Genomic DNA, 56,357 nt, shown 5'->3' with positions numbered 1-56,357 from the left:
CGAGAAAGGGGTACTCCCGGCGCGACGATTGTTCGGCTCCCGTTAAAAGGACAGAATTCCCGTCAAATCCATGACGGGCGATGCCATGCAGACTCTTTTTATCATCTCTCTTTACCTTAGTGTGACCCTGACAACCTTCATGCTGTTCGTCAGCTTGGCCAATTTCGCTGGTCCTGTCGTCGGCTTGACGATCCATTGAGTCGCTCTCTGCCGTCCTGATCCGAAAACCGCCGCGCCTTTCACATCGGGGCACCGGTTCCAAGGCCGGGGATGACGACCGAGCTGATGGACAAGTCTGACCATATGTTCATCTTTTGTTCTTGACAATCATCCTGATCTTGGCTATATCATTGCCTTAGATCTGCTCCTATCGAGGGGCGCGCTCGCGAGGCGTCGCAGTGTGGGAGCAGGCACGGTCCCGTGGCTGAGGTGACGCAGCCTCATTCGACGGGAGGCCCAGGATGTGGGTTGGTGGTCGGGATCGGTCGCAGGCCGCCGTCGCGCAGACGGTCACCGCCGGCGGCGGTTGACTGAGCCGGCCTCTCCTGTCCGCCTAAAAGAGCCGTGCGCGAAGAGGCATCCCGGCTCTTCCATCTCCCATCAGACATCGAGCCGGGCTGCCCGTCGCGCCACCCTCGATCACCACTCAGGCTCGCAGCGCAAGCTGCGGGCCCCACGGTGCTGGCTCTTTGACAGACCCATCCCTACCCACAGCCATCATGGCCGGACGTGATCCGGCCATCCACGCCTTGGGAACCACAGCGGTGCCAAGACATGGATCCCCCTGATCCCGGATCAAGTCCGGGGACGGGGATGACGACAGAGGACGTCATCCCGGACGAAGCGCAGCGGAGATCCGGGATCGGGCAAACCAGTCCAGCGCGGTCATCCCGGGGCTGCGCAGCGGAGCCCGGGATCCATAACCACGACGTTCAATCAGTCCGGCACCGTCGGCGGTTCTGGATCCCCGCCTGCGCGGGGATGACTGCGTCGAGGCTCAGAAGCCACATCCTGTCAACGATCCCGGACCTTCGCTCGCGCTTCCTCCGGTATGGCGAGGGATGCAGCCCCGTCTGCTACGGAGATCGCCCCTGCATGGCCTCATTTCGTCCTTCCGCCTTGACTTCCCCCGCCTCCCATGGATGTTGCGCGTAAATCGAACCAGCAGGCTTTTCCATGTCCGCCTCCATGCACCGTTACCGTTCCCACACCTGCGGCGCGCTCCGCGAATCCGATGTCGGCCAGGTCGCCCGGCTTTCCGGCTGGTGCCACCGCATCCGCGACCATGGCGGCGTGCTCTTCATCGACCTGCGCGACCATTACGGCATGACGCAGTGCGTGATCGATCCGGATTCCCCGGCCTTCAAGCAGGCCGAGGCGGCCCGTTCGGAATGGGTGATCCGGGTCGACGGCAAGGTGCGCAAGCGCCCGGCCGGCACCGAGAACCCGGAGCTGCCGACCGGTCTGGTCGAGGTCTACATCACCGATATCGAGGTCTTAGGTCCTGCGGCCGAGCTGCCGATGCCGGTCTTCGGCGACCAGGATTATCCGGAGGAGACCCGTCTCACTTACCGGTACCTGGACCTGCGCCGCGAGAAGCTGCACAACAACATCATGAAGCGCGGCGCGATCATCAACTCGCTGCGCACGCGCATGCAGAACAGCGGCTTCTTCGAGTTCACGACGCCGATCCTGACGGCCTCCTCGCCGGAGGGCGCGCGCGACTTCCTGGTGCCGTCCCGCATTCATCCCGGCAAGTTCTATGCGTTGCCGCAGGCGCCGCAGCAGTTCAAGCAGCTGATCATGATCTCCGGCTTCGACCGGTACTTCCAGATGGCTCCCTGCTTCCGCGACGAGGACCCACGCGCCGACCGTCTGCCGGGCGAGTTCTACCAGCTCGACGTTGAGATGAGCTTCGTCACCCAGGACGACATCTTCCAGACCATGGAGCCGGTGATCCGCGACACCTTCAAGGATTTCGCGGACGGCAAGCCGGTCACCGAGGTGTTCCCGCGCATCCCGTATTTCGAGTCCATGCTGAAATACGGCTCCGACAAGCCGGACCTGCGCAACCCGCTCGTCATCGCCGACGTCTCTGAAGTGTTCACCCGCGAGGACGTGACCTTCAACGCGTTCAAGAACGTGATCAAGTCCGGCGGCGTCGTGCGCGCCATTCCGGCGACGGGTGCCGCCTCGCAGCCGCGCTCCTTCTTCGACAAGCTCAACGACTGGGCCCGCACGGAAGGCTCGCCCGGCCTCGGCTATATCGTCTTCGAGGAGGAGGGCGGTCAGATCATCGGCAAAGGGCCGATTGCCAAGTTCATTCCCGAAGCCGCTCAGGCCGTCATCCGTGAGAAGGTCGGGATCAAGGCGGGTGATGCGGTGTTCTTCTCGGCTGGCGCCGAGGATAAAGCCGCTTCGCTTGCCGGCAAGGCACGCACTCGCATCGGCGACGAACTCGGCCTCATCGACAAGGATCGCTTCGAGTTCTGCTGGATCGTCGACTTCCCGCAATATGAGTGGAACGAGGACGAGAAGAAGATCGATTTCTCGCACAACCCGTTCTCCATGGCGAACTTCGACCACGACGCCTTCATGGCGCTCGACCCGATGGACAAGGACACGATCCTCAAGATCACGGCCTTCCAGTACGACTTGACCTGCAACGGCTATGAGATCGCTTCGGGCTCGATCCGCAATCACCGCCCCGACCGGATGGTGAAGGCCTTCGAGATCGCCGGCTACGGCGAGAAGGAGGTCATGGAGCGGTTCGGCGGTATGTATCGCGCGTTCCAGTACGGCGCACCGCCCCACGGCGGCATGGCGGCCGGCGTCGATCGCATCGTGATGCTGCTCTGCGGCGCGCATAACCTGCGCGAGATCACGCTCTTCCCGATGAACCAGAAGGCGGAAGACCTGCTGCTCGGAGCGCCCTCCGAGGCGACGCCGAAGCAGTTGCGCGAGCTGCACATCCGGACGAACCTGCCGGAGAAATGAGCCGCGCGGACGTCACAGCCATCGTCGTGACCTTCGACAGTGCTCATGCGCTGCCGGAGTGTCTCGGCGCATTGCAGGCGGATGGCGTCCCGGCCCTCGTGGTCGACAACGCCTCGACGGATGGCACGGCCGCCATTGCCGAAGGGCAGGGTGCGAGGGTGATCCGCAACGCCCGCAACGAGGGCTATGGCCGCGCCAACAATATCGGGGCGCGGGCGGCCGACACCGAATTCATCCTCGTCGTCAATCCAGACTGCATCGTCGATAAAGGCGCGGTCGCGGCACTTGTCGACGCGGCGCGGCGCTATCCGGATGCGGCGCTGTTCGCGCCGCAGATCGTCGAGCCGAGCGGGCGCGTGTTCTTCCAGCCGCGCTCGCTGCTCGCGACCTCGCTCACCAATCCGAATGGCAAGCTCGCTCTCCCCGAGGGCGAAGCCTGCGCGCCGTTTTTCTCCGGCGCCTGCTTCCTCATGCGCCGCGATGTTTTCTTGAAACTCGGCGGCTTCGACGAGAACATCTTTCTGTTCTATGAAGACGACGATCTCTGCCGCCGCGTTGCGGATTCCAGATCTGCGTTGATCTACGTGCCGCAGGCGGTGGTGCGCCACGGGCGTGGACAGTCCAGCGGCGAGAAGCGTGGTCGCATCTTTACCTCCCGCTGGCATCAGGCTTGGTCGCGCGCCTACGTGAGCCGCAAATACGGATTGCCGAACCCGGCGCCAGGCATGTTCGCGATCAATGCATTGAAGGCTGTTGGCTCTGGCCTGACGTTTCAGCGCAAGCTGATCGAGCGCTACGGCGGCTCGGCAGCGGGGGCTTGGGCTGCGATGATGGGGCGGAAGGCGTTTTGATACACGCCGCTCAGGTCGCTTCTGCTCAGCGAGGCGCGCAATCTGGTATTGATATTACATAATATTTCAGCGTTAATGCCTTCGCGTCCAGTACGAGAACCCGGACCTAGAAGCGAAGGTGGACCCGCGCGATGGCTTATCTGCCTTCCTTGAGAGGCATATCCGTTGATGATGCTTTGAAGCAGCCTCACAATCATTTCGCCACTCTCCGTCTGGGACTCGCGATCGCCGTTGTGATCTCTCACGCCTTCAGCGTCACCACCGGCATCCTCACTGATGAGCCCCTGACCGTTTCCACGGGCTTCACTCTGGGCGAGCATGTCGTGAACGGCTTTTTTGCCATCTCCGGCTTTCTCGTCACCATGAGCTTCGACCGGCGCGGCTGGCGTGATTATGCCGTCGCCCGGACCTTGCGCATCGCCCCGGGACTGATCGTAGCGGTGCTCGCGGTATCGCTCCTCCTCGGTGCAGCGATGACGACACTGCCTCTTGGCGAGTACCTGCAGAGCCCGGGCCTGCGCCGCTTCATCACGGCCACACTCACGAGCTTCAAGAGCAGCATCGCGCTGCCGGGCGTGTTCGCCGACAATCCGTTTACATTCCCGATGGGGACAGTCTGGACCCTCAAATACGAGGGCATCTGTTACGTAGGCGTCCTCGTGTTCGGCCTCGTCGGGCTGCTGCGCTCCCGCATCGCAGCGCTCGCACTCGTCGCCGGGTTGGCGGTGGGTTTGGCCGGGCTCGATCTGTTGCGGCCCGATGCGTCGAAGAGCATGGAAACGGCTCTACGGCTGCCATTGATCTTCGCCTTCGGCGGTGCGCTCTATATCTGGCGCGATCACGCCCGTCTCTCGGGATTGCTCGTCCTAATGCTGTTTCTTGCCACGTGGCTGAGCAGCGGAACGTTCCTTTACAAGACCATGCTCTTCGTCGGCTCTGCCTATGGCATCCTGTGGCTCGCCCTGTCGCCCCTGGTCACGCGCTTTGCCTATGAACCCACGGCTGATCTGTCCTACGGCACCTATCTCTATGGCTGGCCGATTCAGCAGAGCCTGCATGTACTCTGGCCGAAAGCTGCCGCCAGCGTGCTGCTGATGCCGTCGCTTACGATCACGCTGCTGGTTGCGGCGCTCTCTTGGTACCTGTTCGAGAAGCCGGCGCTTGGTCTGAAGGCCAGGACTCTCGGGCGCCGCGTGCTCAAGACGATTGAGCCCGCAGTACCTTGACAGCGGCAATCAACTCTCGGATCCGGTCGCTCTGCAGGAGCGGGATGAGGGTCGCGATCTTTTCCCGCGGCAGGTCCCACCATTGCGTGCCGAGGAGCGCCGCAATGGTCTCCTCGTCGAAACGGTAGCGGATGACCCTGGCCGGGTTGCCGCCGACGATGGCATAGGGCGGCACGTCCTTGGTCACGATGGCGTGGGCCGCGATGACGGCGCCATGCCCTATGGTCACACCTGACATGATAATGGCGCCGGAGCCGAGCCAGACGTCGTGGCCGATGGTCACATCGCCACGGGAGGTGTGGTAATCCTCGCTCTTGGGCGCCCCGGGCCAGAGTTCCCGGAAGGCAGAGAAGGGATAGGTCGTGCCCCAATCGGTGCGGTGATTGCCGCCGAGCAGGATTTCCACTTTGTCGGCGATGGAGCCGTAGCGGCCGATGGTGAGCTTCTTCCCCGATTCAGGGAAACGCACCTTCGGCTTGCCATAGGTGAATTCGCCGATCTCGTAGCCATAGCGCTCGGCCATGCGGGCAAGGTGCACGCGGGCCTGGTTGTGCGGGTTGCGCCAGTTCTTCAAACGATGTCGCAGCTTCATCGTCCGGCCCTCTGGACCAGAGAAGAACATTGACGGAAGGGGGGCAGCGCGCGCACAAGGGCCTCCGAAGCGGTTTGGTCAGTGCAAGGAGCGTCGGGGATGGGAGACAACATCTCGCAGGATCTGAAATCGGGAGCGATGTTCTACCATCAGCACCCACGCCCCGGAAAGCTCGAGATCCAGCCGACCAAGCCCCTCGGCAACCAGCGCGACCTGGCACTGGCCTATTCGCCGGGCGTCGCGGCCCCCTGCGAGGCGATTGCCGCCGACCCGGCCGAGGCCGCCAATCTCACCTCCCGCCAGAACCTGGTCGCCGTAATCTCTAACGGCACGGCGGTGTTGGGCCTCGGCGATATCGGCCCGCTCGCCTCCAAGCCCGTGATGGAAGGCAAGGCGGTTCTGTTCAAGAAGTTCTCCGGCATCGACGTGTTCGACATCGAGGTGGCCGAGAACAATGTGGACAAGCTGGTCGAGGTAATCGCGGCGCTGGAGCCTACCTTCGGCGGTATCAATCTTGAGGACATCAAGGCGCCGGAATGTTTTGAGGTCGAAGAGCGGTTGAAGGCCCGCATGGGCATCCCGGTCTTCCACGACGACCAGCATGGCACGGCGATCATCGTCGGTGCTGCGGTGATGAACGCCCTGGAGCTTGCCGGCAAGCGTATCGAGGACGTGAAGATCGTCACCTCCGGTGCGGGTGCTGCGGCGCTCGCCTGCCTCAACCTTCTTGTATCGCTCGGCGCCAAGCGCGAGAACATCTGGGTCACGGACATCAAGGGCGTGGTCCATGAGGGCCGTAACGAGCTTATGGATCGCTGGAAGTCGGTCTATGCGCAGGACACCGATGCGCGCACGCTTGCCGACGTCATCCCCAATGCAGACGTGTTCTTAGGCCTCTCGGCCGGTGGCGTCTTGAAGCCTGAGCTGCTCGCCCAGATGGCGCCGCGACCGCTGATCATGGCGCTCGCCAATCCCTACCCGGAGATCATGCCGGAGGAGGCCGAGGCCGCGCGTCCGGACGCGATGATCTGCACCGGCCGCTCGGATTATCCGAACCAGGTCAACAACGTCCTGTGCTTCCCCTACATCTTCCGCGGCGCGCTCGATGTCGGTGCGACCACCATCAACGAGGAGATGAAGGCAGCGGCCGTGAAGGCCATTGCAGGCCTTGCCCGCGAAGCGCCGTCCGAGGTGGTGGCGCGCGCCTATGGCGGCGAGGCTCATCCCTTCGGTCGCAAGTCCCTGATCCCGAGCCCGTTCGATCCGCGCCTCATCCTGCGCATTGCGCCGGCCGTGGCGAAGGCCGCAATGGATTCCGGCGTCGCGACGCGGCCGCTGGAGGATCTGGAGGCTTACGCGGAATCGCTGGGCCGCTTCGTGTTCCGCTCCGGCTTCATCATGAAACCATTGTTCTCGCAGGCGAAGGCCGATCCGAAGCGGGTGATCTATGCCGAGGGTGAGGACGAGCGCGTGCTGCGCGCCGTGCAGGTCATCGTGGAAGAGGGCATCGCCAAGCCGATCCTGATCGGCCGTCCGAACGTGGTCGAAACGCGCATGAAGCGCTTCGGCCTGTCCATGGAGATCGGACGTCATTTCGAGCTGGTCAACCCGGAGGACGATCCGCGCTACCGCGATTACGTCGCCACTTACGTGGAGGCGGCAGGCCGCAAGGGCATCACGCCGGATGCGGCAAAGACACTGGTGCGTACCAATTCCACCGTCATCGGCGCGCTCGCGGTGAGGCGAGGGGATGCGGATGCGCTGATCTGCGGCCTCGAAGGACGCTTCCAGTCACGCGTCAAGCACATCAAGGATATCATCGGACTTGCGCCCGGCGTGCACGAGATGGCGGCCCTGTCGCTCGTCATTACGTCGAAGGGTGCCTACTTCCTCGCCGACACCCATGTGCAGGTCGATCCGACGGCCGAGGAAATCGCCGACATGACGATTGCCTGCGCCAGCCATGTGCGCCGTTTCGGCATGGAGCCCAAGATCGCGCTGCTCTCGCATGCGGATTTCGGTGCGGCCGACACGCGCTCCTCCATCAAGATGCGCGAGGCTCTGGCCTGCATCAATGAGCGTGCGCCGGATCTCGAAGTGGATGGCGAGATGCAGGCTGATGCGGCCCTGTCACAGATGATCCGCGACCGGGTGAACCCTGCTTCGCGTCTGAAGGGCGAGGCCAACGTGCTGATCATGCCGAACCTGGACGCGGCCAATATTGCGTTCCAGTTCACCAAGGTCCTGGCGGATTCGCTTCCCGTCGGGCCGATCCTCATCGGCCCGGCAAAGCCCGCCCATATTCTCACGCCATCGGTGACGGCGCGCGGCATCGTCAACATCACGGCCATCGCGGTCGTGGAGGCGCAGGCCGCGGAAGAGGATCAGCCGACGCTGATTTGAATGGCGGCGACAATACGGCAGCCTTCTCACCCAGTCACCCGTTCCCAAGTCATGGCCGGGCTTGTCCCGGCCATCTCGATGCGAAGGGCGTAGCGCCTCATTCAATCGGGATCACCGGCACAAGGCCGGTGATGACGACGTGAGGGGATGTTTTGCGAAAGGATGAGCGTCACTCAGCCTTCGCGCTGATATTCAGCTTGTCGAGAATGGCCTTGGGATCCTGCAGCAACGCCGCTTCCGCGATGCCGAGACCCGAAGGGTCCTTGGGGGTCGCGCTTACCGTGAGCTTGCCAGGCTTGGCGATGAAACGTGAGATCGCCTGACCCAGGGTCTGAGCCTGTTCGGAACTGCCGATCATCGCCGGCACGACGAACGCCGCTGCCGCGGCATAAGTCCGGCGCAGCGATTCCGGCGTCGTCTTCTGCTCCTTCGCGGCCTTCGCCATGTAGCGCTCGAACAGGCCCTTGTTCTCGACCGTCAGATCAAGCGCCTTTGCCTTGGCACCGAGCAGAGCGACCGTTGCAAGGGCGGTATCGGCGTTGAACGCATCCTTGCCGACATTGCCGATGACGCCCGTGAGGGCAACATTACCCATCTCCTGACCCTGGAAGGAGACTTCGCTGAGCGCGATCTCGTTGGCGGCCTCGTGCCAGGTGGCGGCAGCGAGGAAGGAGACGTCGACGTCCTTGTAGCCGAGGGCGACAAGCTCCTTGATCCCGTCGTCGGTGCTCTTCGAGGGCAGTGCCATCGTCAAGTTCTGCAGCCCAAGCCGAATATTGGTCGGAATGGCGTTCACCGGCTTGTCTGCGGTGAGTTCGAAGCCTTTCAGGGCTGCCTGCACCTTTGTCGTCTTGCCATCCTCCTTCGTCATTCCATCGATGTTCAGACCCGACAGGCGTAAGGTGCCGAGTGTCGGAATGAGGCTGCGTATCGCGGTCGGATCGAGGTCGTCGAGGGATTTGCCCTGAAGCGTCCTCAAGCCATCGAACGTCTGGCGAAACGAGAAACCGGTGAGGCTCAAGCCATCGAATTTGACGCGGTTGTCCTTGTCCGAGAACTCGAAGCCGTCCCAACGCAACTCCGGGGATTGGGTATCCGTACCGCCGGAATAGGCAATGCGGTTGATGCGGGCCAGACCTGTAGCGTCCTTGCCCTTGATGGCCACCTCGATCCCGGATGCTTCCATCAGGCCGATCTGGAACGCATCGACGAGGTCAGCGATGGCGGGAAGAAGGCGCGCCTGATCGTCGGAGGACAGATCCGTGCGCTCGGCCATCTCGGCGAAGAGGACCGTGGTGCCTGTCCAGGAATCCTTGGTCGGACGACCCTGAAAATCCTTGCCGCCGAGGCGTGCGATCTTGAAGGTCGTGCTGGTCTCGTTATCGGCAAACTCCATATTTTCGATGGCAAAAGCCCCGTAAATTTTGGTGAGAGGAGCTGAGGCGCTGTCGGCTTTCGTCTCGTAGAGCCGCGCGAGAGCCGGCAGATCGAACTCGTCCACGTTTGTGCGGCCGGTGCTGATCAGCACGTTGCTTTTGGCGCCGCTCGTTTCCGTTGCGCTCGTGTCTATCGAAACCGACGCGATCCGGCCTTGGGCGACATCGTCGAACGTGGCGTTCCGATAGGTCGTGGTCTGCGTTTGCTTGCCGAATGTCTGCTTCACCCGTGCTTCAGGGATCGTGATCTTTTTCACGGTGATGCGCTTCAGGCGGCCTTCCATCGGCTCCGTCGAAGCCGAGGAAAATAGCGCTTCGATATCGGCCCGCGACGAGGAGACACCAGAAAACTCGATCCGCTTCGCCTCATAGGTGGCGGAGCCGAGGGTGAAGCTCACATTGTCCAGGCTGAAGCTGTCGGCGGATTGCGCGAACGCCGCACTCCAGAGCGGAACCCTGACCGCTCCCACGACGATGCGGTGGCTGCCGTTATCGACGACGAGGTTCCGGACCACGGCAGGTTCGAAGGATAGGGCCGCGGCGCCTGCGATCAGGGCGAATGCGCAGACACCTGCGCGGTAACGAAGTCCCATAGGGATCCCCCAAGCTGGCGAATCTGACGCCAGCCAATTCAGAATGGAAATGCTGGCGGGAGAATAGGACGTTACGTAACGGTTTTACAACGAGAACGAGGTGCCGCAGCCGCAGGAGGCAGTGGCGTGAGGGTTCTCGATCTTGAAAGACTGGCCGATCAGGTCGTCGACGAAATCGATGACCGAGCCATCCATGTACTGGACCGAGACCTCGTCCACGACCACGGTCGCCCCATCCTTTTCGATGATGAGATCGTCGTCCTGCCGGGTCCGGTCCACGTCGAAAGCATACTGGAATCCCGAGCAGCCGCCTCCGTTAACGCTGATTCTCAAATGGGATCCTGTCGGCTCGGCGGCCATGATCTCGTTGATGCGGCGGGCGGCGCGGTCAGTCAGGGTAATACCGGTCATGGGCACTTCCAGTCCTCAGGAGGACGTAATAGCACTTTCAGGCGAAGTGGATACCGGTTCGCCGCCGGAAAGTGCGATTCTAAGGGATGACTAGAACGGTTTGCGAGAGCAAACCGTTCTAGTCTTGCATAGGCTGTTATGAGCAAGGTAAGTGCGCCCTGACAAGGCTTCAACCCGGGGATGATTGTGCGGCCCTTTGGCGAGAGATGGCGAGCCCCTTATGCCTGCGACCCCTGGGGGAGCCGCGGCCGGCTTTTTCCCGAGGCGGTCTCGCCCACCCGCAGCGAATTCCAGCGCGACCGGGACCGGATCATCCATTCCTCGGCCTTCCGCCGGCTCAAGCATAAGACGCAGGTGTTTGTCTATCACGAGGGCGATCACTTCCGAACGCGGCTGACCCATACCATCGAGGTGAGCCAGATCGCCCGGGCACTCGCCCGCTCCCTGGGGCTCGACGAGGATCTGGCCGAGGCGCTCGCGCTCTCCCACGACCTCGGCCATACGCCCTTCGGCCATACGGGCGAGGACACGCTCGACGAGTGCATGACCGGCTTCGGCGGCTTCGATCACAACGCCCAAGCTTTGCGGGTGGTGACCCGACTCGAGCGCCGCTATGCGGAATATGACGGGCTCAACCTCACCTGGGAAACCTTGGAAGGACTGGTCAAGCATAACGGCCCGCTTCTTGATGCGGAGGGCAAGCCGACCCTGCGCTACGCCGCGCGGGGCGTGCCGCTGGCGATCCTCGAATACAATGCCCAGCAGGATCTGGAACTCGCGACCCATGCCGGCGGGGAGGCGCAGGCCGCGGCCATTGCGGACGACATCGCCTACGATGCCCACGACATCGACGATGGCCTCCGGGCTGGGCTGTTCAGAATCGAGGAGTTGCGCGATGTGCCGTTTCTCGAAGGGCTGCTGCAGGAGATCGAGAGGCGCTATCCGAATCTCGATCTCTCCCGCCGAATCCACGAGCTGACCCGGCGCGTCATCACCCGCTTCGTCGAGGATGTGGTGGCCGAAGGGGATCGTAGGATCGCGGCTCTCGATCCGACGAAAGCCGAGGATATCCGGCAGGCCGGCGACACCATGGTCTGCTTCTCGAAGGCCATGAAGGAGGCCGATGCCTCCATCAAGCGCTTCCTCTATGCTCGCATGTATCGTCACCCGGACGTGATGCGGGTCCGCGCTCAGGCCGACGACGTGCTGCGGGATCTGTTCAGGCGCTTCAAGGCCAAGCCTGAGCTGATGCCCGAGGAGTGGCAGACCGATCTGCCGAAGGACGACGAGCCCAGGCTTGCCCGCCGCGTGGCGGATTATATTGCCGGCATGACGGACCGATATGCGATCCTTGAACACCGGCGCCTGTTTGACGTAACGCCGGACCTGCGTTAGGCGGCTCCACGGAATTCCAGGGCCAAGAGCCCTTCAGAGACAAAGTACCATGAACATTTTCGGGCTGTTTGAGAAGCGGGTTGCGGATGCGCTTGGCCGGTTGGCCGAGGCGGGCAAGATTCCATCGGGGCTGGATGTCAGCCGCGTCGTGGTCGAGCCGCCGCGCGACCCCTCCCATGGCGACCTCGCCACGAACGCCGCCATGGTGCTGGCCAAGGAAGCGCGCATGAACCCGCGCGCCCTGGCCGAGCTTCTCGTTGCCGATCTCCAGGATGATCCGCGGGTCACCAAGGTCGAGATCGCCGGTCCCGGCTTCATCAACATCCGGCTCGCGCCTTCGGTCCTGCACGAAGTTCTGCGCGCGGCTCTCGTCGATACCAACGGCTTCGGTCGGAGCGGGCAGGGCGCGGGCTCGCCAATCAATGTCGAGTATGTCTCGGCCAATCCGACTGGGCCGATGCATGTGGGCCATTGCCGCGGCGCGGTCTTTGGCGATGCCCTCGCCGGGCTGCTCGATTTCGCCGGCTACAAGGTCACCCGCGAATATTACATCAACGATGCCGGTGCGCAGGTCGATGTCCTCGCCCGCTCGGCCTATCTCCGCTACAAGGAGGCCCTGGGCCATGATATCGGCGAGATCCCGGAAGGGCTCTATCCCGGCGACTATCTGAAACCCGTCGGCGAGCGTCTGGCGAAGGAATATGGTCCGGCCCTGCTCGACAAATCGGAAACCGAGTGGCTGCCGCTCGTCCGCGAGGTTTCCATCAATGCCATGATGGACATGATCCGCGACGACCTCGCGGCGCTCAACATCCATCACGACGTGTTCTTCTCGGAACGGTCCCTGCAGCTTGGCCCGGTCGATCAGGTGAAAGAGCTCATCACGGAGCTTCGCGGTCGCGATCTCGTCTATATGGGCCGCCTGCCACCCCCCAAGGGCCAGAAGGACGAAGATTGGGAGGACCGGGAGCAGCTTCTCTTCCGCGCCACTGCTTTCGGTGACGAGGTGGATCGTCCGCTGCTGAAATCGGACGAGTCCTACACCTATTTCGCCTCCGACATCGCCTATCACCGCTCCAAGTTCGAGCGTGGCTTTGCCTCCATGATCGACGTGTGGGGCGCTGACCATGGCGGCTACGTAAAGCGCATGCAGGCCGCCGTGAAAGCTGTTTCGGACAGCAAGGCCGATCTCGACGTGAAGCTCTGCCAGCTTGTGAAGCTCCTGCGCGGCGGCGAGCCGGTGAAGATGTCCAAGCGCTCGGGCGACTTTGTGACCCTGCGTGAGGTGGTCGACGAGGTGGGACGGGATGCTGCCCGCTTCATGATGATCTTCCGCAAGAACGATGCGACGCTCGATTTCGACCTCGCCAAGGTGGTCGAGCAGTCCAAGGACAACCCGGTCTTCTACGTCCAGTACGCCCATGCCCGCTCGGCCTCGGTGTTCCGGCAGGCAGCGGAAGCCTTCCCGGATGCCGACTTCTCGGTAACGCAGCTTGAGAAGGCCGATCTTTCGATCCTGAGTGACGAAGGGGAAATGGATATTATCCATCGCATCGCTCAGTTTCCCAGGATGATCGAGGCTGCGGCGGAAGCTCATGAGCCTCACCGGGTTGCGTTTTACCTTTACGATCTGGCGAGCGCCTTCCATAGTTTATGGAATAAGGGCAAAGACTTGCCGCAATTACGCTTTGTTAATCTAACTGATAAAGATTCAACACAAGCGAGACTCGCTCTCGTGCATGCCCTGAAGGGCGTGCTCGCATCTGGTCTCGCAATCCTGGGCGTCACGGCACCCGACGAAATGCGATAGTGTTTCTTGAGGCGAATCAATCGCTTACGAAGCACTCGCGTCGGGTTCTGTCACGTCGTGCCGGCGGAGCAACGGGTGCTCCTGTCGCGTAACTGGAGATCCGGCGCATGAGCGAATCAGTGAAGCCCCGTTTTGCCATCGACTTCAACGACATCGAGCGGCAACTCGCCCAGGCGGGCACCCCTCAGACCCAGCCGGCCTCCGCCGGGCGGAGTGATCCGCTCGCGGAATTGGCCCGGATCGTGGGACAAGACGATCCATTTCAAGCCATTCTGGCCAATGACGGCACCAATCGTCCGCGCCAGCAGGGCTCGTCCATCGACGACCTTTTCGCTGTCCGCGACACCATGCCGCAAGCCCCCCGCGAGGCGCCGGTCCGCGCCCCGCAGGCTGGCCAAGCGGCTCCTTCTTACGATCTTGGCAGCTACCCGCAGAGCAACGTCCGTGGCGCCGAGCCTGCCTACGCGCACCAGCCAGTTCATCAGGATCACGACGCCTACGGCAATGAAGCCTATGCTCAGGATTACTATGCCGATCAGGCGGCGAATTATGCCGACCAAGACTATGATCAGTCCCAGGACTACGCACCCGTTGAGAAGGGTCGCTCCCGCAAGGGTATGATCGCAATCGCCGCCGTCGTCGGCGCCGTCGTGCTTGGCGGTGGCGGAGCCTACCTGATGTCCGGCTCTTCGGCTGTCACGGGCGGCGAGCCCCCTCTTGTGAAAGCGAACAACGAGCCGACCAAGGTACAGCCGCAGAACCCGGGTGGGGTCGAGATCCCGAACCAGAACAAGCAGATCTACGAACGCGCCAACCCGACCACGGCGACCAAGGTCGTGAACCGCGAAGAGCAGCCGGTCGACGTACAGCAGGCCGTGCGCATGAATGGCAACGCCGTTGCCGACGCTACCGGCGGCACGATTCCCGGCGGTGCGGTCAAGCCGCATCAGACCGCCAGCCTGAATCTCGGCGAGCCGAAGAAGGTCCGCACCGTCACGATCCGCCCAGACGGCACCGTCGCTGGCGCCGAACCGTCGGCCGCTCAGCCCGTGGCTCCTGCGGCAATGGCCCTGCCGCCCCAAGCTCAGCCTGCAACCCCTGCTCCTATTCAGGTGGCATCGGCCCAGCCCCGGCCGGCCGCGAGCACCCCCGTGGCGGCTCCGTCCACGCCTGCTCCGACTCCAAAGCCCGCTCCGGCGGCTTCCACGCCAGCCGCGACGCCGGCTCCGCAGCAGGTCGCTTCGGTTCAGCCCGTCGCCCCGGCGGCCGCAGAGACGACCCCGACCGGCGGCTTCGCCGTGCAACTCGGTCTCGCCAATTCCGAGGCCGGCGCTCAGACCGCCTTCGCATCGTTCCAGCGCAAATATCCCGATCTCGGGGGAATGCCCTCGATGATCCGCAAGGCCGAGGTGAACGGCAACACGATCTATCGCGTGCGCGTCGGACCTCTGTCCAAGGAGGAGGCTTCCTCCCTCTGCTCCAAGCTGCAGGGGCAGGGTGGACAGTGCTTTGTCGCCAAGAACTGATCCGAGCGTAGCGGCTCAGAATTCTTGACCCTGCCGAGCAGGGGACTTAAGGCGCGGGTATGAAAACCCGCGCCTTTATTGCTGGATGCTCCGGCACCGAGCTCACTCCCGACGAGGTCGCCTTCTTCAAGGAGGCGGATCCCTGGGGCTTCATCCTGTTTCGCCGCAACGTGGAGAGCCCTGAGCAGGTGAGGGTGCTCTGTGCCTCCTTGCGGGATGCGGTCGGGCGGACCGATGCGCCGATCCTGATCGATCAGGAGGGCGGCCGGGTCCAGCGCATGGGGCCGCCGCATTGGCCGAAATACCCGTCTGGCCGCACCTATGGCCTTCTGCATGCCAACGACCCGCTTGTTCAGCGCGAGATCACTCGTCTTGGAGCGCGGCTGATTGCCCATGACCTGCGTGCGGTTGGGATCACCGTGGATTGTCTCCCTGTGCTCGACGTGCCGTCGCCGGGCGCCCACGACGTGATCGGCGATCGGGCCTATGGCAAGACGCCGAACCAGGTTGCGGTCCTGGGCCGCGCCGCCGCCGAGGGCCTTCTGGCCGGTGGCGTGCTCCCTGTGGTCAAACACATGCCGGGCCATGGCCGGGCAGGCGCCGACAGCCATCTGGCGCTGCCGGTGGTCGAGGCTTCCCGCGAGGAACTGGAGAGGCACGATTTCGCGCCCTTCCGGATGCTCAGCGACATGCCCCTCGCGATGACAGCCCATGTGGTCTACACGGCGCTCGATCCCGATCGACCCGCGACGACCTCCCGCATCGTCATGGAGGAGATCATCCGCGGCCATATCGGCTATGACGGGCTGGTGATGACCGACGATTTGTCCATGCATGCCCTTTCGGGCTCGTTCCGGGACCGGACCGAGGCCGCCTTCGCGGCTGGGTGCGACATGGCCCTTCATTGCAACGGCACCATGGAGGAGATGAGTGCCGTCGCCGAGGCCGCCCCCATTCTGAGCGGCGAAGCCTTGCGCCGAGCTAACGCTGCGTTAGCTCGCATCACCCATGATCCGGAGCCTCTGGATCCTGTGGATGCCCGGGCCAGGCTCGATTCTGCTCTTGCGATGATCGCCTAAAGCTAATGAAGCTCTTAGCGCATCGTGCAGAAAAGTGGATCCGGTTTTCGGCGCCGGACGATGCGCTCTTCAAGAAGAAGAGCATCGGACCCAAAAGTGGTGGCCACTTTTGGGTCCGATGCTCGAACCCCATGAGTTGAGTACGGTCGATGGCAAAGCCCTTACCCTTCGAGGATGTCGAACGCACGGAGCGAGGCGAAAGCGAGCCCGCCCTGCTCGTCGACGTGGACGGTTTCGAAGGGCCGCTCGACCTCCTGCTGGAACTCGCCCGCCGCCAGAAGGTGGATCTCCACCGCATCTCGATCCTGGCGCTGGCCGAGCAATACATCGCCTTCATCGAGGAGGCGCGCCGCATGCGCCTGGAACTGGCGGCGGATTATCTCGTGATGGCGGCTTGGCTCGCCTATCTCAAGTCACGCCTCCTGCTGCCCGAACCGCCGAAGGGCGAGGAGCCGAGTGCCGAGGATCTCGCCTCCGCCCTGGCCCTGCGCCTGCGCCGCCTGGAGGCGATCCGCGAGGCGGCCAAGAAGATGGGCGAGCGGGCCTGGCTCGGTCGCGACGTCTTCGCCCGCGGGGCGCCGGAGCCCGTCATCATCAACCGGGATTCCCGTTACGAGGCGAGCCTCTACGACCTCCTCAAGGCCTATGCCCAGCAGCGGCAGATCCAGTTCAATTCCAAGGTGTCTCTGCACAAGCGGAATGTCTGGTCGCTGGTCGATGCGCGGGAGGCCCTGGAGCGGCTTGTCGGTCACCTGAGCGATTGGGTAACCCTCGACGCCTATCTCGTGGAATACATGGTCGAGCCTGCCATGCGCCCGACCATTCTGGCCTCGGCCCTGTCCGCCACCCTGGAAATGGTGCGCGAAGGCAAGCTCACGATCCGGCAGGACGAGGCCTTCGCTCCGGTCTGGGTCAAGCCCGTCGCAGATCCGGTCGAAGCAGGAGTTTAAGGTGCTGCCCGACATGCACGAAGATGAAGATACGGTCGATACGCCCGAAGCCCATGAATCCGAGGTCAGCCACGTTCCCGATCATGGCGAGGCCATGCGCATCGCCGAAGCGTTGCTGTTCGCCGCCGCCACGCCTCTGAGCATCGAAGAACTGACCGGCCGCCTGCCGGAAGGTGCCGATGTGGCAAAGATCCTGCAGGATCTGACCGAGCTTTATGCGCCCCGCGGCGTCAATCTCATCCGGGTTGCCGGCAAATGGACCTTCCGGACCGCTAGCGACCTGTCTTTCGTGCTCGCCCGCGACGTGGTCGAGCAGCGCAGGCTTTCCCGCGCCGCCATGGAGACCCTGGCGATCATCGCCTATCACCAGCCGGTCACCCGCGCCGAGATCGAAGAGATCCGCGGTGTCGCCACCTCGAAAGGCACCATCGATACGCTCCTGGAGACGGGCTGGATCCGCCTGAGAGGCCGCCGGAAGGCTCCGGGCCGTCCGGTCACTTACGGCACGACGCCAGGCTTCCTGGAGCATTTCGGCCTCGATGCCATCGAGGATCTGCCGGGCCTTGAAGAACTTAAGGGCGCCGGATTCATCGAAGGGCGCGTTCCTTCCGACTTCTCGGTGCCGGTGCCATCCGATGCGGATGCCCTGCGCGAGGACGAGGATCCTCTCGAGGACGATCCGCTTCAGCCTCTGGACATGCACCAGACCGAGGCAGGCCAGGAATGATTGCTAGGCCCGTCGGGTCCGCGCGCGACCGGTTTCGTCTGCCCCGCTGGGGGCAGCGCGGCACGGCGGGCGCCTCGATCCCGGCCCAGCTCACCTTCGAGAACATCGTCCAGGCCTATGACAGCCAGCGGGCGCTCGACGATGTCTCGCTCACCGTCGAACCGGGGGAGATCGTCTGCCTGCTCGGCCATTCCGGCTGTGGAAAGACCACCCTGCTGCGCATCGCCGCGGGAGTCGAGGCACCGACCTCGGGCCGAGTGCTCATGGACGGCCGGGAGGTGAGCGGGCCACGGACATTCCTGGAGCCGGAGCGGCGCGGCATCGGGCTGATGTTTCAGGATTATGCTCTGTTCCCGCACATGACGATCCAGCAGAACATCATGTTCGGCCTCAAGGATCTTTCGGCCTCCGAAGCCGGCATCGCCGCGCGCCGTGCCCTGTCCCGCGTCGGGCTTGAGCATTACGCCAACGAATATCCTCACACCCTGTCCGGCGGCGAGCAGCAGCGCGTGGCGCTGGCGCGCTCGATCGCGCCGCGGCCCGGGGTTCTGCTCATGGACGAGCCATTCTCGAACCTCGACCGGCGCATGCGCGATGCCATCCGGGACGAGACCGTCGCAATCCTGAGAGAAACCGGCGCTACGACCATCGTGGTGACCCACGATCCCGAGGAGGCCATGCGGATCGCCGACCGGATCGTGCTCATGCGCGCCGGAACGATCATCCAGCAGGGCGAGGCTGAGGAGATCTATCGTCGGCCGGAGAACCTTTTCGCCGCGCGCTTCTTCTGCGACTTCAACGAGCTTGAGGGTGTGGTGCGCAATGGCCAGGTTTCCTGTCCTGTCGGCGTGTTTCCGGCGCCGCATCTGGAGGATGGCCCCGCCATCGTCTGCGTGCGTCCGCAAGGGCTCAAGCTCAAGCCTGCCGGTTTCTGCCTGCCGGGACGTGTGGTGTCTCGTCGCTTTCTCGGCGAGGTCGATCTCGTGCACATTGACGTGCAGGGGGTGGACCGCCCTCTCCAGGCCCGCGTTCACGATCCTGTTGGTGTGAACGAGGGACAGGATGTGGGCATCGAGATCGATACGAAGGATGTCCTTGTTTTCGCCGCCTCCGACGCATAGGTTGGCGACAAGTTCATATTGGGAAATCGCGCCTCTTCAGGCGCAGGAGGAATTGCCATGGGTGGCACGAGTATTTGGCACTGGATCGTCGTGGGTCTGATCGTCGTCCTTCTGTTCGGACGCGGCAAGATCTCCGATATGATGGGCGATGTCGCGAAGGGCATCAAAGCCTTCAAGAAGGGCATGTCCGAGGACGATACCCCGGCAAAGCCCGCTCAGCCGTCCGAGCCGGTCCGCACCATCGACCATCAGGCCGGTGCTCCGACGAGCACTGCGACGACGGACCACAAGGTCGGCTAAGCTTCGTGCGCCGTCGCTTCACAGCGGCGTGTCAGTACGCGTGAGTACCTAAGGGGCAGGTTCGAGGCCACGTCATGTTGGACATGAGCTGGGGTGAGATCATGGTGATCGGCGCCGTCGCGCTGATCGTGATCGGCCCGAAGGATCTGCCGAAGGCGCTGCGGACGGTCGGGCAAATGACGAGCAAGCTTCGCCGCATGGCGGCGGAGTTTCAGGGCCAGTTCAACGAGGCCATGCGGGAAGCCGAGCTCGACGAGGTCAAGAAGCAGCTCCAGGGCGTGAATGATTCCGTCTCGTCGGCGACCAATACGAGCTTCAACCCGATCCAGACGATCCGCGACGAGTTGAAGACTTCGATCGAGGCGCCTGTGTCGGCTCCTCCCGAGAAGGCCTCTGAGACCGAGACCGTGCAGGAGGTCGCCCTGGTGACGACCGATCAATCGTCACCCGATCCGGAAACGCCTGCTCAAATCACCTCCGATGCCTCGGTTCAGGCAGTCGTGGAAGGGCGGGCACCGGTTCCCGCCGATCCGTTGATCGATCTGCCGCCTCCGCCCACGGTTGATCCCGCCAAGGAGATCGCCGAATCCTTGCGGCGCGAAGCCGAGTACGAGGCCCAGCAGGCAGCCCTTGCCGAACAACTTTCAGAAAAATCGGACGCGAAAGCCGGATGACCACCGCCATTGAAGAGGATGAGGTCGAAGCTTCGCGCGCGCCTCTGATCGAGCATCTGACCGAGTTGCGCTCGCGCCTGATCAAGGCGCTGGTTGCGTTCGTGGCCATGTTTTTCATCTGCTTTGCAGGCGCAAAGTACATCTACAATGCGCTCGTCTGGCCCTACGTCCTCGCTGTCGGCTCGCCGGACAGGGCGCATCTCGTCTATACCCACGGCCTCGAGTATCTGTTCACGCAGATCCAGGTCGCGGCTTTCGGCGCAGGCTTCCTGGCTTTCCCGATCATCGCCATTCAGATCTACAAGTTCGTGGCGCCGGGCCTCTACAAGAACGAGCGCCGGGCCTTCGTGCCGTACCTCGTCGCCACGCCGGTCCTGTTCGTCATCGGTGCGGCCTGCGTCTATTTCATCGCCATGCCGCTGCTCATGCGCTTCTCCGTGGGCATGCAGCAACTGGCGACGGATACGAGCCCTGCCATCGAGTTTCTGCCCAAGGTCAGCGAGTATCTGTCGCTGATCATGACCCTGATCTTCGCCTTCGGCATCTGCTTCCAGCTGCCCGTCGTCCTGACCCTTCTCGCCCGAGCCGGGATCATCGATTCGCAGTTCCTGAAGGACAAGCGTCGCTACGCCATCGTCGTCGTCTTTGTGATCGCGGCCGTTCTCACCCCGCCGGACGTGATCAGCCAGTTCGCCCTTGCGGTCCCCACCTTGCTTCTTTACGAGGCATCCATCTTCTCCGTCCGCATGGTCGAGAAGAAGCGTGCGGAAGCCGAGGCCGCGCGCGCGGCAGAGGGATAGGCCTCGAAAGGCCTCTCCATCGACCGCCATCCTCGGCAAGAGTTGAAGGGGCGGTCTTGTCGAAAGGGCAGGGCCGCTTGACGAAGCAGGTCCTCATCCCATGCACGATATCCGTTCCATCCGCGAGAATCCCGCGGCTTTCGATCAAGGCCTCCGGAACCGGGGCATGGGGCCCCTGTCAGCGCACCTGATCTCCCTCGATGACAAGCGCAAGGCCGCCATCTCCGCCCTGCAGGCCGCAACCGAGCGCCGAAACGCGATGTCCAAGGAGATCGGCCAGGCGAAAGCCAAGAAGGACGAGGCGAGGGCCCAGGAGCTGATGGCCGAAGTGGCCCGGATCAAGGATACGATGCCGGAGCTGGAGGAGGCCGAGCGGAGTGCCGAGAAGGCCCTGTTCGATGCGCTTGCGGCGATCCCGAACATCCCCAAGGACGATGTGCCGGTGGGTACCGACGAGCATGGCAACGTGGAGCGTCACCGCTTCGGCACGCCGCGCACGCTTAACAGCGCCAAGCAGCATTTCGAGCTCGGCGAAGCTCTTGATCTTATGGATTTCGAGACGGCGGCAAAACTCTCCGGCTCGCGCTTCGTCGTGCTGAAAGGCGGCTTGGCTCGTCTTGAGCGCGCGCTCGGGCAGTTCATGATCGACCTGCATGTCAACGAGCATGGCTACACGGAAGTGAATCCGCCGTTGCTGGTGCGTGACGATGCCATGTTTGGCACGGCGCAACTGCCGAAGTTCGAGGACGATCAGTTCTGGGCCTTTCCCGGCAACTCGCTCGAGCAGGTCGTTGCTGCGGCTCTCGAAGGCCAGCCGCGCGACGCGATCGCCAAGATGATCAAGGACACCCGTTATGGCATGATCCCGACGGCGGAAGTGACGCTCACCAATCTCGTGCGCGAGCAGATCCTCTCCGAGGAGGAACTGCCCCTGCGTTTCACTGCGCTCACGCCGAGCTTCCGCGCCGAGGCCGGTTCCGCGGGCCGCGACACGCGCGGCATGATCCGTCAGCACCAGTTCGTGAAATGCGAGCTTGTCTCAATCACCACGCCGGAGACCTCGACCGACGAGCACGAACGCATGCTCACGAGCGCGGAGAACGTACTCAAGAAACTCGAGCTGCCGTTCCGCACCATGACGCTCTGCACCGGCGATATGGGCTTCTCCTCGACCAAGACCTACGACATCGAGGTCTGGCTGCCGGGGCAGGGGATGTATCGCGAGATTTCGAGCTGCTCGGTCTGCTCCGATTTCCAGGCCCGCCGCATGAATGCGCGCTATCGTGCCGCGGGCGAGAAGCAGCCGCGTTTCGTGCACACGCTCAACGGCTCGGGCCTTGCGGTCGGCCGCACGCTCGTGGCCGTTCTGGAGAATTACCAGAACGAGGACGGCAGCGTCACAATCCCGTCGGTGCTCCAGCCCTATATGGGCGGCATGACACGCATCGAACGTCAGGCCTGACATGCGCATTCTCTGCACCAACGACGACGGCATTCATGCTCCAGGGTTGAAGACCCTGGAGTCCATCGCCCGCGCCCTGTCTGACGATGTGTGGGTGGTCGCGCCGGAGACCGATCAGAGCGGCGTTGCGCACTCGCTGTCTCTCAACGACCCACTGCGCCTGCGCGAAATTTCCAATCGGCATTTTGCCGTGAAGGGCACGCCGACCGATTGCGTGATCATGGGCGTGCGCCATCTCATGCAGGACACCAAGCCCGATCTCATTCTCTCCGGCGTCAATCGCGGGCAGAACGTGGCGGAGGACGTGACCTATTCCGGCACGGTGGCAGGCGCCATCGAAGGCACGATTTTGGGGATTCCTTCCATCGCGCTCTCGCAGGCCTATGGCCCGGGCACGCGCAATGCGCCGCGCTGGCAATGCTCAGAGCATCATGGTCCCAAGGTCGTGCGCAAGATTCTCGAGGCAGGTGTCGACAAGGGCATCCTCGTCAACGTGAACTTTCCGGATTGCGAGCCGGAGGAAGTCGAGGGCACGGCTCTCGTCAACCAAGGCCAGCGCACGCAGGAGCTTCTGCGCCTCGACGAGCGCCGGGACGGGCGCGGCAATCCCTATTTCTGGATTGCCTTCGAGCGCCGTCCCTTCACGCCCGGCAACGGCACGGATCTCTGGGCCATCGCCAACCGGCGCATTGCCGTCACACCGCTTCGCATCGACATGACGGACGAGCCGACCCTGACGCGTTACGCGCAGGCCTTCGGCTGATGAAAGTGCGGGCACGATGAACCAGGACATGCCTTTCCTGCCTGAAGCGGAAGCCCGCGACGAGCAGGAGGCGATCGGTGCTGCGTCCTTCATCCTGTCCTTGCGCGCCAAAGGCATCCGCGACACGGCTCTCCTTCGCGCCATGGAACTCGTGCCGCGCGAAGTTTTTGCGCCGCGCCGCTTCACCGATCTCGCCCGTACTGATGTCGCCCTGCCGCTGCCCTGCGGTCAGACCATGACGGGACCTGCCACGGTCGCGGCCATGCTGCTTGCCCTCAGCGTGCAATCCGGCCAACGCGTCCTCGAGGTCGGCACCGGCAGCGGCTATGTGACGGCGCTTCTGGCACGGCTCGGCGCGGAGGTGACGAGCGTCGAGCGCTTCAACACGCTCGCGGAAAGCGCGGCGCAGCATCTCAAGATCGTGGAGGCCGGCAAAGTCCGCCTGGAGGTGGGCGACGGCCTTGCCGTTCGTGTGCGCGACCGCTTCGACCGCATCCTGCTCAATGGCGCCCGTCCAGAGATCCCGGAGGCGGTGATGTCGCTCCTCGGGCCAGGTAGCCGTTTGATCGGGGCGCTCACAATCGAGGGCGTGCCTCACCTCGTGCGGATGGAACGCAATGCCGACGGTGAGTTGACGCAATCGGTCGGCGCGCCCTTGCGCATTTCGCCTCTCGTCACCGGCGTCGCGGCAACTCTTTAGCGCATCGGGCGAAAAAGTGGATCCCGGTTATTCGCTGACGCGGCCCTTCGGGTCGTACCGAAGATGCGCCAGCTAGAGAATGAGCATCGGACCCAAAAGTGCAAATCCACTTTTGGGTCCGATGCTCTGACCGGATCGAAAAATTTTCGGACAAGGTTACGACAATCTGCCTAGCGTCAACCGTTGCTTAACCTGAACAGGCTTTTAATGGCTTCATCGAGTTGCGTTCGGTTGGGGTTGAGTGATGCGGTTGCGTGTGTGTTCTGGGCATTGGGTTGCGGTGTCGCGGATCGCTCTGGTGGGTGTGATCGGCAGTGCGGCGGCGGCTTGCAGTACCGACAGTGCGAGGTTCGCCGAGAACCCGTTCTCCAATCCCTTCGCTACCAGCGAGCGCATGGATACGACCGCCTCGGCCCCGTCGCAGCCCCAAAGCTACCCGTCCTATTCCGCGGCTCCGATGCCGACACCTTCGGTTCAGGCACAAGCTCTGCCCCCCGTGCAGTCCCAGCCGTTGTCGCAGCCTGCTCGCATCGCCTCCGCTCCCACGCCGATCCAGCCGCGCCCCATGCCGGTTGCTCAATCGGTTGCCGCGCAGCCGGCCACCCAGCCGAAGTTCCGTCTCGTCGATACCTCGAAAGTGCCTGCCGCCACCACGCCGGTTGCCGCCACCGAGCCGGCTAAGCGCGTTCGTCCCGGCATGACTGCGACGGCGCAGGCTCCGGTCGCTCCGGCTCCCGCCAAGTCCGCGCCGATGCAGGTCGCATCGGCAACGAACGAGCCGCTGGTCTCTGCGGCGAAGCCTCTGGTGTCCGCGCCGAAGCCTGTCGTCGAGCAATCCAAGGTGGCCGCTCTCACCCAGCCTGAGCCCGTGAAGCCTGCAGCGGCTGTTCAGCCGGTTGCTCCGGTTCCGCAGGAGGCCGCGAAGGCCCCTGTGCAGGAGCCCGAGCAGACCGCCAGCGTCACTGGCGACTTCCGCTGGCCGGCCCGTGGCCGTGTCATTGCCGGTTTTGGCGCCAATGGCGGCAACGAGGGCATCAACATCGCCGTCCCCGAAGGTACGCCGGTCAAGGCTGCCGAGGCTGGCACCGTGACCTACGCGGGCAGCGAGGTGAAGGGCTACGGCAATCTCGTCCTGATCAAACACGAGAACGGCTTCGTCTCGGCTTATGCCCATAACGGCTCGCTCAGTGTGAAGCGCGGCGAGCAGGTGAAGCGCGGTCAGGTGATCGCGACCTCCGGCCAGACCGGCAACGTGACCTCGCCGCAGCTGCACTTCGAGATCCGCAAGGGTGCGCAGCCCGTCGATCCGCTGAAGCATCTCGGCGGCTGATCAAGCAATCGGTTTAGATCGGTCCTCGGCCTTCGAGGCCGGTCGAATGAGGGGACGGTGGAGCTCAGCCACCGTCCCTTTCTTCATGGGGAGCGTGAGCAAGAATGTTGACCAGCTTGCCGAACGGGTCCCGGACATAAAACCGACGCACGCCCCAGGGTTCGTCGGCCGGACCGTAAAGAATGGGAAAGCCGGCATTCTTCATGCGCAGGAGGGCCGCGTCGAGATCGTCCACTTCGATGGAGAGATCCGGCAGCGGCGTATCCGAACCACCCTGAGTCGCCACGCTGATCTGCGCGAGTGCCTTTTCGCCACTGCCGTAGGTTACAATCCAATCCAGGTCCATGAGGACCTCAAGTCCGAGGGCGTCCTCGTAGAAGCGCTTGGCCGCCGCCAGATCGGACGCCTGGATATTCGCGACGATCCGTTTGACCCGCATGGCGGTGGCCCCTCTTATATTGCCGTGCCCAGCCGCCCGGCCAAATCCTGGATGAACTGCCACGCCGTGCGTCCGGAGCGCGCGCCCCGGGTGGTCGCCCATTCCAGGGCCTCGGCGCGAATAGCGTCACGGTCCGCCTGCAGGCCGAGATGATCGACATAGCCGAAGACCATGTCGAGATACTCGTCCTGGCTGCATTTGTGGAAACCCAGCCAGAGGCCGAAGCGGTCCGATAGCGAGACCTTCTCCTCGACGGCCTCGCCCGGATTGATGGCGGTGGAGCGCTCGTTTTCCATCATGTCCCGCGGCAGCAGGTGACGGCGGTTGGAAGTAGCGTAGAAGATCACGTTGTCGGGGCGACCCTCGATCCCGCCCTCCAGCACGGCTTTGAGCGACTTGTACGAAGTATCGTCCGCATCGAAGGAGAGATCGTCGCAGAAGACGATGAAGCGGTGCGGATCAGGGCGCAGGAGGCTCATGAGATCGGGAAGGGTCTCGATGTCCTCCCGGTGGATCTCGATCAGTTTGAGGGGGAGCGAATCGCTAGGTTTGGCGAAGTTGATCTCGGCATGAACCGCCTTGACCAGGGACGACTTGCCCATACCCCGGGCTCCCCAGAGAAGCGCATTGTTGGCCGGCAGGCCCCTGGCGAAGCGCTGGGTGTTCTCAGCCAACTGATCCCGAACCCGGTCGATGCCACGCAAAAGGCTCATCTCGACCCGGTTCACCTTCGGCACGGGAGAGAGCCTGCGCCCCGCCGCCTGCCAGACGAAGGCGTCGGCCGCCGTAACATCGGCGTGAGCGGTGCCGGCGGGCGTAAGGCGCTCCAGGGCATCGGCAATGCGCGTCAAAAGCGCCAGGGATTCAGGGGAGTTCAGGTCTGCAGGCATCTTGAGTCAGAACCATCCAAGGTGGGTGAGGGGACTGCTTAGCGCAAAAAGCGTCAAAGGGTCCATGGAAGGAGCCTTGGGAAAGGCCTTCAACTTCATTGATTTCGGCGAGTCGATGGGTATAGTCCGCCACGCTTTGTAATCCCGTCTGGCGCGGGTGGGCCCAAAATGTGCCTGCCACGCGCCTTTATCCATGGAGAGCCGCTTGTTCATCACACCTGCCTTCGCACAAGGGGCCCCCGCGGGGGGCGGAATGGAGATGATCCTTCAATTCGTCCCGTTCATCCTCATATTCGTCATCATGTGGTTCCTGATCATCCGGCCTCAGCAGCGCCGGGTGAAGGCCCATCAGGAGATGATCAAGAACGTGCGCCGCGGTGACACGGTGGTCACCTCCGGCGGCATCATCGGCAAGGTGACGAAGGTCGTCGAGGATTCGGCTGATGTCGAGGTCGAGATTGCCGAAGGCGTGAAGGTGAAGGTGGCTCGGGCCATGATCTCTGAAGTTCGCTCCAAGAGCGAGCCGGTCAAGGCCTGATGTGAAAAGAAGCCGGCCCTTCCCATCTGCGAAAGGGCCGGTTCGCCGCAGATCGATGCGGCAGGGTGTGTGAGAAAGGTTGAGCTGACGATGCTGCGCTTCTCGAGGTCGAAGATCATCGCCACCGTGGCGATCATTGTGATCGGCCTGCTTCTTGCGGTTCCGAGCACGATGAATCGCGAGCAGCGTCAGGCCTATTTGAATGCCATCCCGAGCTGGGTGCCGTCCTGGCTCGTCCCGTCCCGCGCCATCGTGCTGGGCCTCGATCTGCAGGGCGGCTCCCACGTCCTCCTCGAGGTCGACAGCCAGGATCTGCTGCGTGGACAGATCACGATTCTCCGCGATGACGTCCGCCGCATCCTGCGCGACACCCGCGTCTCGTCCCAGAACGGCATTCAGACCGTTCCCCGCGGCGTCCAGATCCGCGTTCCGGATGCGGCAGACCGCGACCGGCTGATGCCGCGCCTGCGCGAACTGGCGCAGCCCATCGGCAATGCCATGTTGGGCCAGGCCGGCGGCAATTCCATCGAGATCAACACGACCCCGGATGGCGTGATTACGCTGACCTATACGGAGGCCGGCATCAACGAGCGCGTGCGCCGCGCCGTCGATCAGTCCATCGAAGTCATCCGTCGCCGCGTGGACGCCACCGGCACCACGGAGCCCAGCATCCAACGCCAGGGTGCCGACCGCGTTCTGGTTCAGGTTCCGGGCCTGCAGGACCCGCAGCAGCTGAAGGCGCTCCTGGGCGAGACCGGCAATCTCGAGTTCCGCCTGCTCGCGCAACCTGGGGCAACCGATGTCGACATGCTTCCCATGGAGGATGCGGGCGGCCAGCGCGTTCCGGTCGAGCGCCGGGTGATCGCCGAGGGCGGCGACCTGACCGACGCTCAGCCGGCCTTCGACCAGCAGACCAACCAGCCCATCGTCAATTTCCGCTTCAACATCCGTGGCGCGCAGCGCTTCGGACAGGCGACAACGGAAAATCTCGGACGCCAGCTCGCCATCGTGCTCGACAACCGGGTGATCTCCGCACCGACGATCCAGTCGCCGATTACCGGTGGCGCAGGCCAGATCTCCGGCAGCTTCACCGTGGAGCAGGTCAACAACCTCGCCGTTCTGCTCCGCTCCGGTGCTCTGCCCGCCAAGCTCACCATCGTCGAAGAACGCACCGTGGGCCCGGGTCTCGGACGTGACTCGATCGAGGCCGGCAAGATGGCGACCTATGTGGCAGGCATCTTCGTGATCATCTTCATGTTCGCGACCTATGGTCTCTTCGGTCTCTTCGCGAATATCGCGCTCCTCGTTCATGTGGGCCTCATCTTCGGCCTCATGTCGGTGCTGGAAGCCACACTCACGCTGCCGGGCATTGCCGGTATCGTTCTGACCATCGGCACGGCGGTCGACTCGAACGTGCTGATCTATGAACGCATCCGCGAAGAAGCGCATGCAGGAAGGTCGATCGTCTCGGCCATCCAGGCGGGCTTCGACCGGGCCTTCGCAACCATCGTCGATTCCAACAGCACCATGGCGATCGCGGCCGTGATCCTGTTCTTCCTCGGCTCCGGTCCGGTGCGCGGCTTCGCCGTCGTGTTTATCCTCGGCATCCTGACGACGGTTCTCACCGCCGTGACCCTGACGCGCATGATGATTGCGCTCTGGTATCACTGGATGCGTCCCAAAGCTCTTCCGTTCTAAGGAGTGCGTATCGTGCGCCTCGTTCGCCTCTGGCCCGAAAACTCACACTTCGACTTCATGCGCTTCCGGCGCTTCTCGTTCCCGCTGTCGGCTCTCATCTCGATTCTGACGGCGTTGATGCTCTTCAGCGGCGGCCTCAACTTCGGTATCGATTTCCGGGGTGGCACGCTCATGGAGATCCAGGCCAAGTCCGGTCAGGCCAATGTCGGCCAGATCCGCCAGACGGCCGAAGGTTTCGGTTTCGGCGACGTGGAGGTGCAGGAATTCGGCACCGCTGGCGAGGTCTCGCTGCGTTTCCCGATCCAGTCGGGCGGCGAGGCTGCGCAGACGGCCGTGGTGCAGAAGGCGCGCGACACCTTCGGTGCGGATTACGAATTCCGCCGCGTCGAGACGGTGGGTCCGCGTGTTTCGGGCGAACTCGTTCAGTCCGGCACCATCGGCGTCGTGCTCTCGGTCATCGCGGTGCTGTTCTATCTCTGGTTCCGCTTCGAGCGTGAGCTGGCGGTTGCGTCCATCATCGGCACGCTCCACGACATCGTGCTGACCATCGGCTTCTTCGTGATCACACGGCATGAGTTCAACATGACCTCGATTGCGGCGATCCTGACCATCGTGGGCTATTCGCTCAACGAAACGGTGGTGGTGTTCGACCGAACCCGCGAGCTGATGCGCCGCTACAAGACGATGCCGGCCGAGGAGCTGTTGAACCTGTCGATCAACCACACCATGTCCCGAACGGTGATGACGGCGGCGACGACTGCGCTCTCGCTTCTGGCGCTGGTGCTCTTCGGAGGCCAGGCGATCCAGGGCTTCGCGCAGGTCATGCTCTATGGCGTCGTCATCTGTACGTATTCGGCCATCTGCATTTCGTCTCCCATGCTGATCTATATCGGCTTGCGCGGGTCGGAGACCGTCAAGGTGCCGGAGAGCAGGGCCGCCGCAGCGGAGTAAGACCATGAACAATGGTCGCCTCTATGATGGCTTCCTGCCCGGGCGCTATCCGTTCGATGCCTATGGCAATGGCGGCTTCCGCTTCGCGGACATGTCCCATCGCGGCTCGCTGCTGGCTCTCCCGTCGGGGATCAGGGCTTGGCCCATCAACTCCGTGGCCGAGCTGACGGATGAGGCGCTCGATCCCATCTTTGCCGAAAGCAACGAGCTGGAATTGCTGCTCTTCGGAACGGGAACGGATATCGTGGCCTTTCCGGCCGCGTTTCGCGCGCGCTTTCGCGACGCGGGGATCAGTCTCGACGTGATGCAGACAGGAGCGGCCGCTCGCACGTACAACATCCTGCTCGCCGAGAACCGCAAGGTCGGCGCCGCCCTGATCGCCGTTCCCTAAGATGGCACCACAGGCAATCTCCAACTTCGCCCATTGCGAAGCCCTCGTGCGCGAGGCCGATCCGGACCGTTACTGGGCGAGCCTCTTTGCGCCCGCCGACAAGCGCCCGCACCTTCACGCGCTCTATGCCTTCAATTTCGAGGTTGCCCGCGTTCGCGAGGCGGTGCGCGAAGCGCTCGTCGGCGAGATCCGCCTGCAATGGTGGCGGGATGCTCTGCAGGGTGAGGCGCGGGGCGATGTGCGCGCCAACCCCGTGGCGGCAGCGCTCGACGACACCATCGTGCAGTTCCGCCTGCCCCGACAATCCTTCGTCGACCTGATCGATGCCCGGATCTTCGATCTCTATGACGATCCGATGCCGAGCCTGAACGACTTGGAAGGCTATTGCGGCGAGACCTCGTCGAGCCTGATCCAGCTTTCGAGCCTCATCCTCGCCAATGGCACCAATCCTGGCACGGCGGATGCTGCCGGCCATGCAGGTGTGGCTTACGCGATCACGGGTCTGCTGCGCGCTTTCCCGCATCATGCGCGGCAGGGGCAGGTCTATGTGCCTGCCGACATCCTGACGCGTCATGGAGTGGTGCGCGAGGATATCGTGACCGGACGCGGCGGGCCGGGACTGAAAGGTGCGCTGGCCGATCTGCGCGCCGCCGCCCGCAGGCACGTCGAACAGGCACGCACCTTGCGAACGACCATTCCTGATGCGGCGAAGCCAGCCTTCCAGCCGCTTGCGCTGGTGGAGCCTTATCTCAAGACGATGGAGCGGCGGGACTACGATCCGTTCCACACCGTCGTGGACCTGCCGCAATGGCGGCGGATCTGGGCGCTCTGGCGCGGGCCGTTTTAGAGAGCGCAGTATCTTCCACGTCATCCCGGACGAAGCGTAGCGCAGATCCGGGATCGTTTTCAGAATAGAACACTGTCATCCCGGGGCCGCGCAGCGGAGCCCGGGATCCATATCCGCTGACGATGCAGAACAAGGTGTGCCGCTGCCGCCCTGTCCTGAAGCGTCGTGTTTATGGATCCCCGCCTGCGCGGGGATGACAGGTTGAGGTTTTGGCGCTTGTCCTGCGTCCGATCCCGGATCGCCTGACGGCGTCTGGGATGACAGTGGGTATTACTCCGCCGCTGCCGGAAGTTCCCCGCCTGACATCCAAGCCACCAGATCCGCGCGCGCGCGATCCGTCAGCGCCTTTTTTCTGGCGATGGCCTTGGCCGGGCCACGCAGACGCTTGCCGTCTTCGGCCTTCGGAGCTTGGGCCAGCGGCGGGAACAGGCCGAAATTGATGTTCATCGGCTGGAAGGAGCGTGGCCCCTCGTCGATGGTCTCGATATGCCCGCCGGTGATGTGGTTAATGAGCGCGCCGAGCGCCGTGGTATGCGGCAACGGCTGGATCGGCTGGCCCAAACGTTCGGCGGCGGCGAAGCGGCCGGTCATGAGGCCGACGGCGGCGCTCTCCACATAGCCTTCGCAGCCGGTGATCTGACCTGCAAAGCGCAGGCGCGGCATGGCCTTCAGGCGCAGGGTCGGATCGAGGAGCTTGGGCGAGTTGAGATAGGTGTTGCGATGGATGCCGCCGAGACGCGCGAACTCGGCATTCTCCAGGCCCGGGATCATGCGCAGGATGCCGGTCTGTGCGCCGTATTTCAGCTTGGTCTGGAAACCGACCATGTTGAAAAGAGTGCCGAGCGCATTGTCCTGGCGCAGCTGCACGATGGCGTAGGGCTTCTTGTCCGGGTTGCGCGGATCGGTGAGACCGACCGGCTTCATCGGTCCGTGGCGCAGGGTCTCGCGGCCGCGCTCGGCCATGACCTCGATGGGCAGGCAGCCGTCGAAATAGGGGGTGTTGGCCTCCCATTCCTTGAACTCGGTCTTGTCGCCAGCGAGCAAGGCATCGATGAAGGCGTCATACTGCTCCTTGGTCATCGGGCAGTTGATATAGTCCTTGCCCGTGCCGCCCGGCCCGACCTTGTCGTAGCGCGACTGGAACCAGGCCACGTCCATGTTGATGGACTCGCGATAGACGATGGGCGCGATGGCGTCGAAGAAGGCGAGCGACGTCTCGCCCGTCAGCTGAAGGATCGCCTCGGCCAAAGCCGGTGAGGTGAGGGGGCCGGTGGCGACGATGACGGAGGACCAATCCTCCGGCGGCAGACCAGCGATTTCGCCACGCTCGATGGTGACGAGCGGATGCGCCTCAAGCGCCGCCGTCACAGCGTCAGAAAAGCCCTCGCGATCGACTGCCAGCGCGCCGCCTGCGGGCACCTGATTGGCGTCGCCTTTCGCCATGATGAGTGAACCGAGGCTTCGCATCTCCTGATGGAGCAGGCCGACCGCGTTGGTTTCTGCATCGTCCGAGCGGAAGGAATTCGAGCAGACGAGCTCGGCGAGACCTTCCGTTTTGTGCGCGTCGGTGCCGCGCACAGGACGCATCTCGTGGAGGATGACGGGCACACCGGCCTGGGCGATCTGCCAGGTTGCTTCTGAACCAGCGAGGCCGCCGCCGATGACATGGATGGGTTCGATGGTGCTCATATTCATTCTCCCGAGCGGCTTTGTTGACTCCCTCGGGAGCCCTGGTCAAGCTGAGCTGGTTGAGTTTTGGAAAGGCTTTGAACGCCATGCAATCCAGGCGTCCCGTCGTCCTTATTACAGGTGGTAGCCGCGGCATAGGGGCTGCTTTGGCGCAGCTCGCGGCAGCGCGCGGCTACGATGTCGCCATTACCTATCGATCCGAGCGCGAGGCTGCCGATCAGGTCCTTTCCGCCTGCCGGGCGTCCGGGGCTGCTGCCGTCGCGTGCCAGGGCGATGTCGCTATCGAGGCCGATATCATGCGTATGTTCGACGAGGCGGAAGCTGCGCTCGGACCGATCTCGCATGTGGTCAACAATGCCGGGATCACGGGCAAATCCAGCAAGCTGGATCAGGCTTCTTCAGAAACCATTCGGGCCTGCATCGATATCAATGTGCTGGGAGCGATCTGGGTGGCCCGGGAGGCTGCGAGGCGTCTGTCCACAAGCCATGGCGGACAGGGCGGAACCATCGTCAACATCTCGTCCGTTGCCGCGGCCCTGGGGAGCCCGAACGAGTATGTCTGGTACGCCGCGTCGAAAGGGGCCGTCGACTCTCTGACCGTCGGATTGGCGAAGGAGCTTGCAGGCGAAGGTGTCCGGGTCAATGCCGTGTCGCCTGGCATGACGAAAACCGACATCCACGAGCGGAGCACCCAGGATGCCGGCCGCTTGGAGAGGCTGCGTCCCTTCATTCCGCTGAACCGGATCGGAGAGCCCGAGGAAATTGCCGAGGCAGTGCTGTTTCTGATGTCGGATGCCGCATCTTACATCACTGGCGCCAATATTCCGGTCTCGGGCGGGCGCTGACCCCGCCCTAGAAAAGCGAAAGCCCGCCAGAGGCGGGCTAGGGCCTTTTGCTGCGATGCAGCGAAGTTTTACGCGAAAGCGTTCTGGCGAGCAATGCTCTCGATCTGGAACCGGGAGATGCCGAGATCGTCGAGCTCGCGGTCCGAAAGCAGCGACAGCTCACGGACAGTCTCGCGATAACGCAGATAAGCGCGGACTTTAGAGAGGATGTAAGAAACGAACATTGGGAACTCCTATTCAGTTGCCGGCCGGTGTTGACCGGTGCCTTTGTTCTTGCGTTTGCAGTGCGGTATATACGCATGTGCGGCGCCGAAGAGGAGTGGTAATAATGTAGGTCTGTTATGCTTTGGTAGCATAACGTCCTAATGCCACGTTAATTGTGCTGCAGGTCGGGAATGGCTTGCCGTTGGAGATTTTGGGGTCAGAAATAGAAAACGGCCCTGAAAACAGGGCCGCCCTGAGGAGCGGAGGCTCCCTTCTATAACTTCTATAAGTGGCGCATCGTTCTCGCGGAAAATCGGATCCACTTTTCACTGGCGTAGCCCTCCGGGTCCGCACGATGCGCTAGAGCACGAAGAAGTCCGCCTTGGTGAGGGTCAGCCCGGTGCTCAGCTGGGCGAATTTCACGGCCGCGACGCCTCCGACGCCGTCGGCATCGTAGAGAAGGGCGCCGCTCTGCTTGCTGTAGATGATCCGATCAGAGGAATCCCGGGCGCCTGAACCGGTGGTGAAGACCCCGCTCGCCAGCCAGCCGTCACGCCCGACTCGTGTGAAAACCGCATTGTCGAGCATGATCGTATCATCGACGGGCCGGAAATCGATGATCCGGTCCACATTGGTCCTGGACGATCTCGCATCGAAGACGAAGTAATCCTTGCCGGAGCCGCCGGTCAGCTGGTCGCTGTCAGCTCCACCGCTCAGGTAATCGCTGCCGGCACCTCCGCTCAGGATGTCGCGGCCCGTGCCTCCATACAGATCGTCGTCGCCCCAGAGCCCGTAGAGCTTGTCCGCACCGCTGTCGCCGTAAACGATGTCGTCGCCATCATAGGAATAGACGGTGTCGTTGCCCGCTCCGCCGCGGATGATGTCGTCGTAATCGTTTCCGTAGAAGGTGTCGTGCCTTCTGTTGAGGGTCACGTACCAGGCATAGCCCTGAAGCTCGTCGACCGTCGTGTAAAGATCGAGGCCCCGGATGGAGAGAACGTCTTCGCCGTCATTCTCGTAGAGCAGATCGTCGATGATGACGGTGTAGTCGTCGCTCCAGTACCAGGCGGTGAAGTAGTCCACCAGGGCGCTGCCATAGACTTCGTACTCGGCGACCTTTCCGTCATCATAGACGAGGTCTGTCGTGACCGATGGGCTGGCTCCTATGAATGCCCAGCCCGAACTGCTGGTGCTGGACATGTTGAAGCCTACACCCGCTGCGTTGAAAGCCTGAAAAACTGCCATGGCTGCGCTATTCCCGATGAACGATCGATAGCGCTAAGCTAGAGCGTTAAACGTGAACTTAAGCTGTATGGACATGAAGTTCGACGTTCATGGTTATGGTAAAGATTTGGTTGAAGTTATTATGCTGGCACTTCTGCTCGCCTCATTATGACAGTTTCGAATTTTGAACAAATGTTCATCTTGGCTCAGAGCTTCCCATGTAAGATCTGTTACTTAAAGTTATTCGGAACAGTCTCCAAAGGCCGGCGTTCATCCCGCACCTTTACTTTTTTGGAGATGGTTCCATGAGAAAGATTGCTCTTGGCGCCGCCCTTCTCTTGTTGAGCAGCGCGGCCTATGCCCAAACATCGACTCAGACGAACACCAATACCAACACGACATCGCAATCGTCTTCGGATTCGAACACGCTGCTGCGCAATCAGACCGGCAGCAGCAGCCGGACACAGACCGAGACCACAGGTGCAACGCGCGGCGAGTCGTCCGGCGCGCAAATTAACGTCCGCAATCGTCAGGAAACGGGTACGCGCGTCGGTGTCGAGACCCGTGAGCGCTCCGGCGTGTCCGTCCGCTCCCGCACGATCCGCGAAGTCGAGGAACCGAGCGTCTCGGTGACCCGCCGCCGCAGCGTGACCACCTATGAGGAGCCCGACACTGAGATTCGCCGCACCGTTGTGAAGAAGAAGCCCGCCAAGAAGGTGGCGGTGAAGAAGACCAAGCGGTCCAACAAGGTCGTGACGAAGAAGCGCCGCTATCAGGTGGTCGAGGAACCGGTGGAGGTTCGTCGCCGGACCGTGCGTCGCTATGAGGAAGTCAATGAGCCGAGCGTATCGGTGCGAAGCCGCACGACAATTCGCCGAACTCGGGATACCTCGCCAAGCGTCGGCGTGTCGGTGGAGCAGCGCCGCTCCAATGACGTGAATGTTTCGACGAGCCGGACGCGCTCGAGCGCGCCTGAGACGACAGGCAGCGTTTCGACCCGCAGCCGAACCGATGTAAACAGCGGCTCGGGCGGCAACACGTCGAACTCCGGCAGCGGCTCCATCAACATGCGTCTGCAGCAGCGCGGCTCCTCCTCGGAGGGCGGCAGCCCGAACCAATAATGGCAGTGGTTGGGAAAGGGGCAAGATCGATGGCTCCTTTCCGGATCATCCGATTCAAGACGCGTTCAGGAGTATGAGGATGAAAAAGCTTTTGGTAACGATCAGCGTCGCGCTTTTGGCGGCGACGTCCTTCAGCGGCGCGGCGGATGCCCGCCCCGGCAAGGGCAAGGGCCACGCCTACGGCCATTACAAAAGCCACAAGGCCCAGCGCTACTACGTTCAAAGACGGAACAACAACAATGCCGCCATCGCGGCCGGCGTGACCGGTGCGATCATCGGTGGTGCGCTTGCTGCAACGGCCCGGCCAACATACCGGACCTATGATAGGTCTTATTACAGGACCTATGAAGCACCCAGGCGGACCTATTATCGTGAGGACTATTACGATTACGGGTACTGAAACGGAAAGGGCGCCTTTGGCGCCCCTTCTATTTTTCTCGCCGATTGGATTTGGATGAGTTTCGGAGGCAATTGATACCTTAGTGGCGAGCGCTCATGCTGGCGATGGCCTGTCGGCAGGCCTGTTCGCAACGGCGGCAGGCCTCGGCGCAGACGCGGCAATGCTCATGCATGCTGGCATGGCGTTCGCATTCGTCTCCACAAAGGCGACAGGCGGTCATGCAGGCATTGAGCATGTGACGAATGACATCCTCATTGGAGCCGGTTCGGCGCGTGGCGACCGTTCCGGTTGCCATGCATATATCGGCACAATCCATATCGAGGCGGATACATTGCGTGAGCTGGGCAACCATCGGTTCGCCCAGGCATGCATCGGCGCAGGATGTGCAGGCCTGTGCGCAATCGAAGCATTCCTCGATGCAGCGGATCAGGGCGTCGTTGGTGTCGCCTTTCACATGGGGATGGGTGCTGATCATTTCATGAGCATGCATGTTTGCCTCCTTGCCAGACGTGAGAGGAGTGCAGGCTTTCAGCCCTTGTCCGCCCAACGGAAGGAGATGTGAATGGTTCCGGGATCAGCGCCCCAGATTCCCGGCGGAAATGACGGCCCGTAAGGGACCGTATTCCGTCTGCTTCCTCACGTCGAGCTTCACGCGACCGCCCGCATGCGTCCCGTAGGCATCGGAGGAGCGGTTGCGCGTTGAGCCGACCAGCGTTTCCGCTCTCACCCGACCGCTGATGCGCACGCAGGTATCGGAGGCCTGAAGCATAGCAAAGCCAGGCGGGCAGGCGGTGACCGCCTGCGCCTGACTGATCAGCGCAAGGCTGGAAAGAACGAAGGCAAAGGCGCAATGCTTCATAGCAAGCTTGAGTTTAGCGGCCTCGCCCCGAAAATGACAAGGTAATTGCCTTGCAGAACTCAAACGCCACCCGATCCGGTCCGCCGCCCATAGGATGCGGCAACGTCCGATCGGTCCACCTCCACGTGGAATTGCTCGGCCTTGGGGCTGTAATCCCGGATGGCGCCGATGCCATAGCGGTAAGCGAGCTCGCCACCGAGCCAGCCGCTGAACAGGAGGAGAGCCGTCTGGATGCCTGACAGCCAGATACCCCAGCCCTGGACCCCCGCAGCCGGATCGCCCAGGCGGACGCCGACATTGATAAGGGCCAACGCGACCACCGTGAGATTGGCGACCATGTGCGCCCAGGAGACCCATACGTTGCGCACCCGGTCGATGGTCACGAAATCGATCATACCGGGAATGGCGGCAATAAGTGCGGTAACGATGCCTGCGATCAGGAGCCAGTAGGAAACCTGGGCCCAGAACGCATCCTGGGTCGCGAGGAAGGCGATATCGGTTCCGAAAGCCCCGATCAGGAATGCGACGGGGAAAACGATCAGCATGTGGTGAAGTGGGTGGCCGGCGATGGCCGCGGTGCTCTGGACGCCATGACGATGGTACATGCCCATGAAGGTCTCCCTCTACGGTGCTTCGCTAGGAAAATGCCCCGGTCAAGTCTTCGTTCCGGAGCCCTGGCTCAAAGCGCCGCCCCGATCCGTCGCAGGGTTGGGTTCTGGACATCGGGGAGCGGATGGGGGATAGCGTAGGCATGCATTCCCCTGCGGAATGGGTCGTAGGGGTCCTCTGCGACTGTCCGGTCGAACTCCCATGGCAGCCGCTTCGATGGTCCTTGATCCTGCCACGCTTACCGTTGCCTTCGTACTGCTCTCGGCAGTGCTTGGAACTTTGTTGCTTTTCTCCTGGATGCTGAATCGCACGGTTAAGGCTTTGGCATGGTGGGGCAGCGCCTTCTGGCTCATTGCCGTGGGAATCGGATCGGCCAATCTTGCGCAGGGACAACCGGCTTATGCGATTCTGCTCGTGGCGAACGCCTTGGCCCTGTTGTGTTATGGCGTCCTGTACACCGGCTGCAGGATCTTCAACGGACGATCTGCGCCCCTGACGGCGATGCTTGCCGGGGTAGCTGTCTGGATCTGCGCTTTTCCATTCATCTATAGCTCGCACGGCTATAGGCTGATTCTCGCGTCGGCGATCACCTTTGTCTATTCGTCCCTCTCGGCCTGGGAACTCGGACGCCATGCTTCGCGGCCGCTGGCCTCCTCGCGTATGGCCGTCGTGCTTCTGCTGGGGCTTGCCGCTTTCAATTTGTCCCGTGGGACGCTCGGGATCGCCCTGACTTCGGTCTCCTGGATCGATACCTTCGCGAGCCGCTGGTCGCCATCGATGGCGCTCGTGCTGGTCATGTTCGGCCCGACCTTGGCCTTCATGTTTCTGTCCATGGCCAAGGAGAGCGTCGAGTTCGAATATAAGCAGGCTGCCTTGGTCGATCCTCTGACCGGCGTTCCCAATCGGCGCGCCTTCATGGAGAACGCTTCTCAGCTCCTCGCCCGGCTCGGCAACAGGCCGACGAGCTGCCTGCTGTTCGACCTCGATAACTTCAAGACCATCAACGATAGCTACGGCCACGATACCGGCGACCGCATTCTCACGATCTTCGGAGACGTGCTGGCAAGCCATCTGCCGCAACGAACCTTCGGTCGTTTGGGCGGGGAGGAGTTCGGCGCGATCCTGCCGCTGGATTCCCGCGAGGCGGCTCTCCTGGCGGACCGGATCCGACATGCCTTTTCCATGGCCGGAGCCAACACCCTCGGTGGCCTGGCTAACGTGACCGTCAGCGTCGGCTGCGTCACGGGAGCAGGCATCGATGCTGGGGCGCTGCTCCGGCGTGCCGATGCGGCGCTCTATCAAGCGAAGCGCAGCGGCCGCAATATCGTCATCGCGGCCTGACGGGCTTAGAGCATCGGACCCAAAAGTGGACCCACTTTTGGGATTCAATCCGATGCTCCACTCTTTGAAGAGCGCATCGTTCGCTGCGGACCCGAAGGGCCGCGTCAGCGAAAACCGGGTCCACTTTTCCGCACCGAACGATGCGCTAGGTGCTCAGACGACGAAAAAATCGTGATGTGTCAGGGCAAGGCCCTTCTTGATCTGTGCAAATTCCACCGGCTTGCGTGAGCCAGAGCCATCGGAATCGTATGACAGAACGCCGGTCTTCTTGTTGTAGAGCACGTAGTCGTTCTGATCCTTTGGCCTGTTTCCCGCGTTGAAGAATTCCGCATTGAGCTTGGTCGGATGGGCGGACGAGCCTGGTCCGATCTTCCGGAAAATGGCGTTGTCGAGCCAGATCGAATCGTCCCTTACGGAATAGTTGGCGATCGTGTCGAAATTGACCTTCCGATCCGTCGTCGAACTCCCGAGCTTGGTATTGAAGATGAAGACGTCGCGGCCGGCATCGCCGCTCAGAATGTCGTTGCTCAAGCCGCCGTTGAGGCGGTCGTGACCGTTGCCGCCGAAGACATAATCCCTGCCGGAATCCCCATAAAGTTTGTCGTTGCCGCCATCTCCGAAGACATGGTCGTTGCCGCCCATTCCCCGGATCGTGTCGTTGCCGGAGCGGCCACTCAGTTCCTCATCCTGTCCAGTGCCCTTGAACGAGTTGGATGAGGCGGACCCAATCCAAGTCTGTCTCGAGGTGAAGATTACGCCGGAATCCACACCGTAGATCGTATTGCCGAGCAGTAGAATGCCCGTCTCGCCGGCGAGGGTGTTCGTCCGCTCCTCGCGGATTCCATAGCGTGCATCGATCGCGCCGTCGGAGTAGATCGTATTGTTGAGGATCTGCGTGTTCGTGGAGTAGTAGGTCAGCCCGGTGGTCGTATCGAGACGCATGCGGATGCTGATCTCGTCGAATTGGTTGTCCGCAGCCTGCGCGTTGTTGAAGATGTGACTGTTTTGAACAATGGTCCCGGTCGATCCTTCGATCCGAACGCCACTGCCCTGGTTGCCGAAGATCATGGCGCCGTCAACAATGACATTGGCGGCCATGTTGAGCAGGACTCCGTCCTTGACGTTGCCGTAGTATTGGCCTCCGACGATCTGGACGTTGCTCGGCCACGGGATCGCCTCCGATCCGCGCTGCACGACCACACCTGTCGACCCGTTGCCATAGGCGATGTTGTCCTGCAGGAGGAGCCCGGTTGTCGTGGTGGTGATGTTGAAGCCGTGTCGATCGTTGCCGTAGGCGATGTTGTTCCGGTAGATGCCGTTGACGATGTAATCCGCCACGAAGCCATCGAGCCCGTTGCCGTGAGACACGCTGCTTTCGATGGTCAGACGGAGGGTCTGCTCATGCGGGTCGAAGCCGTAGCCCGAGCAATCCATCACCTCCACGCGCGCGACATGAATGTCGCTGTCCTGTAGCGGGCTGCCAGGTCGCACGCCCGTGTAGAAGCCGTCGATCTTGCCTGTCGTGGCATCGCGGTTCCCGTCGATGGTGATATCGAAGAGGCCCACATTGCTTGTCACCTCATCGAACGGCGTGCGCACCACGCCGGTGATGTCTCCCGCCCAGCCGTCGGCCACTTTAAGAACCGTCCGGCCCATGCCGGCACCCTGCATGGCCGTGCCGGACAGCAGTTCGACCGCACCGTCGCTCTTGTCGCCGTTGCCTTTGACGAGCAGGGTGCCCGTCGGCAGAAGGACAGTCACACGGCCCACAGCGGGGTTCTTGATATAGGCATCGTGAGCCGCTTTGACGGCGACGTTGAGGGCAGCGGTATCGTCTAATGCATCATTCGCTTTTGCGCCGAAATCCGAAGCACTGATGAACAAGGCCATGCAGATAATCCTTTGTTTCAAAAGGAAGCAAGCCTGCTTACCCATCTTTGAGAGATTTTGGGTGTGCTATTCTTGGGAAATGAATTGCCTTTGAGGTAGTCATCATGAAGGGGCGGGCGACATACTCATAGGATAGGAAATTGCTCTAAAGTTTATTCGACGGACAATTCAGATATCTGATGCGATGACTCTCAATTTTCCACCTTCCATATGCAGGTCTGACGATGTCGCTCACTGCGCCAAGGAAGGGTATGGGGAGACATTAACGACACGAAGCACCCATTGCCCAATGTTGCATCGACGTACTTCAGTCCCGTACGAATAGATAAATGAAATGTAGTTGCGGAAAGAAGGCGAGCGGTCCTATTGTCTGCGAAGGGGGCACCGCCAATGAATGGTTTCATTGCTACAGGTCTTGCCATGCTCATTGCCATGGTCATGACAGCTTGCGTTTCCGCCGGTGATAAGCGTGCAGATCTGCGGGCGATCTTCCACGATCAAATCGCCCACTGTTATGCTCTTCCGAAGTCTGCGATCGGCGCAGATGCCACGGTCATTGAAGTACGGCTCAACCTAGATGGATCATTGGCCCAAGCGCCGAAGGTGCTGCAGGGCATCGCTAACTCCGCCCAGGCCAAAGCCGCCTTGGCTGCTGTGAAGCGGTGCGCACCTTTCCATATCCCAGCGGGCCTTGTTCCACGCTATGTGCAGTGGAGGGTCATGGTTATCACGTTCAATACAGGTATGATGTCACTCTCGACTGGCGTTTTCCGTGGAGGCGGTGAGCGTCCTGCCACGCAGGCGTAAGGTGTTCCCGAGAAAGGCCAAACTCCCGCCTCTCGTAACTTGTGTTAAAGCGCTCAAGCTCAGGGCGCGTAGTCTGCGGTTGGATAGGAATGAGAAGCACCGATGCCGCGCTATCATTTTCACGTCCAGCTTGGAGATCGTTTCATACCGGATAGGGAAGGGATCGATCTGCCGAATTTGAAAACAGTGCGGGGAGCCGAGGCTCAGGCGGCTCATGCGTCCTGGGATCGTGTTTTGTGCTTCATTCAGAGCTTGCCCCATAGAACCACCGTCATCACCGACGAGGCGGGCCGGATTGTCTTTGTCCTTTCTTTGTAGCGTATGCTTCCACCCCGTAGAAATACGGTCCGGGTGAGTGTTCCACCATCGTGAGATGATCGCTGCAACAGAGGGGAGCGGGATGCCCCGCTATTACTTCCATCTCCGTTCCAAGGATCAGTTTATCTGGGATCGGGAAGGAGTCGATCTACCCGATCCCGCCACCGCCAGAGGAGCTGCCGACAAGGCAGCAGCTGAACTCCGCGGCGATCTGCTGCACGAGAGCAGGCATGGATACTGCTGGACCGTCGCGGTCACGGATGAAGGCGACGAACTCATCCATGTCACGTCGCTCTAAAGCTGCTTTGCGGGTTTGCTGGGGTGAAATCATCACTCTCGTTTCGGGTTGGAGCAGCAGGATGGGCAACCGGGTCCCCTTCTGAAATGAATCGCCTTCAAAAAGAATGACTTCCGCTTTCGAAAAGGGTGGTCACTGCAAACATGCGTCGAAATGGTATTAAATTGGTCCCAATCCTTTGGGGGAGGTGCTCTCCATGGAAAAACTAATGTACTAAGGTCTCTCCATTCCTGACACTAAACTTGCGCATTACTCTGCGTTAAGCTCTCGGCAAGCAGATTTGTGCAATGGTTCCTACAGTATCGTGGTCTATGTCTGGGGGGCAGGCGTGACAGAGGAAGAGATTGAAGCCGTCGCAGAAGAATTGGCGAAAGCGGGAGGCACTTCCTGGTATCCGGGGCGTACGCGCGGCGCGCTTCTGCGGCCGGTAAGCGAACGCTATCGGGATCGCGCGCGACTGGCGATCGCCGCTCTTGACCGGGTGAGAGCAAACCATGGGGGTATGCAGTCAGAGTCTCAGCAGACACCTCCACCGCATCAGAACGCGCTGGCGAGCAACCCAGATGACGTCCATGTGGGTGCCGTCGTGGTGTATCGTCCGCCGGGAGACCAGCGGGCGATCGCTTGCCGCATCGACCGGCTTGAGGAGGGCCGCGCTTATCTGGTCCCGGCGCCGCGACCGGATATCGGCTGGGTTTCCCTGGATTCGCTTCACCCGCTGAGGGCAGAGACTCCGACCAAAGACGAATAGGGTGGGGGTCCAGAAGGTCTCTTCACTTCATCGGCAAAAAGGGTTAGCAGACTCCATCCTGTCCGAGTGGGTGTTTGTCCCAAATGCGCTGCTTCTTCCATCTTGTGAACGATCACGAAGAGATCGTCGACAACACGGGAATTGAAGTCCACGACCTGGAAAGCGCCAAGGTCCAGGCTCTCCTTGCCATCACCGAGCTGCGACAGGAAATCGGCAGCGATGCGCAGGATTGGACCGGATGGCGGCTCGATATCGTCTGCCCCCAGGGGACCCTTCTTCATTCGATGATGCTGAACAGCACTGTGCATTGAAGATCGGGCCTCTGCCCAAGATCAGTTTGTTAACAATAAAGTCGCGCCGAGCCGATTACTGGCATTTTCGCCAATCTCTCGTAATGATATGTTATAATTTAAACAATCATCAAATTGCAACTTGGCACATTACATCATAACTCGTGATGAATTGCAGGTATTGCTGAGGTCGAATATCAAAAGTTGTGGAACTTATTTCCTCGGGTCGGAGTCTTTTCACGCGAGATGCCCGTGAGGGTTAACCCGGAGGAGTAGGGAGATGAATTCGCGTGGACGCTCGATTGCCTCGGGCCGTGGGGCTTCAATTTTTGGCACGGCTGTTCTTGTTGCTTGTTTGATGGGGCAGCCTGCGACGGCTCAGGTCGGCCTTGGTGGCGGAGTGAATGTTGGCGGCTCGGACGGTCTTGGAGCCGGCGTTGGGGCGAATATCGGTGGTGACAATGGCGTTTCGGCCGGTCTTGGTGCCAGCATCGGCGGATCAAGCGGCACGAGTGCCGGCGCGGGTGCCAATGTGGGTGGCTCCAGCGGGGCCTCGGCCGGCAGCGGAGCGAGAATCGGCGGGTCGAGCGGTGTCTCAGCAGGAGCGGGTGCGAATATTGGAGGCTCCGACGGCATCAGCGCAGGTGTCGGTGCGAATGTAGGCGGGTCTGACGGCGTGACGGCAGGTCTGGGCAAGAGCATCGGTGGATCAGACGACATAACCGCAGGTGTCGGCGCAGGCATCGGCGGCTCGAGTGGTTTTGATGTGGGCGTCGGTATTGGGGTTGGTGGCGGTCGTGCCACTGGCGGCAACAGCGGAACAGGCAATACCGGCGGCACGGGTGGGCTTACCAATCCAGGCTCCATGGGAACGGGCAGCGTGCGCAATCCATCCTCAACCGGCAGCGTCAACCCGAATCGGTCGGGCAGACCCGGTCAAACCGAACGTCTCAGGGCGGAGATCCGCAACATGAGCGAAGATGAGCGCCTGAAGCTGCGTCGCAGCTGCGCCATGGTCTCAGCCTCTCCCGACGGGTACGATTCCGACATGCAGGCGCTCTGCCGCCTGATGAGCCGAATGTCGGTGCTCTAAATGGCATCGGCGACGAGAAGGCGTGACCCATCGATATCACGCCTCTTGTTTTGGATTGGTCGTGTGGCGACTGTCAGCGCCAGGCCGTCACCACGAGAGCACTCATGCGGTTTTCAACGGCCGATGTGCCGAAGCGGGTCGTGAGAGCCTCAGTCGCCTTGGTCGTGACGTCCTCCAAGCGCTCCGCAGCGCGGGCCTCGATCTCGGATCGTAGGGGAGAGCCCTGGCAAAGTCCCATCGCGGGAGCGTGGGGTGAGGGGGCTTGCGTGACCTTTTCGACGACCTCGATATCGACGTTCTCAAAGCCTGCCTGCTGAACCTCGCCGCGGATCCGGTCCGGATCGAAATAGCCGAAGGGCACGCGCTCGATGAAACGCGGCGGGTCGTCGGGAAAGCATTTGCCCGCCGCGTCGGAGATGATGCGACTGACCTCGTTGTGGTCGAGGGAGTTCCAGACGTTGAACACGAAGCGACCACGGGGTTTGAGCACGCGCAGCGCCTCGCGATAGGCTGTCAGCTTGTCGGGAAAGAACATGACACCGAACTGGCACACGACCACGTCGAAGGATGTGTCCTCGAACGGAAGCGCCTGCGCATCGGCCTGTTGCCATTTCACATTGGGTGCCTGCAGTCGCTTGGCCGCAACATCGAGCATCGCCTGATTGAGATCGGTCGCGACGATCTCGACATTGGGCGGCAATGCCTTCACCAGCGCGCGAGTGACGATGCCCGTCCCGGCGGCCGTTTCCAGAATGCGGCCCTGCGCGACATCATGCAGACGCGCCGCCAGGTCTTCGGCGTAAGGCTCGAAGAGGATTGAACCGAGATATTGTTCGTAGATCGCTGGAATCGAGCCCGCAAAGGCGGCATCGGTGGCACCCATCGTTTCCTCCACCGTGAAAGGGAGGGATGATCGCGCCGAAGGCTAGGACGGGCAAGTGTCTCAAAAGGGGAGGGCCGACGACCTGATCGCTCGAGATGAGACAAAAGCCCGAGCGGAGATACGCCGGAAAAGCCATGGCATGGGAAGATATGACATGCTCTCTTTTGCGCGGCCAAAATCCAGGAGCAAGCATGACGGCCATTCTGCAGCTTCCAGCCTGGCTGGGCGCGATCCTTGCGATGCTGCTCGCCATTGCGGCCTCCGCCATTCCCTTCGTCGTGCTGCGCCGGCTGTTGAGCGAAGAGCTGCCGACGAGGACCCGCGATGTGGCCGAAACGGTCGCCGTGCGCATCGGAACGATCCACGGTCTCATTCTGGCGCTCGTATTCGCGGAGGCGCAGTCCACGCACACAAACCTGCAGCAGGAGGTCTCAAAAGAACTCACAACGATCGAGCACATCGCGCTCGAACTGAATCAATGGGACGGGCCGGAGAAGGATGCGCTACGCGGCCAGCTTGCCGCCTATGTGACGGCGGCCCTGCAGAACGAGTGGCAGGCTTCCGCGAGCCTCAGAGGCAGCCGCGAGGCGAGGCGGGCTTACACCACGCTCGACCATGCCATCCTCAATCTCAAGGCCGAGACGCCGCAGCAGCAATCCCTGCGGACCCGGATGATCATGAACATGGATACCCTTCAGGACCATCGAAAGGCGCGGCTCTCGCTCGCCCATCGTGGTCTTCCGAGCCTGTTCTGGTGGATGGCCCTGACCGGCTTCGCCATCATCGTCGGCTTCTTCCTCGTCTTTCCGGCCAACCTCGTGCACATCGCCATTCTTTCTGTCTACGGAGCCTACACGGGCCTCGCGCTCTACTTCATCCTGGCCTTGAGCCATCCCTATGCAGGCCCGGCCGCCATCGATACGGTGCCCTATGAGATGGTGCTTGAGGATGAGTTGGGAGCGCCGAGAGTGACTTCGAGCCAATAAGGAAGCCGAGGCAGTGACAGTCTTGGGGGCGGGACTCAGGGCTGAGCAACCTGATTGACTTCAGCAGCGCCTCTCACGTGGTGTGCTACAAGGTGTGGAGGAGCCTGCTCCCGCATTATCCTAGCAGCCAGGCAAAGGCCCGTTTTAGGTTGGCTGTGCCATCGCGCTCGAACCAGCGGCCGTGGCCGATGATGACACGTTGTGGGCTCCAGGCGACGATCCGCGAGACGGCTTCCTTCGCCGCTCTGCGGCGCAGGCGAATGACGAGGCGCAGATACGCCGGAGCCTTGCCGCCGGGCGCCTTTACGCCGGTGAGCGTCGCGAAGATACGGGTTCCCAACGGCAGCTTCTCCGGCTCGAGATTCTGGATGAGGTCGGTGAGAATGAGCGTGCGCGTAGGCCGGTGGAAGAAGGCGACCTCGCGAAAGCCCGCGCCGCCCGGGACGACGATCTGCTCGATCTCACCGCTCCATTCCTCGGCGGGCTCGTCTGTCAGGTCGCGATCGAACCGCAAGCCCTTCTTCTGAACCTGGGGTCGCCGGCGCAGTTCGGGCTCGGCGGATGTCTTGGCGGCCGGGCAGCCGTACTGCCATTCCTTGAGATGCGTCCAATGTGCGACATTGGGAGCGATGAGATGGCGAATGGGGCCAAGCGTCTCGATCTCGCGTCTCAGCTCCGCGTTGAAGCGCGTCGGCGAATGGAGCCAGACATTACCATTGCTCAGACGGATCACTGTCATCCGCACCGGCAGGCTTAAGCCCATCGCCTCCTGAGGCCCGCTGTCGACAATCCAGACATTGTCCGCGACGGGCTTGAGCACGTCGAGGGGAGGATAGGTTACCTCTTGATGGGACATGGTTCACCTTGCACGACCCCGCGAGGGCAAAAGGGGCCCTGTCGTCTCTTGAGGACTAGGCCCTTCGTCAGAAGCTTCAACTGATGGCAAAAATGCCGATCACATGCGAAGGTTGCGCTCTTGTGCGGGCCGCCTATCGGGCCTAGCACTGGGATGCTGGATTCTTGCAGCACAGGACAGGTGGCGGCTATGTGGAACGACCGACGCATTCTGGACCTTCTGGGCATCGAGCTTCCCATCATCCAGGCTCCCATGGCCGGTGCCAATCTCTCTGACATGGTCATCGCTGTCTCGGAAGCTGGGGGGCTCGGATCTCTCCCCTGCGCTCTGCTGAGCCACGACAAGGCCAGGGAAGAACTGTCCAGAATCCGGCAGAAGACCTCGAAGCCGATCAACGTCAATTTCTTCTGCCATCGTGCCCCGGTTGTCGATGCCGAGCGGGAGGCAGCGTGGAAGCAGCGCCTGAAAGGCTACTATCTGGAGTTCGGGCTCGACCCGGATATGTCGACTCCTCCCTCGACGCGCGCTCCCTTCGATGAGACATTCTTAAGCCTTGTCGAAGAATTCAGGCCGGAGGTCGTGAGCTTCCACTTCGGACTGCCGCAGCAAAACCTTCTGAAACGTGTGAAGGATACAGGCGCCAAAGTCCTTTCCTCGGCGACGACAGTCGCCGAGGCGCGCTGGCTCGAAGGCGAGGGGTGTGATGTCATCATCGCACAGGGCTTCGAAGCCGGTGGCCATCGCGGTATCTTCCTGACCGACGATATCACGACTCAGATTGGCACCATGGCGCTGGTGCCGCAGGTGGTCGACGCGGTGAAGGTGCCAGTCATTGCTGCGGGCGGGATTGCCGATGCGCGGGGCATCATCGCGGCTTTCGCCTTGGGAGCATCGGCCGTGCAGATCGGAACAGCCTACCTGTTCACGCCGGAAGCCACGATATCCCCGGTTCACAGGCAGGCGTTAAAAGGCGCTGGCGCTGAAGAAACCGCGCTGACGAACCTCTTTACCGGGCGCCCGGCCCGAGGCATCGTCAACCGGATCATGCGCGAGGTCGGCCCCATCTCGGTGCTGGCGCCTGAGTTTCCGCTTGCAGGCGGAGCGCTCGCCCCTCTGCGTCAGAAATCCGAGCCCCTCGGTTCGGGAGATTTTATGTCTCTCTGGTCCGGCCAAGCGGCACGCCTGGCCCGTGAGCTATCCGCAGGGGAGCTGACGAAGGCGTTGGCGCGGGAGGCGCTTGATCGGCTGGACGTGCGTTCAGCCTGAGAGAAGAGCACCTCCAGCCGCCTTACTCCGCCGCCTGTCGCGTCACTTTCTTGTCCTTCTTCGCCGGCGCCTTCTTGGCGGCTTCCTTCGGAGCTGCCTCCTTCTTCAAGGGCCTGCGCTCCAGCACTTCCTTGAGGAAGCGGCCGGTGTGGCTGGCTTTCGACTCGGCAATCTCTTCCGGTGTGCCCTGGGCCACGATCTGGCCGCCGCCGTTGCCGCCTTCGGGGCCCATGTCGATCACCCAGTCGGCGGTTTTGATGACCTCGAGATTGTGCTCGATGACGACGACCGTGTTGCCCTGGTCGACGAGTTCATGGAGCACCTCGAGCAGTTTTGCCACATCGTGGAAGTGAAGGCCCGTGGTGGGCTCGTCGAGGATGTAGAGCGTGCGGCCGGTGGCGCGCTTGGAGAGCTCTTTCGACAGTTTCACGCGCTGCGCCTCGCCGCCCGAGAGCGTCGTGGCCTGCTGGCCCACATGCACGTAGTCGAGGCCGACGCGGGCGAGCGTCTGCATCTTCTCGCGGATCGACGGCACTGCCTTGAACAGGTCGCGTGCTTCCTCCACCGTCATGTCGAGCACGTCGGCGATGGACTTTTCGCGGTACTTCACCTCCAGCGTCTCGCGGTCGTAGCGCTTGCCCTTGCACACGTCGCAGGTGACGTAGACGTCGGGCAGGAAGTGCATCTCGATCTTGATCACGCCGTCGCCGGAGCAGGCCTCGCAGCGTCCGCCCTTCACGTTGAAGGAGAAGCGGCCGGCCTGGTAGCCGCGCGCCTTAGCCTCGGGCAGGCCGGCGAACCATTCGCGGATCGGCGTGAAGGCGCCGACGTAAGTGGCCGGATTCGAACGCGGCGTGCGGCCGATGGGCGATTGGTCGATGTCAATGACCTTGTCGAGATGCTCCAGTCCCTCGATGCGATCATGCGGGGCCGGGTGCTCCAGCGCGCCGTTGAGCTTACGCGCGACGGCCTTGTAGAGCGTGTCGATGACGAGCGTGGATTTGCCGCCGCCCGACACGCCGGTGATGCAGGTGAAGGTGCCGAGCGGGATCTCCGCCGTTACATCCTTCAGGTTGTTGCCCTTCGCGCCTACGAGCTTGATCTTGCGCTTCGGGTCGGGCTTGCGGCGCTTGCCCGGCACCTTCACGGACATTTCACCCGTCAGGTACTTGCCGGTGAGCGATTTCGGGTTCGCCATGATCTCGTCCGGTGTGCCTTCCGCGACGATCTTGCCGCCGTGGATGCCGGCGCCGGGACCGATGTCGAACACGTAATCGGCATGGAGGATTGCATCCTCGTCATGCTCCACCACGATCACCGTGTTGCCGAGATCGCGCAGGCGCTTGAGGGTGACGAGCAGGCGCTCGTTGTCGCGCTGGTGCAGGCCGATGGAGGGCTCGTCGAGCACATAGAGAACGCCCGTCAGGCCGGAACCGATCTGGCTGGCGAGGCGGATGCGCTGGCTCTCGCCGCCCGACAGGGTGCCGGAGGAGCGGGCAAGCGTGAGATATTCCAGGCCCACGTCGACCAGGAAGGTGAGGCGCTCGCGGATTTCCTTGAGGATGCGGCCGGCGATCTCGTTCTGCTTCTTGGTCAGCTTCTTCGACAGATCGCCGAACCAGAGATGCGCGTCCTTCACGGAGAGCGCCGTGGCATCGCCGATATCGGAGCCCGCGATCTTCACCGCGAGCGCTTCCGGCTTCAGACGCTTGCCGCCGCAGGCCTCGCATGGCGTCTCGCCCATGAAGCGGCCGATTTCCTCGCGCGCCCAATCGCTCTCGGTTTCCTTGTAGCGACGCTCGAGATTGGGGATCACGCCTTCGAAGGGCTTTCTCACTTCGTAGGCGCGCATGCCGTCGTCATAGGCCATGCGGATGGAGACGCCGTCCGAGCCGTAGAGGATCGCATCGCGCACTTCTTCGGACAGCTCGGTCCAGGGCTTCGTCATGGAAGCCTTGTAGTGCTTGGTGATCGCCTCGAGTGTCTGGCCGTAATAGGGCGAGGTCGACTTCGCCCAGGGCAGGATGGCGCCGCGCTTGAGCGAGAGCGTCTCGTCCACGACGAGAGCCTCATCGATGCGCATCTCGTGCCCGATGCCGCCGCAGGTGGGGCAGGCGCCGAAGGGGTTGTTGAACGAGAACAGGCGCGGCTCGATCTCGGGGATCGTGAAGCCGGAGACCGGACAGGCGAACTTGGACGAGAAGACGATGCGCTTGGGCTTGCCCTTCTCATCCGTCTCGTCGGCATATTCGATGACGGCGATGCCGTCGGTCAGCTCAAGTGCGGTCTCGAAGGATTCCGACAGGCGCGCGGCAATGTCGGCGCGGACCACGATGCGGTCCACCACCACGTCGATGTCATGCTTGAACTTCTTGTCGAGGGCTGGGGCCTCGTCGATGGCGTAATATTCGCCGTCGATCTTCAGGCGCTGGAACCCCTTCTTCTGGAACTCGGCGATTTCCTTGCGGTACTCGCCCTTGCGGCCGCGCACCACGGGAGCGAGCAGGTAGAGGCGGGTTTTCTCCGGCAGCTCCAGCACCCGGTCGACCATCTGGGAGACGGTCTGGCTTTCGATGGGCAGGCCCGTGGCCGGCGAATAGGGAATGCCGACGCGCGCCCAGAGCAGGCGCATGTAATCGTAGATCTCGGTGACGGTGCCGACTGTCGAGCGCGGGTTCTTGGAAGTGGTCTTCTGCTCGATGGAGATGGCAGGCGACAGGCCGTCGATCTGGTCCACGTCCGGCTTCTGCATCATCTCCAGGAATTGGCGGGCATAGGCCGACAGGGACTCGACGTAGCGGCGCTGCCCCTCGGCATAGATCGTGTCGAAGGCAAGCGACGACTTGCCGGAGCCGGAGAGCCCCGTGAACACCACGAACTTGTCCCGCGGGACCATGAGGTCGACGTTCTTGAGGTTGTGCTCCCGCGCCCCGCGCACCGAGATCACGCGCGCATCCGGATCGCCCGCCTTGGCGCGGTTGAACAATTCGTCGAGTTTAGCCATGGCCTTCAATAGCCTTCAAAGAGGGGAAAACGGCCAAGTGAGGCCGGCTCCGGGATATGTGACGTCCCACCCGCCGATGCAATGCGGCGGATGATTCCAGGTCTCAAATCCTAGAACAAAGAGGGTACAGAGGGCAATGGGCGTCATTTGGAGAAAGATGTGCAATGGAAGGCTCCTGCTACGGCATGAGTCTTCCGCCAAGGTTGCAGCTAGCGGCGCCGGAGCCGTCGATGATGGCTCCCGTCGTGGCCCCGTCACGTTTCCGATCGTTGTGGACGAACAGGCTGAAATGGCGACGCAGGCCTGTGGCCTCAAAGCCCACGGCTTTTTCTTGAATGTCGTCCTATCGCCCCTTGCGAGATGGCACAGAGCAACATTACGCTACGTTGCAACTAAACCATCGCTTGGTGCTCCATGCCATTGACCCTGACTATCCAATCCTTCAGCCGCCCTACGGCCTCATCCATTATCTCGCGTATAGTCTCGGCCGAAGATGGCACACAGGCCAATGGCCACAACGGTTTTGCGTCTTTCAGTGCCGATGGACACTACTTGGTTTTCGAAAGCCCAGCGAGCAATCTGGTCGCCGGAGACACGAACGGAAGCGCGGATATCTTCCGTAAGGATCTCTTGACGGGCGAGGTGGTTCGGATCTCGACCACGAGCACGGGTGCCGAGGGAAATGGCCATAGCAATAACGTGGCGCTCAGCGCCGACGGACGTTATGCCGTGTTCACAAGCAGCGCCGACAATCTGGTCGCTGGCGATACCAACGGCAAGGCGGACATTTTTCTCAAGGATCTGGCCACGGGCAACGTGACACGGGTCAGTACGGATGGCGGCAGGCGACAGGTCGGCGGGGATAGCGACAAAGCCCTGATCAGTCCCGACGGGCGCTATGTGACTTTCGAAAGTTACGCGTCCGATCTGGTGGCGGGCGACACAAACAACACGAGAGATGTCTTTCTGAAGGATCTGTTCACCGGCGCCGTTGCCCGTCTTTCGACGAGCAGTGACGGAACGGGCGGAGACGGCGACAGCCGATCCGCGCAGATCAGTCCCGACGGGCGTTATGTGTTGTTCGAGAGCAATGCGACCAATCTGGTGGCCGGAGACACCAATGGCACCTCCGATGTGTTCCTCAAGGACCTGCTGACCGGCGAGATCCGTCGCATCTCTACCGACAGCAGCGGAACTGAAGGTAATGGCTATAGCTATCAGGCCCGCTTCAGTGCCGATGGGCGCTCTGTCGTGTTCACCAGCAGGGCGAGCAATTTCGTCCCTGGCGACAACAATGCCGATTACGATGTCTTTCTGAAGGATCTGGCCACCGGGGCGATTGATCGCCTTTCAACAACCAGCACGGGGGCTGAAGTGCATGGTTGGAGCGAGGAGCCTCGTCTCAGCAAGGATGGACGCTATCTGATTTTCGCAAGCGCCGCGGATGACGTGGTGCCCGGCGACAGCAATCACAAATACGATCTCTTCCGCAAGGACCTCGTCACGGGGGAGGTCATTCGTCTGTCCATCTCTGCGGAGGGCATCCCATCCGATGACGATACGGGTTATGGAATTGATGTAAGTCCCGACGGACGGTTCGTGGTCGTCGGCAGCCGCGCGAGCACTCTGGTGCCTGGCGACACCAACGGACAAATCGATACCTTTCTCATCGATGCTGTCCTGATGAAGAATGCACCGGCGGTCGTGGCTGGGCGGTTCGTGGAGTTGCGTCTCGCCACCGGCGCAGCCTCCAGCGTCCGCCTCGACTGGGGCGACGGTGCGGTCGATACCCTTTCTCCGTCAGGCGGTGGCGCCAATTTCAGCCATACCTATGCTGGCAGCGGAGCCAAGAACGCCGTTGCAACCGTTGTCGAGAATGGCCATTCATGGTCCGTGCCTTACGTCATCGATCTGGTATCCGGGCAGATGACGCGAAACGCAACAATGATGGACACCCTCGTCGGCAGCCAGGGAGCAGACCGGCTTGATGGGGATGCTTGGGCGAACCGGATCATCGGCCAGAACGGCAGCGACAGGATCGATGGCCGGTCCGGGAACGACATCCTTTGGGGCGGAGCTGGCAACGATACGCTCATCGGCAATGCCGGTCATGATACGTTCGTGTTCGGCGCGAGACCCAATAAGCGGACCAACAAGGACAAGATCGTCGACTTCAAGGTGAAGGACGACTCGATCTGGCTCGACAACGCCGTGTTCGCCAAGCTCGGCAAGAAGGGCTCGGAGGCAAATCCCACCAAGCTGTCCAAGTCGTTCCTCGCCATTGGTGACAAGGCGAAGGATAAGAACGACTATATCGTCTATGACAAGAAGAAGGGCGTTCTCCTCTACGATATAGACGGTTCCGGCAAGGGCAAGGCGGTGGAAATCGCCAGCCTCTCCAAGAATCTTAAGCTGACAGCGGCTGACTTCTTCGTCATCTGACCCTGGGCGAGGCGGCTTTACGCCGCCCATCCTTTCTGGGGACAGGCCTGTGCAGAACCCTCGGCCCGGCTTGCCCCCGGCGCCCCAGGGGCCCAGAACAGCCTCCTGAGAATGAGGAGAGGCCGTTATGGCTGGATCTGTGAACAAGGTGATTTTGGTGGGCAATCTGGGGCGGGACCCGGAGGTGCGGCGTCTGTCGAACGGGGAGCCGGTGGTGAATCTGCGGCTTGCCACGTCGGAGACGTGGAAGGACAAGGGCACGGGCGAGCGCAAGGAGAAGACCGAGTGGCACTCGGTGGTGATCTTCAACGAGAACCTGGCGCGGGTGGCGGAGCAGTATCTGAAGAAGGGCTCGAAGGTGTATGTTGAGGGCCAGCTGCAGACGCGCAAGTGGACCGACCAGAGCGGCCAGGAGAAGTACACCACCGAGGTGGTGCTGCAGCGGTTCCGGGGTGAGCTGACGATCCTGGACAGCCGCGGCGGCGGCGCCTCGGAGTATAGCGACGAGGAGCCCGGCCAGATCAGAAGCGGCGGCGATTTCGGTGGGCGCTCTCCCTCACAGGATCGCCGGCCGGCGCCGTCCTTCGGCGGAGGCGGCAGTGGCGGCAGCGGGGGCGGCGGCTCCCGCTACAACGATCTCGACGACGATATTCCGTTCTAGCGCATCGTGCGGAAAAGTGGATCCGGTTTTCCGTCCGAACGATGCGCTCTTTAAAGAGTGAAGCATCGGATTGGATCCCAAAAGTGGATCCACTTTTGGGTCCGATGCTTTAGCCGTCCCGTCCCTGCGCAAAGGCCGCCCTCGTTGGCGGCCTTTTTTCTGGCCTGACGCCTGAGAGTTGACGGGAGAACGGCGGGCTCTAATTGTGATATTATAAAATCACAAAACCTCTGATCCAGGGAGAGGGCACGATGAACAATGCTTCCGTGACAGGCGAGACCCGGGTCAATGCCGCCGCCCATAGCCAGAACTTTTCCTCCGTCTCATCTCTCAAGGACGGGGGCTGGGTCGTTGCTTGGACGTCCAAGGGGCAGGACGGGTCTCAGGAGGGGATCTACCAGCAGCGTTATTCTGCCAAGGGCATCGCTGTTGGAGAAGAGGTCCGGGTCAATACCTCGACATTGAATGCGCAGACGGAACCATCTGTCACAGATCTCGCCGATAGTGGTTGGGTCGTCACGTGGATCGGACAGGACGGCCAGTCCACTGGCATCTTTCAGCAGCGTTACAATGAGCATGGCTTGAAGGTCGGTCCTGAGATCAGGGTCAACACGACAATTGCCGGTTCTCAGGAATTTCCGGCGGTGACGGCCCTCGCACGCGGCGGCTGGCTTGTCATCTGGGCCTCCGATACGCCGGACGGCTCCAGCAGCGGTGTCTATCAGCAGCGGTACGGAGCCAATGGACATCCCGTCGGTTCGGAAACGCAAGTGAACAGCAGCCCATCCGATTCAAACTCCCGCTCATCGGTGACGGCGCTCTCGGACGGCGGCTGGGTGGTGACCTGGACAGTCTATTCTCAGGATCATTCCGAAGCCGATATCTACCAGCAGCGCTACGATGCCGATGGATGGACGATCGGGGACGAAACCAAGGTCAATACGATCAGTGAGAAGATACAAGCCCTTCCGACGGTCACGGGCCTGAAGGATGGCGGCTGGGTTGTGACCTGGTCTTCCTACACAGGTGACGATTCCGGCCTGAGCGTTCGCCAGCAGCTTTATGCCGCGAGCGGTCAGAAGGTGGGAGGCGAGACGCAGATCAACACGACCACGGCTCTCGAACAATACGACTCTTCCGTGACCGCGCTCCCGGATGGAGGTTGGCTTGCCACTTGGACATCCAGTCCGTCGAGCGATGGTCCTGCAGACATCTACCAGCAGCGCTATGCCGCCGATGGGCAAAAGGTCGGCGGTGAGAATCGGGTGAATACGACGGTTTCAGCCGATCAATCTCTGGCCTCCGTCACGACGTTGGAGGATGGCGGCTGGGTGGTGACCTGGAACTCATACGATCAGGAAGGAGACAATTACGATATCTACCAGCAGCGCTACACGGCGGATGGACGGCAGGTCGGGCCTACGACACCCACCGGCCTCAGCCTCAATGGTGATGCATTCGACGAGGGGACGTCCAGTGCCTCTGCGATGATCCAGCTTCATGCCAAGGCTTTCGTCACCGAACGCGGTTTTATCTATACGCTCCTCGATGACGCCGGAGGTCGCTTCGCACTGAGCCCGAGCGGGACGCTGACGGTCAAGGACGGCATCCGGCTCGATT

53 protein-coding genes (1 of these 53 cut by a window edge) are annotated in these 56,357 nt (G+C 62.1%); 38 read left to right on the top strand and 15 right to left on the bottom strand.

Annotated features, from left to right (window positions below):
- Positions 1–1,188: 1,188 nt before the first annotated feature.
- The 3 genes from aspS (at position 1,189) to JO965_RS16360 (ending at position 5,074) form a co-directional block, all read left to right on the top strand.
- Entirely contained in the window at positions 1,189–2,997 is a 1,809-nt protein-coding gene (gene aspS, locus JO965_RS16370) for an aspartate--tRNA ligase (RefSeq protein ID WP_203444221.1), read from the top strand.
- On the top strand, positions 2,994–3,848 hold the full coding sequence (locus tag JO965_RS16365; protein WP_203439921.1) for a glycosyltransferase family 2 protein: 855 nt from the start codon (positions 2,994–2,996) through the stop codon (positions 3,846–3,848). The genes aspS and JO965_RS16365 overlap by 4 nt, the downstream gene beginning before the upstream one ends.
- Before the next feature lie 131 nt (positions 3,849–3,979).
- The gene (locus JO965_RS16360; RefSeq protein WP_203439920.1) at positions 3,980–5,074 is read left to right on the top strand and encodes an acyltransferase; all 1,095 of its coding nucleotides are present in this window, start codon (positions 3,980–3,982) and stop codon (positions 5,072–5,074) included.
- Here the strand turns inward: JO965_RS16360 and JO965_RS16355 are convergent.
- Entirely contained in the window at positions 5,046–5,666 is a 621-nt protein-coding gene (locus tag JO965_RS16355) for a CatB-related O-acetyltransferase (RefSeq protein ID WP_203439919.1), read from the bottom strand. The genes JO965_RS16360 and JO965_RS16355 overlap by 29 nt on opposite strands.
- Before the next feature lie 99 nt (positions 5,667–5,765).
- On the opposite strand from JO965_RS16355, the gene JO965_RS16350 reads away from it, so the two are divergent.
- Positions 5,766–8,069, top strand: a complete 2,304-nt coding sequence (locus tag JO965_RS16350; RefSeq protein WP_203439918.1) for an NADP-dependent malic enzyme — start codon at positions 5,766–5,768, stop codon at positions 8,067–8,069.
- Positions 8,070–8,238: 169 nt separating this feature from the next.
- Here the strand turns inward: JO965_RS16350 and JO965_RS16345 are convergent, their stop codons facing one another.
- Positions 8,239–10,098 carry a hypothetical protein gene (locus JO965_RS16345; RefSeq protein WP_203439917.1) on the bottom strand — a complete coding sequence of 620 codons (1,860 nt, stop codon included), beginning with the start codon at positions 10,096–10,098 and terminating at the stop codon, positions 8,239–8,241.
- A gap of 84 nt (positions 10,099–10,182) precedes the next feature.
- Positions 10,183–10,509, bottom strand: coding sequence for an iron-sulfur cluster insertion protein ErpA (gene erpA, locus JO965_RS16340; protein WP_203439916.1), 327 nt, complete (start codon positions 10,507–10,509; stop codon positions 10,183–10,185).
- 180 nt (positions 10,510–10,689) lie between these two features.
- Here erpA and JO965_RS16335 point away from each other — a divergent pair, with 180 nt between their 5' ends.
- The 14 genes from JO965_RS16335 to JO965_RS16270 all read left to right on the top strand — a co-directional run bounded on the left by JO965_RS16335 (position 10,690) and on the right by JO965_RS16270 (position 25,146).
- Entirely contained in the window at positions 10,690–11,904 is a 1,215-nt protein-coding gene (locus JO965_RS16335; RefSeq protein WP_203439915.1) for a deoxyguanosinetriphosphate triphosphohydrolase, read from the top strand.
- Between the two features lie 49 nt (positions 11,905–11,953).
- On the top strand, positions 11,954–13,714 hold the full coding sequence (argS, locus tag JO965_RS16330; RefSeq protein WP_203439914.1) for an arginine--tRNA ligase: 1,761 nt from the start codon (positions 11,954–11,956) through the stop codon (positions 13,712–13,714).
- Positions 13,715–13,821: 107 nt separating this feature from the next.
- Complete coding sequence (locus JO965_RS16325) at positions 13,822–15,240, top strand: SPOR domain-containing protein (protein ID WP_203439913.1); 1,419 nt, start codon at positions 13,822–13,824, stop codon at positions 15,238–15,240.
- Between the two features lie 59 nt (positions 15,241–15,299).
- Positions 15,300–16,319 (top strand): beta-N-acetylhexosaminidase, encoded by a 1,020-nt coding sequence (gene nagZ / locus JO965_RS16320; protein WP_203439912.1) that lies wholly within the window; start codon positions 15,300–15,302, stop codon positions 16,317–16,319.
- A gap of 149 nt (positions 16,320–16,468) precedes the next feature.
- Positions 16,469–17,269 (top strand): ScpA family protein, encoded by an 801-nt coding sequence (locus tag JO965_RS16315; RefSeq protein WP_203439911.1) that lies wholly within the window; start codon positions 16,469–16,471, stop codon positions 17,267–17,269.
- 13 nt (positions 17,270–17,282) lie between these two features.
- Entirely contained in the window at positions 17,283–17,996 is a 714-nt protein-coding gene (gene scpB / locus JO965_RS16310) for an SMC-Scp complex subunit ScpB (RefSeq protein ID WP_371826795.1), read from the top strand.
- The gene (locus JO965_RS16305) at positions 17,993–19,117 is read left to right on the top strand and encodes an ABC transporter ATP-binding protein (protein WP_203439909.1); all 1,125 of its coding nucleotides are present in this window, start codon (positions 17,993–17,995) and stop codon (positions 19,115–19,117) included. The genes scpB and JO965_RS16305 overlap by 4 nt, the downstream gene beginning before the upstream one ends.
- Positions 19,118–19,174: 57 nt before the next feature.
- Positions 19,175–19,417: a twin-arginine translocase TatA/TatE family subunit gene (locus JO965_RS16300; protein ID WP_203439908.1), complete on the top strand. Its 243-nt coding sequence runs from the start codon at positions 19,175–19,177 to the stop codon at positions 19,415–19,417.
- Between the two features lie 74 nt (positions 19,418–19,491).
- The gene (gene tatB, locus JO965_RS16295; protein WP_203439907.1) at positions 19,492–20,091 is read left to right on the top strand and encodes a Sec-independent protein translocase protein TatB; all 600 of its coding nucleotides are present in this window, start codon (positions 19,492–19,494) and stop codon (positions 20,089–20,091) included.
- Positions 20,088–20,891, top strand: coding sequence for a twin-arginine translocase subunit TatC (tatC, locus tag JO965_RS16290; RefSeq protein WP_203439906.1), 804 nt, complete (start codon positions 20,088–20,090; stop codon positions 20,889–20,891). The genes tatB and tatC overlap by 4 nt, the downstream gene beginning before the upstream one ends.
- Positions 20,892–20,991: 100 nt before the next feature.
- Positions 20,992–22,353 (top strand): serine--tRNA ligase, encoded by a 1,362-nt coding sequence (serS, locus tag JO965_RS16285; RefSeq protein ID WP_203439905.1) that lies wholly within the window; start codon positions 20,992–20,994, stop codon positions 22,351–22,353.
- Position 22,354: 1 nt separating this feature from the next.
- Positions 22,355–23,116 (top strand): 5'/3'-nucleotidase SurE, encoded by a 762-nt coding sequence (surE, locus tag JO965_RS16280; RefSeq protein ID WP_203439904.1) that lies wholly within the window; start codon positions 22,355–22,357, stop codon positions 23,114–23,116.
- A 28-nt stretch (positions 23,117–23,144) separates the two neighbouring features.
- The gene (locus JO965_RS16275; RefSeq protein ID WP_246776588.1) at positions 23,145–23,816 is read left to right on the top strand and encodes a protein-L-isoaspartate O-methyltransferase; all 672 of its coding nucleotides are present in this window, start codon (positions 23,145–23,147) and stop codon (positions 23,814–23,816) included.
- A 256-nt stretch (positions 23,817–24,072) separates the two neighbouring features.
- The gene (locus JO965_RS16270; protein WP_371826886.1) at positions 24,073–25,146 is read left to right on the top strand and encodes a peptidoglycan DD-metalloendopeptidase family protein; all 1,074 of its coding nucleotides are present in this window, start codon (positions 24,073–24,075) and stop codon (positions 25,144–25,146) included.
- A gap of 64 nt (positions 25,147–25,210) precedes the next feature.
- Here JO965_RS16270 and JO965_RS16265 read toward each other — a convergent pair whose 3' ends face one another.
- Together JO965_RS16265 and JO965_RS16260 are read right to left on the bottom strand one after the other, a co-directional pair.
- The gene (locus JO965_RS16265; RefSeq protein ID WP_203439901.1) at positions 25,211–25,585 is read right to left on the bottom strand and encodes a VOC family protein; all 375 of its coding nucleotides are present in this window, start codon (positions 25,583–25,585) and stop codon (positions 25,211–25,213) included.
- A 14-nt stretch (positions 25,586–25,599) separates the two neighbouring features.
- Complete coding sequence (locus JO965_RS16260; RefSeq protein WP_203439900.1) at positions 25,600–26,475, bottom strand: ATP-binding protein; 876 nt, start codon at positions 26,473–26,475, stop codon at positions 25,600–25,602.
- A gap of 253 nt (positions 26,476–26,728) precedes the next feature.
- Here JO965_RS16260 and yajC point away from each other — a divergent pair, with 253 nt between their 5' ends.
- From yajC to JO965_RS16235, 5 genes are all read left to right on the top strand, one after another.
- Positions 26,729–27,013 carry a preprotein translocase subunit YajC gene (gene yajC, locus JO965_RS16255; RefSeq protein WP_246776586.1) on the top strand — a complete coding sequence of 95 codons (285 nt, stop codon included), beginning with the start codon at positions 26,729–26,731 and terminating at the stop codon, positions 27,011–27,013.
- A gap of 90 nt (positions 27,014–27,103) precedes the next feature.
- A complete protein-coding gene (gene secD / locus JO965_RS16250; protein ID WP_203439899.1) occupies positions 27,104–28,711 on the top strand; it encodes a protein translocase subunit SecD in 1,608 nt (535 codons plus the stop codon).
- Between the two features lie 12 nt (positions 28,712–28,723).
- A complete protein-coding gene (secF, locus tag JO965_RS16245) occupies positions 28,724–29,662 on the top strand; it encodes a protein translocase subunit SecF (RefSeq protein ID WP_203439898.1) in 939 nt (312 codons plus the stop codon).
- Positions 29,663–29,666: 4 nt separating this feature from the next.
- Positions 29,667–30,053, top strand: coding sequence for an Mth938-like domain-containing protein (locus tag JO965_RS16240; protein WP_203439897.1), 387 nt, complete (start codon positions 29,667–29,669; stop codon positions 30,051–30,053).
- Between the two features lies 1 nt (position 30,054).
- Positions 30,055–30,900 carry a phytoene/squalene synthase family protein gene (locus JO965_RS16235; protein WP_203439896.1) on the top strand — a complete coding sequence of 282 codons (846 nt, stop codon included), beginning with the start codon at positions 30,055–30,057 and terminating at the stop codon, positions 30,898–30,900.
- 270 nt (positions 30,901–31,170) lie between these two features.
- Here JO965_RS16235 and trmFO read toward each other — a convergent pair whose 3' ends face one another.
- Positions 31,171–32,589: a methylenetetrahydrofolate--tRNA-(uracil(54)-C(5))-methyltransferase (FADH(2)-oxidizing) TrmFO gene (gene trmFO, locus JO965_RS16230; RefSeq protein WP_203439895.1), complete on the bottom strand. Its 1,419-nt coding sequence runs from the start codon at positions 32,587–32,589 to the stop codon at positions 31,171–31,173.
- A gap of 86 nt (positions 32,590–32,675) precedes the next feature.
- Between trmFO and JO965_RS16225 the strand changes: the two genes are divergently transcribed.
- Positions 32,676–33,434 (top strand): glucose 1-dehydrogenase, encoded by a 759-nt coding sequence (locus tag JO965_RS16225; protein WP_203439894.1) that lies wholly within the window; start codon positions 32,676–32,678, stop codon positions 33,432–33,434.
- A 68-nt stretch (positions 33,435–33,502) separates the two neighbouring features.
- On the opposite strand, the gene JO965_RS16220 is transcribed toward JO965_RS16225, so the two are convergent.
- Together JO965_RS16220 and JO965_RS16215 are read right to left on the bottom strand one after the other, a co-directional pair.
- Positions 33,503–33,658 carry a DUF1127 domain-containing protein gene (locus JO965_RS16220; protein WP_203439893.1) on the bottom strand — a complete coding sequence of 52 codons (156 nt, stop codon included), beginning with the start codon at positions 33,656–33,658 and terminating at the stop codon, positions 33,503–33,505.
- 340 nt (positions 33,659–33,998) lie between these two features.
- Complete coding sequence (locus JO965_RS16215; RefSeq protein ID WP_203439892.1) at positions 33,999–34,883, bottom strand: calcium-binding protein; 885 nt, start codon at positions 34,881–34,883, stop codon at positions 33,999–34,001.
- 284 nt (positions 34,884–35,167) lie between these two features.
- Between JO965_RS16215 and JO965_RS16210 the strand changes: the two genes are divergently transcribed.
- Positions 35,168–35,983: a hypothetical protein gene (locus JO965_RS16210; protein ID WP_203439891.1), complete on the top strand. Its 816-nt coding sequence runs from the start codon at positions 35,168–35,170 to the stop codon at positions 35,981–35,983.
- A 79-nt stretch (positions 35,984–36,062) separates the two neighbouring features.
- Positions 36,063–36,383: a hypothetical protein gene (locus JO965_RS16205; protein WP_203439890.1), complete on the top strand. Its 321-nt coding sequence runs from the start codon at positions 36,063–36,065 to the stop codon at positions 36,381–36,383.
- A gap of 79 nt (positions 36,384–36,462) precedes the next feature.
- Here JO965_RS16205 and JO965_RS16200 read toward each other — a convergent pair whose 3' ends face one another.
- The 3 genes from JO965_RS16200 to JO965_RS16190 all read right to left on the bottom strand — a co-directional run bounded on the left by JO965_RS16200 (position 36,463) and on the right by JO965_RS16190 (position 37,853).
- On the bottom strand, positions 36,463–36,873 hold the full coding sequence (locus tag JO965_RS16200; protein ID WP_203439889.1) for a four-helix bundle copper-binding protein: 411 nt from the start codon (positions 36,871–36,873) through the stop codon (positions 36,463–36,465).
- Positions 36,874–36,957: 84 nt separating this feature from the next.
- Complete coding sequence (locus tag JO965_RS16195) at positions 36,958–37,242, bottom strand: porin (RefSeq protein WP_203439888.1); 285 nt, start codon at positions 37,240–37,242, stop codon at positions 36,958–36,960.
- 59 nt (positions 37,243–37,301) lie between these two features.
- Entirely contained in the window at positions 37,302–37,853 is a 552-nt protein-coding gene (locus JO965_RS16190; protein WP_203439887.1) for a DUF2231 domain-containing protein, read from the bottom strand.
- A 199-nt stretch (positions 37,854–38,052) separates the two neighbouring features.
- Here JO965_RS16190 and JO965_RS16185 point away from each other — a divergent pair, with 199 nt between their 5' ends.
- Positions 38,053–39,192: a GGDEF domain-containing protein gene (locus JO965_RS16185; protein WP_203439886.1), complete on the top strand. Its 1,140-nt coding sequence runs from the start codon at positions 38,053–38,055 to the stop codon at positions 39,190–39,192.
- A gap of 153 nt (positions 39,193–39,345) precedes the next feature.
- On the opposite strand, the gene JO965_RS16180 is transcribed toward JO965_RS16185, so the two are convergent.
- Positions 39,346–41,082 carry a right-handed parallel beta-helix repeat-containing protein gene (locus JO965_RS16180; RefSeq protein ID WP_203439885.1) on the bottom strand — a complete coding sequence of 579 codons (1,737 nt, stop codon included), beginning with the start codon at positions 41,080–41,082 and terminating at the stop codon, positions 39,346–39,348.
- A gap of 390 nt (positions 41,083–41,472) precedes the next feature.
- Here JO965_RS16180 and JO965_RS16175 point away from each other — a divergent pair, with 390 nt between their 5' ends.
- From JO965_RS16175 to JO965_RS16150, 6 genes are all read left to right on the top strand, one after another.
- Positions 41,473–41,889 (top strand): hypothetical protein, encoded by a 417-nt coding sequence (locus tag JO965_RS16175; protein WP_203439884.1) that lies wholly within the window; start codon positions 41,473–41,475, stop codon positions 41,887–41,889.
- A 102-nt stretch (positions 41,890–41,991) separates the two neighbouring features.
- A complete protein-coding gene (locus JO965_RS16170; protein ID WP_203439883.1) occupies positions 41,992–42,207 on the top strand; it encodes a hypothetical protein in 216 nt (71 codons plus the stop codon).
- 82 nt (positions 42,208–42,289) lie between these two features.
- Positions 42,290–42,505 carry a hypothetical protein gene (locus JO965_RS16165; RefSeq protein WP_203439882.1) on the top strand — a complete coding sequence of 72 codons (216 nt, stop codon included), beginning with the start codon at positions 42,290–42,292 and terminating at the stop codon, positions 42,503–42,505.
- A 328-nt stretch (positions 42,506–42,833) separates the two neighbouring features.
- Positions 42,834–43,256, top strand: a complete 423-nt coding sequence (locus tag JO965_RS16160; RefSeq protein ID WP_203439881.1) for a hypothetical protein — start codon at positions 42,834–42,836, stop codon at positions 43,254–43,256.
- Positions 43,257–43,339: 83 nt separating this feature from the next.
- Positions 43,340–43,567 (top strand): hypothetical protein, encoded by a 228-nt coding sequence (locus tag JO965_RS16155; protein WP_203439880.1) that lies wholly within the window; start codon positions 43,340–43,342, stop codon positions 43,565–43,567.
- A 259-nt stretch (positions 43,568–43,826) separates the two neighbouring features.
- Positions 43,827–44,639, top strand: a complete 813-nt coding sequence (locus tag JO965_RS16150; RefSeq protein ID WP_203439879.1) for a hypothetical protein — start codon at positions 43,827–43,829, stop codon at positions 44,637–44,639.
- A 73-nt stretch (positions 44,640–44,712) separates the two neighbouring features.
- Here the strand turns inward: JO965_RS16150 and JO965_RS16145 are convergent, their stop codons facing one another.
- A complete protein-coding gene (locus JO965_RS16145; RefSeq protein ID WP_203439878.1) occupies positions 44,713–45,522 on the bottom strand; it encodes a class I SAM-dependent methyltransferase in 810 nt (269 codons plus the stop codon).
- A 191-nt stretch (positions 45,523–45,713) separates the two neighbouring features.
- On the opposite strand from JO965_RS16145, the gene JO965_RS16140 reads away from it, so the two are divergent.
- On the top strand, positions 45,714–46,508 hold the full coding sequence (locus tag JO965_RS16140) for a DUF4239 domain-containing protein (RefSeq protein WP_203439877.1): 795 nt from the start codon (positions 45,714–45,716) through the stop codon (positions 46,506–46,508).
- 115 nt (positions 46,509–46,623) lie between these two features.
- Here the strand turns inward: JO965_RS16140 and JO965_RS16135 are convergent, their stop codons facing one another.
- Positions 46,624–47,364 (bottom strand): DUF4336 domain-containing protein, encoded by a 741-nt coding sequence (locus JO965_RS16135; protein ID WP_203439876.1) that lies wholly within the window; start codon positions 47,362–47,364, stop codon positions 46,624–46,626.
- Between the two features lie 189 nt (positions 47,365–47,553).
- Between JO965_RS16135 and JO965_RS16130 the strand changes: the two genes are divergently transcribed.
- Complete coding sequence (locus JO965_RS16130) at positions 47,554–48,630, top strand: nitronate monooxygenase family protein (RefSeq protein ID WP_203439875.1); 1,077 nt, start codon at positions 47,554–47,556, stop codon at positions 48,628–48,630.
- Between the two features lie 22 nt (positions 48,631–48,652).
- On the opposite strand, the gene uvrA is transcribed toward JO965_RS16130, so the two are convergent.
- Positions 48,653–51,634: an excinuclease ABC subunit UvrA gene (gene uvrA / locus JO965_RS16125; RefSeq protein ID WP_203439874.1), complete on the bottom strand. Its 2,982-nt coding sequence runs from the start codon at positions 51,632–51,634 to the stop codon at positions 48,653–48,655.
- Between the two features lie 552 nt (positions 51,635–52,186).
- Between uvrA and JO965_RS16120 the strand changes: the two genes are divergently transcribed.
- The 3 genes from JO965_RS16120 to JO965_RS16110 form a co-directional block, all read left to right on the top strand.
- Positions 52,187–54,076, top strand: coding sequence for a M10 family metallopeptidase C-terminal domain-containing protein (locus tag JO965_RS16120; RefSeq protein ID WP_203439873.1), 1,890 nt, complete (start codon positions 52,187–52,189; stop codon positions 54,074–54,076).
- A 127-nt stretch (positions 54,077–54,203) separates the two neighbouring features.
- Positions 54,204–54,737, top strand: a complete 534-nt coding sequence (gene ssb, locus JO965_RS16115) for a single-stranded DNA-binding protein (protein ID WP_203439872.1) — start codon at positions 54,204–54,206, stop codon at positions 54,735–54,737.
- Positions 54,738–54,988: 251 nt separating this feature from the next.
- Positions 54,989–56,357, top strand: the 5' portion of a protein-coding gene (locus tag JO965_RS16110; protein WP_203439871.1) for a M10 family metallopeptidase C-terminal domain-containing protein. Its footprint extends 554 nt past the window's final position; 1,369 of the gene's 1,923 nt are visible here — the first part of the coding sequence; its start codon is at positions 54,989–54,991; its stop codon lies beyond the right edge, outside the window.

It is taken from the genome of Microvirga sp. VF16 (genome assembly GCF_016864375.1).
Lineage (GTDB): Bacteria > Pseudomonadota > Alphaproteobacteria > Rhizobiales > Beijerinckiaceae > Microvirga.
Note: the sequence above shows the minus strand (reverse complement) of the source record. Positions and strands in the feature narration are given on the sequence as shown.

Bases quoted from the DNA above. Each gene is read 5' to 3' on its own strand.
- surE (WP_203439904.1), top strand. From the start codon at position 22,355: ATGCGCATTCTCTGCACCAACGACGACGGCATTCATGCTCCAGGGTTG.
- JO965_RS16190 (WP_203439887.1), bottom strand. From the start codon at position 37,853: ATGGGCATGTACCATCGTCATGGCGTCCAGAGCACCGCGGCCATCGCC.
- JO965_RS16240 (WP_203439897.1), top strand. From the start codon at position 29,667: ATGAACAATGGTCGCCTCTATGATGGCTTCCTGCCCGGGCGCTATCCG.
- JO965_RS16260 (WP_203439900.1), bottom strand. From the start codon at position 26,475: ATGCCTGCAGACCTGAACTCCCCTGAATCCCTGGCGCTTTTGACGCGC.
- yajC (WP_246776586.1), top strand. From the start codon at position 26,729: ATGGAGATGATCCTTCAATTCGTCCCGTTCATCCTCATATTCGTCATC.
- JO965_RS16355 (WP_203439919.1), bottom strand. From the start codon at position 5,666: ATGAAGCTGCGACATCGTTTGAAGAACTGGCGCAACCCGCACAACCAG.
- JO965_RS16220 (WP_203439893.1), bottom strand. From the start codon at position 33,658: ATGTTCGTTTCTTACATCCTCTCTAAAGTCCGCGCTTATCTGCGTTAT.
- JO965_RS16170 (WP_203439883.1), top strand. From the start codon at position 41,992: ATGCCGCGCTATCATTTTCACGTCCAGCTTGGAGATCGTTTCATACCG.
- JO965_RS16305 (WP_203439909.1), top strand. From the start codon at position 17,993: ATGATTGCTAGGCCCGTCGGGTCCGCGCGCGACCGGTTTCGTCTGCCC.
- JO965_RS16275 (WP_246776588.1), top strand. From the start codon at position 23,145: ATGCCTTTCCTGCCTGAAGCGGAAGCCCGCGACGAGCAGGAGGCGATC.
- secD (WP_203439899.1), top strand. From the start codon at position 27,104: ATGCTGCGCTTCTCGAGGTCGAAGATCATCGCCACCGTGGCGATCATT.
- JO965_RS16365 (WP_203439921.1), top strand. From the start codon at position 2,994: ATGAGCCGCGCGGACGTCACAGCCATCGTCGTGACCTTCGACAGTGCT.
- JO965_RS16345 (WP_203439917.1), bottom strand. From the start codon at position 10,098: ATGGGACTTCGTTACCGCGCAGGTGTCTGCGCATTCGCCCTGATCGCA.
- erpA (WP_203439916.1), bottom strand. From the start codon at position 10,509: ATGACCGGTATTACCCTGACTGACCGCGCCGCCCGCCGCATCAACGAG.
- JO965_RS16200 (WP_203439889.1), bottom strand. From the start codon at position 36,873: ATGCATGCTCATGAAATGATCAGCACCCATCCCCATGTGAAAGGCGAC.
- JO965_RS16315 (WP_203439911.1), top strand. From the start codon at position 16,469: ATGGCAAAGCCCTTACCCTTCGAGGATGTCGAACGCACGGAGCGAGGC.
- JO965_RS16145 (WP_203439878.1), bottom strand. From the start codon at position 45,522: ATGGGTGCCACCGATGCCGCCTTTGCGGGCTCGATTCCAGCGATCTAC.
- argS (WP_203439914.1), top strand. From the start codon at position 11,954: ATGAACATTTTCGGGCTGTTTGAGAAGCGGGTTGCGGATGCGCTTGGC.
- JO965_RS16350 (WP_203439918.1), top strand. From the start codon at position 5,766: ATGGGAGACAACATCTCGCAGGATCTGAAATCGGGAGCGATGTTCTAC.
- JO965_RS16360 (WP_203439920.1), top strand. From the start codon at position 3,980: ATGGCTTATCTGCCTTCCTTGAGAGGCATATCCGTTGATGATGCTTTG.
- JO965_RS16195 (WP_203439888.1), bottom strand. From the start codon at position 37,242: ATGAAGCATTGCGCCTTTGCCTTCGTTCTTTCCAGCCTTGCGCTGATC.
- tatC (WP_203439906.1), top strand. From the start codon at position 20,088: ATGACCACCGCCATTGAAGAGGATGAGGTCGAAGCTTCGCGCGCGCCT.
- uvrA (WP_203439874.1), bottom strand. From the start codon at position 51,634: ATGGCTAAACTCGACGAATTGTTCAACCGCGCCAAGGCGGGCGATCCG.
- JO965_RS16265 (WP_203439901.1), bottom strand. From the start codon at position 25,585: ATGCGGGTCAAACGGATCGTCGCGAATATCCAGGCGTCCGATCTGGCG.
- JO965_RS16180 (WP_203439885.1), bottom strand. From the start codon at position 41,082: ATGGCCTTGTTCATCAGTGCTTCGGATTTCGGCGCAAAAGCGAATGAT.
- JO965_RS16235 (WP_203439896.1), top strand. From the start codon at position 30,055: ATGGCACCACAGGCAATCTCCAACTTCGCCCATTGCGAAGCCCTCGTG.
- JO965_RS16155 (WP_203439880.1), top strand. From the start codon at position 43,340: ATGCGCTGCTTCTTCCATCTTGTGAACGATCACGAAGAGATCGTCGAC.
- aspS (WP_203444221.1), top strand. From the start codon at position 1,189: ATGCACCGTTACCGTTCCCACACCTGCGGCGCGCTCCGCGAATCCGAT.
- JO965_RS16165 (WP_203439882.1), top strand. From the start codon at position 42,290: ATGCCCCGCTATTACTTCCATCTCCGTTCCAAGGATCAGTTTATCTGG.
- JO965_RS16135 (WP_203439876.1), bottom strand. From the start codon at position 47,364: ATGTCCCATCAAGAGGTAACCTATCCTCCCCTCGACGTGCTCAAGCCC.
- JO965_RS16225 (WP_203439894.1), top strand. From the start codon at position 32,676: ATGCAATCCAGGCGTCCCGTCGTCCTTATTACAGGTGGTAGCCGCGGC.
- JO965_RS16150 (WP_203439879.1), top strand. From the start codon at position 43,827: ATGAATTCGCGTGGACGCTCGATTGCCTCGGGCCGTGGGGCTTCAATT.
- JO965_RS16335 (WP_203439915.1), top strand. From the start codon at position 10,690: ATGATTGTGCGGCCCTTTGGCGAGAGATGGCGAGCCCCTTATGCCTGC.
- nagZ (WP_203439912.1), top strand. From the start codon at position 15,300: ATGAAAACCCGCGCCTTTATTGCTGGATGCTCCGGCACCGAGCTCACT.
- trmFO (WP_203439895.1), bottom strand. From the start codon at position 32,589: ATGAGCACCATCGAACCCATCCATGTCATCGGCGGCGGCCTCGCTGGT.
- JO965_RS16210 (WP_203439891.1), top strand. From the start codon at position 35,168: ATGAGAAAGATTGCTCTTGGCGCCGCCCTTCTCTTGTTGAGCAGCGCG.
- JO965_RS16325 (WP_203439913.1), top strand. From the start codon at position 13,822: ATGAGCGAATCAGTGAAGCCCCGTTTTGCCATCGACTTCAACGACATC.
- serS (WP_203439905.1), top strand. From the start codon at position 20,992: ATGCACGATATCCGTTCCATCCGCGAGAATCCCGCGGCTTTCGATCAA.
- JO965_RS16175 (WP_203439884.1), top strand. From the start codon at position 41,473: ATGAATGGTTTCATTGCTACAGGTCTTGCCATGCTCATTGCCATGGTC.
- JO965_RS16205 (WP_203439890.1), top strand. From the start codon at position 36,063: ATGAAAAAGCTTTTGGTAACGATCAGCGTCGCGCTTTTGGCGGCGACG.
- JO965_RS16300 (WP_203439908.1), top strand. From the start codon at position 19,175: ATGGGTGGCACGAGTATTTGGCACTGGATCGTCGTGGGTCTGATCGTC.
- JO965_RS16140 (WP_203439877.1), top strand. From the start codon at position 45,714: ATGACGGCCATTCTGCAGCTTCCAGCCTGGCTGGGCGCGATCCTTGCG.
- JO965_RS16185 (WP_203439886.1), top strand. From the start codon at position 38,053: ATGGCAGCCGCTTCGATGGTCCTTGATCCTGCCACGCTTACCGTTGCC.
- tatB (WP_203439907.1), top strand. From the start codon at position 19,492: ATGTTGGACATGAGCTGGGGTGAGATCATGGTGATCGGCGCCGTCGCG.
- JO965_RS16130 (WP_203439875.1), top strand. From the start codon at position 47,554: ATGTGGAACGACCGACGCATTCTGGACCTTCTGGGCATCGAGCTTCCC.
- ssb (WP_203439872.1), top strand. From the start codon at position 54,204: ATGGCTGGATCTGTGAACAAGGTGATTTTGGTGGGCAATCTGGGGCGG.
- scpB (WP_371826795.1), top strand. From the start codon at position 17,283: ATGCACGAAGATGAAGATACGGTCGATACGCCCGAAGCCCATGAATCC.
- JO965_RS16215 (WP_203439892.1), bottom strand. From the start codon at position 34,883: ATGGCAGTTTTTCAGGCTTTCAACGCAGCGGGTGTAGGCTTCAACATG.